At 56.2% G+C, this 57,255-nt stretch carries 50 protein-coding genes (1 of these 50 cut by a window edge); 23 read left to right on the top strand and 27 right to left on the bottom strand.

Features of this window, described 5'->3' with window-relative positions:
* The first annotated feature begins 2 nt into the window (after nt 1–2).
* From yrbN to mtr, 3 genes are all read left to right on the top strand, one after another.
* Entirely contained in the window at nt 3–80 is a 78-nt protein-coding gene (gene yrbN, locus LH86_RS22530) for a protein YrbN (RefSeq protein WP_099458804.1), read from the top strand.
* Entirely contained in the window at nt 73–1,998 is a 1,926-nt protein-coding gene (locus LH86_RS02685; protein ID WP_039298146.1) for a DEAD/DEAH family ATP-dependent RNA helicase, read from the top strand. Before yrbN ends, LH86_RS02685 begins: the two co-directional genes overlap by 8 nt.
* Nucleotides 1,999–2,151: 153 nt before the next feature.
* Nucleotides 2,152–3,396, top strand: coding sequence for a tryptophan permease (mtr, locus tag LH86_RS02680; protein WP_039298144.1), 1,245 nt, complete (start codon nt 2,152–2,154; stop codon nt 3,394–3,396).
* 41 nt (nt 3,397–3,437) lie between these two features.
* Here mtr and LH86_RS02675 read toward each other — a convergent pair whose 3' ends face one another.
* The 3 genes from LH86_RS02675 to ubiU form a co-directional block, all read right to left on the bottom strand.
* On the bottom strand, nt 3,438–4,445 hold the full coding sequence (locus LH86_RS02675) for a luciferase-like monooxygenase (RefSeq protein ID WP_039298141.1): 1,008 nt from the start codon (nt 4,443–4,445) through the stop codon (nt 3,438–3,440).
* Nucleotides 4,446–4,588: 143 nt separating this feature from the next.
* Nucleotides 4,589–5,467, bottom strand: a complete 879-nt coding sequence (locus LH86_RS02670; RefSeq protein ID WP_156107003.1) for a U32 family peptidase — start codon at nt 5,465–5,467, stop codon at nt 4,589–4,591.
* 8 nt (nt 5,468–5,475) lie between these two features.
* Nucleotides 5,476–6,471, bottom strand: coding sequence for a ubiquinone anaerobic biosynthesis protein UbiU (gene ubiU, locus LH86_RS02665; protein WP_039298137.1), 996 nt, complete (start codon nt 6,469–6,471; stop codon nt 5,476–5,478).
* Nucleotides 6,472–6,726: 255 nt separating this feature from the next.
* On the opposite strand from ubiU, the gene ubiT reads away from it, so the two are divergent.
* Nucleotides 6,727–7,251 carry a ubiquinone anaerobic biosynthesis accessory factor UbiT gene (ubiT, locus tag LH86_RS02660; RefSeq protein WP_039298135.1) on the top strand — a complete coding sequence of 175 codons (525 nt, stop codon included), beginning with the start codon at nt 6,727–6,729 and terminating at the stop codon, nt 7,249–7,251.
* Nucleotides 7,245–7,748 carry a GNAT family N-acetyltransferase gene (locus tag LH86_RS02655; RefSeq protein ID WP_039298133.1) on the top strand — a complete coding sequence of 168 codons (504 nt, stop codon included), beginning with the start codon at nt 7,245–7,247 and terminating at the stop codon, nt 7,746–7,748. Before ubiT ends, LH86_RS02655 begins: the two co-directional genes overlap by 7 nt.
* Here LH86_RS02655 and LH86_RS02650 read toward each other — a convergent pair.
* Entirely contained in the window at nt 7,745–8,038 is a 294-nt protein-coding gene (locus LH86_RS02650; protein ID WP_039298131.1) for a GIY-YIG nuclease family protein, read from the bottom strand. The two genes, LH86_RS02655 and LH86_RS02650, sit on opposite strands and share 4 nt — an antisense overlap.
* Nucleotides 8,039–8,091: 53 nt before the next feature.
* Here LH86_RS02650 and LH86_RS02645 point away from each other — a divergent pair, with 53 nt between their 5' ends.
* The 3 genes from LH86_RS02645 to LH86_RS02635 all read left to right on the top strand — a co-directional run bounded on the left by LH86_RS02645 (nt 8,092) and on the right by LH86_RS02635 (nt 10,315).
* Nucleotides 8,092–8,520, top strand: coding sequence for a YhbP family protein (locus LH86_RS02645; RefSeq protein ID WP_039298129.1), 429 nt, complete (start codon nt 8,092–8,094; stop codon nt 8,518–8,520).
* Nucleotides 8,521–8,540: 20 nt separating this feature from the next.
* Nucleotides 8,541–9,194: an NAD(P)H-binding protein gene (locus LH86_RS02640; protein WP_039298127.1), complete on the top strand. Its 654-nt coding sequence runs from the start codon at nt 8,541–8,543 to the stop codon at nt 9,192–9,194.
* Nucleotides 9,195–9,271: 77 nt separating this feature from the next.
* Nucleotides 9,272–10,315: a permease gene (locus LH86_RS02635; RefSeq protein WP_039298125.1), complete on the top strand. Its 1,044-nt coding sequence runs from the start codon at nt 9,272–9,274 to the stop codon at nt 10,313–10,315.
* Between the two features lie 113 nt (nt 10,316–10,428).
* On the opposite strand, the gene LH86_RS02630 is transcribed toward LH86_RS02635, so the two are convergent.
* Nucleotides 10,429–10,959, bottom strand: a complete 531-nt coding sequence (locus LH86_RS02630; RefSeq protein WP_039298123.1) for an NAD(P)H-dependent oxidoreductase — start codon at nt 10,957–10,959, stop codon at nt 10,429–10,431.
* 120 nt (nt 10,960–11,079) lie between these two features.
* On the opposite strand from LH86_RS02630, the gene LH86_RS02625 reads away from it, so the two are divergent.
* Nucleotides 11,080–11,433: a winged helix-turn-helix transcriptional regulator gene (locus tag LH86_RS02625; protein WP_052045540.1), complete on the top strand. Its 354-nt coding sequence runs from the start codon at nt 11,080–11,082 to the stop codon at nt 11,431–11,433.
* A 31-nt stretch (nt 11,434–11,464) separates the two neighbouring features.
* Here LH86_RS02625 and nrdG read toward each other — a convergent pair whose 3' ends face one another.
* The 3 genes from nrdG to LH86_RS02610 all read right to left on the bottom strand — a co-directional run bounded on the left by nrdG (nt 11,465) and on the right by LH86_RS02610 (nt 15,429).
* Entirely contained in the window at nt 11,465–11,929 is a 465-nt protein-coding gene (nrdG, locus tag LH86_RS02620; protein ID WP_039298122.1) for an anaerobic ribonucleoside-triphosphate reductase-activating protein, read from the bottom strand.
* A 187-nt stretch (nt 11,930–12,116) separates the two neighbouring features.
* Nucleotides 12,117–14,252, bottom strand: a complete 2,136-nt coding sequence (gene nrdD / locus LH86_RS02615) for an anaerobic ribonucleoside-triphosphate reductase (RefSeq protein WP_039298120.1) — start codon at nt 14,250–14,252, stop codon at nt 12,117–12,119.
* Nucleotides 14,253–14,547: 295 nt separating this feature from the next.
* The gene (locus LH86_RS02610; protein ID WP_039298118.1) at nt 14,548–15,429 is read right to left on the bottom strand and encodes a LysR family transcriptional regulator; all 882 of its coding nucleotides are present in this window, start codon (nt 15,427–15,429) and stop codon (nt 14,548–14,550) included.
* 100 nt (nt 15,430–15,529) lie between these two features.
* On the opposite strand from LH86_RS02610, the gene LH86_RS02605 reads away from it, so the two are divergent.
* Entirely contained in the window at nt 15,530–16,060 is a 531-nt protein-coding gene (locus LH86_RS02605; RefSeq protein WP_039298116.1) for an NAD(P)H-dependent oxidoreductase, read from the top strand.
* A gap of 261 nt (nt 16,061–16,321) precedes the next feature.
* Here the strand turns inward: LH86_RS02605 and treC are convergent, their stop codons facing one another.
* The 3 genes from treC to treR form a co-directional block, all read right to left on the bottom strand.
* Nucleotides 16,322–17,980 (bottom strand): alpha,alpha-phosphotrehalase, encoded by a 1,659-nt coding sequence (treC, locus tag LH86_RS02600; protein WP_039298114.1) that lies wholly within the window; start codon nt 17,978–17,980, stop codon nt 16,322–16,324.
* Nucleotides 17,981–18,179: 199 nt separating this feature from the next.
* The gene (gene treB, locus LH86_RS02595; RefSeq protein WP_008454726.1) at nt 18,180–19,598 is read right to left on the bottom strand and encodes a PTS trehalose transporter subunit IIBC; all 1,419 of its coding nucleotides are present in this window, start codon (nt 19,596–19,598) and stop codon (nt 18,180–18,182) included.
* Nucleotides 19,599–19,718: 120 nt separating this feature from the next.
* Nucleotides 19,719–20,666 (bottom strand): trehalose operon repressor TreR, encoded by a 948-nt coding sequence (gene treR / locus LH86_RS02590; protein WP_039298112.1) that lies wholly within the window; start codon nt 20,664–20,666, stop codon nt 19,719–19,721.
* Between the two features lie 498 nt (nt 20,667–21,164).
* Here treR and mgtA point away from each other — a divergent pair, with 498 nt between their 5' ends.
* Together mgtA and LH86_RS02580 are read left to right on the top strand one after the other, a co-directional pair.
* Entirely contained in the window at nt 21,165–23,882 is a 2,718-nt protein-coding gene (gene mgtA / locus LH86_RS02585; RefSeq protein WP_039298110.1) for a magnesium-translocating P-type ATPase, read from the top strand.
* A gap of 115 nt (nt 23,883–23,997) precedes the next feature.
* Nucleotides 23,998–26,388: a beta-N-acetylhexosaminidase gene (locus LH86_RS02580; protein WP_039298108.1), complete on the top strand. Its 2,391-nt coding sequence runs from the start codon at nt 23,998–24,000 to the stop codon at nt 26,386–26,388.
* A gap of 51 nt (nt 26,389–26,439) precedes the next feature.
* On the opposite strand, the gene ridA is transcribed toward LH86_RS02580, so the two are convergent.
* From ridA to argF (LH86_RS02535), 9 genes are all read right to left on the bottom strand, one after another.
* Nucleotides 26,440–26,826 carry a 2-iminobutanoate/2-iminopropanoate deaminase gene (ridA, locus tag LH86_RS02575; protein ID WP_008454721.1) on the bottom strand — a complete coding sequence of 129 codons (387 nt, stop codon included), beginning with the start codon at nt 26,824–26,826 and terminating at the stop codon, nt 26,440–26,442.
* Nucleotides 26,827–26,898: 72 nt separating this feature from the next.
* Complete coding sequence (gene pyrI / locus LH86_RS02570) at nt 26,899–27,360, bottom strand: aspartate carbamoyltransferase regulatory subunit (RefSeq protein ID WP_008454720.1); 462 nt, start codon at nt 27,358–27,360, stop codon at nt 26,899–26,901.
* Nucleotides 27,361–27,376: 16 nt separating this feature from the next.
* Entirely contained in the window at nt 27,377–28,309 is a 933-nt protein-coding gene (pyrB, locus tag LH86_RS02565) for an aspartate carbamoyltransferase (RefSeq protein WP_039288007.1), read from the bottom strand.
* Nucleotides 28,310–28,577: 268 nt separating this feature from the next.
* Entirely contained in the window at nt 28,578–29,057 is a 480-nt protein-coding gene (locus LH86_RS02560; RefSeq protein WP_039298106.1) for an arginine repressor, read from the bottom strand.
* A gap of 157 nt (nt 29,058–29,214) precedes the next feature.
* Complete coding sequence (gene arcD, locus LH86_RS02555) at nt 29,215–30,684, bottom strand: arginine-ornithine antiporter (RefSeq protein ID WP_039298104.1); 1,470 nt, start codon at nt 30,682–30,684, stop codon at nt 29,215–29,217.
* 73 nt (nt 30,685–30,757) lie between these two features.
* On the bottom strand, nt 30,758–31,762 hold the full coding sequence (argF, locus tag LH86_RS02550) for an ornithine carbamoyltransferase (protein ID WP_039298102.1): 1,005 nt from the start codon (nt 31,760–31,762) through the stop codon (nt 30,758–30,760).
* A gap of 182 nt (nt 31,763–31,944) precedes the next feature.
* Entirely contained in the window at nt 31,945–32,859 is a 915-nt protein-coding gene (locus LH86_RS02545) for a carbamate kinase (protein WP_039298101.1), read from the bottom strand.
* 13 nt (nt 32,860–32,872) lie between these two features.
* On the bottom strand, nt 32,873–34,093 hold the full coding sequence (arcA, locus tag LH86_RS02540; RefSeq protein WP_039298099.1) for an arginine deiminase: 1,221 nt from the start codon (nt 34,091–34,093) through the stop codon (nt 32,873–32,875).
* 649 nt (nt 34,094–34,742) lie between these two features.
* Entirely contained in the window at nt 34,743–35,747 is a 1,005-nt protein-coding gene (gene argF / locus LH86_RS02535; RefSeq protein WP_039298096.1) for an ornithine carbamoyltransferase, read from the bottom strand.
* A gap of 163 nt (nt 35,748–35,910) precedes the next feature.
* Here argF (LH86_RS02535) and rraB point away from each other — a divergent pair, with 163 nt between their 5' ends.
* From rraB to LH86_RS02495, 8 genes are all read left to right on the top strand, one after another.
* On the top strand, nt 35,911–36,339 hold the full coding sequence (gene rraB, locus LH86_RS02530) for a ribonuclease E inhibitor RraB (protein WP_039287986.1): 429 nt from the start codon (nt 35,911–35,913) through the stop codon (nt 36,337–36,339).
* Nucleotides 36,340–36,386: 47 nt separating this feature from the next.
* Nucleotides 36,387–37,148 (top strand): tRNA isopentenyl-2-thiomethyl-A-37 hydroxylase MiaE, encoded by a 762-nt coding sequence (gene miaE / locus LH86_RS02525; protein WP_039298094.1) that lies wholly within the window; start codon nt 36,387–36,389, stop codon nt 37,146–37,148.
* An 11-nt stretch (nt 37,149–37,159) separates the two neighbouring features.
* On the top strand, nt 37,160–37,975 hold the full coding sequence (locus LH86_RS02520; protein WP_039298092.1) for a hypothetical protein: 816 nt from the start codon (nt 37,160–37,162) through the stop codon (nt 37,973–37,975).
* Nucleotides 37,976–38,068: 93 nt separating this feature from the next.
* Nucleotides 38,069–38,659, top strand: a complete 591-nt coding sequence (gene uhpA, locus LH86_RS02515) for a transcriptional regulator UhpA (RefSeq protein WP_039298090.1) — start codon at nt 38,069–38,071, stop codon at nt 38,657–38,659.
* Nucleotides 38,659–40,161 (top strand): signal transduction histidine-protein kinase/phosphatase UhpB, encoded by a 1,503-nt coding sequence (gene uhpB, locus LH86_RS02510; protein WP_039298088.1) that lies wholly within the window; start codon nt 38,659–38,661, stop codon nt 40,159–40,161. The genes uhpA and uhpB overlap by 1 nt, the downstream gene beginning before the upstream one ends.
* A gap of 9 nt (nt 40,162–40,170) precedes the next feature.
* Complete coding sequence (locus LH86_RS02505) at nt 40,171–41,499, top strand: MFS transporter (protein ID WP_039298086.1); 1,329 nt, start codon at nt 40,171–40,173, stop codon at nt 41,497–41,499.
* 138 nt (nt 41,500–41,637) lie between these two features.
* Entirely contained in the window at nt 41,638–43,029 is a 1,392-nt protein-coding gene (uhpT, locus tag LH86_RS02500) for a hexose-6-phosphate:phosphate antiporter (RefSeq protein WP_039298084.1), read from the top strand.
* 155 nt (nt 43,030–43,184) lie between these two features.
* Entirely contained in the window at nt 43,185–43,637 is a 453-nt protein-coding gene (locus LH86_RS02495; RefSeq protein WP_039305867.1) for a DUF1198 domain-containing protein, read from the top strand.
* A gap of 21 nt (nt 43,638–43,658) precedes the next feature.
* Here LH86_RS02495 and LH86_RS02490 read toward each other — a convergent pair whose 3' ends face one another.
* From LH86_RS02490 to pepA, 4 genes are all read right to left on the bottom strand, one after another.
* Nucleotides 43,659–44,180, bottom strand: coding sequence for a GNAT family N-acetyltransferase (locus LH86_RS02490; RefSeq protein WP_156107002.1), 522 nt, complete (start codon nt 44,178–44,180; stop codon nt 43,659–43,661).
* A gap of 108 nt (nt 44,181–44,288) precedes the next feature.
* Nucleotides 44,289–47,144 (bottom strand): valine--tRNA ligase, encoded by a 2,856-nt coding sequence (locus LH86_RS02485; RefSeq protein WP_039298082.1) that lies wholly within the window; start codon nt 47,142–47,144, stop codon nt 44,289–44,291.
* Nucleotides 47,145–47,150: 6 nt separating this feature from the next.
* A complete protein-coding gene (locus tag LH86_RS02480) occupies nt 47,151–47,609 on the bottom strand; it encodes a DNA polymerase III subunit chi (protein ID WP_039287963.1) in 459 nt (152 codons plus the stop codon).
* Nucleotides 47,610–47,724: 115 nt separating this feature from the next.
* Nucleotides 47,725–49,236 (bottom strand): leucyl aminopeptidase, encoded by a 1,512-nt coding sequence (gene pepA / locus LH86_RS02475; protein ID WP_008460793.1) that lies wholly within the window; start codon nt 49,234–49,236, stop codon nt 47,725–47,727.
* Between the two features lie 274 nt (nt 49,237–49,510).
* Between pepA and lptF the strand changes: the two genes are divergently transcribed.
* Nucleotides 49,511–50,611, top strand: a complete 1,101-nt coding sequence (lptF, locus tag LH86_RS02470; protein ID WP_039298080.1) for an LPS export ABC transporter permease LptF — start codon at nt 49,511–49,513, stop codon at nt 50,609–50,611.
* Nucleotides 50,612–51,691 (top strand): LPS export ABC transporter permease LptG, encoded by a 1,080-nt coding sequence (lptG, locus tag LH86_RS02465; protein WP_039298078.1) that lies wholly within the window; start codon nt 50,612–50,614, stop codon nt 51,689–51,691.
* Between the two features lie 102 nt (nt 51,692–51,793).
* Here the strand turns inward: lptG and LH86_RS02460 are convergent, their stop codons facing one another.
* On the bottom strand, nt 51,794–53,023 hold the full coding sequence (locus LH86_RS02460) for an amino acid permease (protein ID WP_039298075.1): 1,230 nt from the start codon (nt 53,021–53,023) through the stop codon (nt 51,794–51,796).
* A gap of 293 nt (nt 53,024–53,316) precedes the next feature.
* Nucleotides 53,317–54,819 carry a helicase HerA-like C-terminal domain-containing protein gene (locus LH86_RS02455; RefSeq protein ID WP_039298073.1) on the bottom strand — a complete coding sequence of 501 codons (1,503 nt, stop codon included), beginning with the start codon at nt 54,817–54,819 and terminating at the stop codon, nt 53,317–53,319.
* 136 nt (nt 54,820–54,955) lie between these two features.
* Here LH86_RS02455 and LH86_RS02450 point away from each other — a divergent pair, with 136 nt between their 5' ends.
* Complete coding sequence (locus LH86_RS02450; protein WP_039298071.1) at nt 54,956–56,596, top strand: dihydroxyacetone kinase subunit DhaK; 1,641 nt, start codon at nt 54,956–54,958, stop codon at nt 56,594–56,596.
* A 32-nt stretch (nt 56,597–56,628) separates the two neighbouring features.
* Here the strand turns inward: LH86_RS02450 and ahr are convergent, their stop codons facing one another.
* Nucleotides 56,629–57,255, bottom strand: partial view of an NADPH-dependent aldehyde reductase Ahr gene (gene ahr, locus LH86_RS02445; protein WP_039298069.1) — the 3' portion only. Its footprint extends 393 nt past the window's final position; the window shows 627 of its 1,020 coding nt (coding positions 394–1,020); its start codon lies beyond the right edge, outside the window; the stop codon is at nt 56,629–56,631.

The raw sequence follows: 57,255 nt of genomic DNA, 5'->3' as shown, positions 1-57,255 counted from the left end.
CAATGAAAATTGCAGATCAATTTCACGATGAGTTACGTAGACTGGCCGCCATCAACGAGGCACATGTACTACATGACTGATATCATCGAAACCACTTTTTCTGATCTGGGGCTGCACGCCTCCATCATTCAGGCCCTGAACGATCTGGGCTACGAAAAGCCATCACCAATTCAGGCAGAATGTATTCCACATCTGCTGAATGGCCGCGACGTTCTGGGTATGGCCCAGACCGGTAGCGGTAAAACTGCAGCGTTCTCTCTGCCGCTGCTGAACAACCTCGATCCTGAGCTGAAAGCACCACAAATCCTGGTGCTGGCCCCGACCCGCGAACTGGCGGTTCAGGTTGCTGAAGCCATGACGGATTTCTCTAAACACATGCACGGCGTGAACGTTGTGGCCCTTTACGGCGGCCAGCGTTATGACGTGCAGCTGCGCGCTCTGCGTCAGGGTCCACAGATTGTTGTTGGTACTCCAGGGCGTCTGCTTGACCACCTGAAACGCGGTACCCTGAACCTGTCCGGCCTGAAAGGTCTGGTCCTGGATGAAGCGGATGAAATGCTGCGTATGGGCTTCATCGAAGACGTTGAAACCATCATGGCGCAGATCCCGGCTGAACATCAGACCGCGCTGTTCTCTGCCACCATGCCGGAAGCGATTCGTCGCATTACCCGTCGCTTCATGAAAGATCCTCAGGAAGTGCGTATTCAGTCCAGCGTGACTACTCGCCCGGACATCAGCCAGAGCTTCTGGTCTGTTTATGGCATGCGTAAAAACGAAGCGCTGGTTCGTTTCCTGGAAGCAGAAGACTTTGATGCGGCGATTATCTTCGTTCGTACCAAAAACGCGACCCTGGAAGTGGCTGAAGCGCTGGAGCGCAGCGGTTATAACAGTGCCGCGCTGAACGGGGACATGAACCAGGCGCTGCGTGAACAGACCCTGGAGCGCCTGAAAGATGGTCGTCTGGACATCCTGATCGCCACCGACGTTGCGGCCCGTGGCCTGGACGTGGAGCGTATCAGTCTGGTTGTTAACTACGACATCCCGATGGACTCTGAATCTTACGTTCACCGTATCGGCCGTACCGGTCGTGCTGGTCGTGCAGGCCGTGCGCTGCTGTTCGTTGAGAACCGCGAGCGTCGTCTGCTGCGCAACATCGAACGCACCATGAAGCTGACGATCCCTGAAGTAGAGCTGCCAAACGCAGATCTGCTGGGCGAGCGTCGTCTGGCTAAATTCGCCGCTAAAGTTCAGCAGCAGCTGGAAAGCAGCGATCTGGATCTGTACCGTGGCCTGCTGGCAAAAATTCAGCCTTCCGCTGAAGAAGAGCTGGACATCGAAACGCTGGCTGCAGCACTGCTGAAAATGGCTCAGGGTGAACGTCCTCTGATCCTGCCACCAGATGCACCGATGCGCCCACGTCGCGAATTCAAAGAGCGTGACGATCGCTTCGAACGTCGCGGCGACCGTAATGACCGTGGCCCACGTGGCGACCGTCCAGAGCGCGGTGGTGAAGATCGTCCACGTCGTGAACGTCGCGATGCTGGCGATATGGAACTGTATCGCATCGAAGTTGGCCGTGACGATGGCGTTGAAGTGCGTCACATCGTTGGCGCTATCGCTAACGAAGGCGACATCAGCAGCCGTTACATCGGTAACATCAAACTGTTCGGGACTCACTCCACCATCGAGCTGCCGAAAGGCATGCCGGGTGAAGTTCTGCAGCACTTTACCCGCACTCGTATTCTGAACAAGCCGATGAATATGCAGCTGCTGGGTGACGCGCAGCCTCGTCCAGAGCGCAGCGGCGAACGCCGTGGCGGTCGTGACGGTGGCCGTGGTTTCGGCGGCGAGCGTCGTGAAGGCGGTCGTGGTCCACGTCGCGAAGGCGCTGGTGCAGGTGCTGGTCGTAGCTTCAGCGGTGAACGCCGTGAAGGTGGCCGTGGCCCGCGTCGCGAAGACGGAGCTGCAACCGCACGTCGTCGCTTCGGTGATGCATAATTGACCTATAATCTGCCGTCTTATTTTTAAACGGCAGTGATAAAAGCCCCGGTTATTGCAATCGGGGTTTTTTTTATCCCCTTTGTACTCATGTACTGGTACAATGAGCCGCATAAGACAATTTCGTCATGCTCAGTTTTTCAGGGATTCGATATGACAACGTTAACCGCCCCCGGCACAAAGCCTTCGTTAATTGGCGGGGTGATGATCATCGGTGGAACAATCATTGGTGCAGGGATGTTTTCGCTCCCGGTGGTGATGTCGGGGGCCTGGTTCTTCTGGTCGCTGGCCGCGCTGGTCTTTACCTGGTTCTGTATGCTGCATTCCGGGCTGATGATCCTGGAGGCGAACCTGAACTACCGCATCGGTTCCAGCTTCGACACCATCACTAAAGACTTGCTGGGGCGCGGCTGGAATGCGATCAACGGCCTGTCGATTGCGTTTGTGCTTTATATCCTGACTTACGCCTATATTTCGGCCAGTGGCTCCATCCTGCACCATACGTTTTCGGAGATGTCGCTGGACGTGCCGGCTCGCCTGGCGGGGCTAGTCTTTGCGCTGGTGGTGGCGTTTATAGTCTGGCTGAGTACCAAAGCGGTTAGCCGCATGACGGCGATTGTGCTCGGCGCAAAAGTCATTACTTTCTTCCTGACCTTCGGCAGCCTGCTTGGGCACGTCACGCCAGCAACGCTATTTAACGTGGCGGAGAGCAATACCTCCTACACGCCCTATTTATTAATGACGCTGCCGTTTTGCCTGGCCTCTTTTGGCTATCACGGTAACGTGCCAAGCCTGATGAAGTATTACGGCAAAGATCCTCGCACCATTATTCGCTGCCTGGTTTACGGCACGCTGATGGCGCTGGGGCTGTATACCATCTGGCTGCTGGGCACGATGGGGAATATTCCACGCCCTGAGTTTATTGGTATCGCGGAGAAGGGCGGAAACATTGACGTGCTGGTGCAGGCGCTGAGCGGCGTGCTCAACAGCCGAAGCCTGGATCTGTTACTGGTGGTGTTCTCGAACTTTGCGGTGGCGAGTTCATTCCTCGGCGTCACGCTGGGGTTGTTCGATTACCTGGCGGATCTGTTTGGGTTTGACGATTCCGCAATGGGGCGTTTGAAAACGGCGCTGCTGACTTTCGCCCCGCCGATTGTCGGTGGCCTGCTGTGGCCGAACGGCTTCCTGTATGCGATTGGCTATGCGGGACTGGCGGCGACTATCTGGGCGGCCATTGTCCCTGCGCTGCTGGCGAGAAAATCACGTAAACGTTTCGGCAGCCCGAAATTCCGCGTCTGGGGTGGCAAGCCTATGATCGCCCTGATTCTGATCTTTGGCGTGGGCAATGCGCTGGTACACATCCTGTCTACCTTCGACGTCCTGCCGGTTTATAAATAAAGACTAACGGGCCCTCCGAGCCGGGAGGGCCCCACACGACGCTAGCCTAAAAGCTCTTCTTTCACCTGCATTGCCAAATCGAACGAACGTAAGCGCGCCTGATGATCGAAAATCTGGCCGTTAACCATTATTTCATCCGCTTCAGTTTCGCGCAGAACCGACTCCAGGCCGTGACGCACCTTCGCTTTATCCCCTACCAGAGACATGCTCAGCGCCTGCTGAACCCCATATTGCTCAGAGGCAGACCAAAGCTGATGCATATTCTCCACCGGCGGTGGAAGCTGGCCGGTTTCGCCGCGACGGAGGCGAACAAACGCCTGCTGCATGGAAGTAAACAGGAATTCGGCATCGCGGGTGCTGTCTGCCGCCACGATATTGATGCACACCATCGCATAAGGTTTTGCCAGCCGCTCGGACGGTTTGAAATTCTCGCGATAGAGTTGCAGCGCCCGGAACAGCATGTCTGGCGCAAAGTGCGAAGCAAAAGCAAACGGCAAGCCCAGCTGTGCCGCCAGTTGAGCGCCATACAGGCTGGAGCCTAACAGCCAGACCGGCACCTTTTCACCATAACCCGGCACGGGGCGCACATGCGGGTTCGGATCGCGGGCGTCAAACCAGTCCACCAGGTCAGCAACATCCCGGGGGAAGTTATCCACGTCGCCGCTCATATGGCGTCGCAGTGCTCTCATCGTCGGCTGATCGCTGCCCGGCGCACGGCCAAGCCCGAGATCGATTCGCCCAGGATAGAGCGCATTCAGGGTACCGAACTGCTCGGCAATCACCAGCGGGGAATGGTTTGGCAGCATCACGCCGCCGGAACCTAAATGCAGCGTGGTAGTATTCGCGGCCAGATAGCCAATCAGTACCGACGTGGCCGCGCTGGCAATACCAACCATATTGTGGTGTTCCGCCAACCAATAGCGGTGGTAGCCGCGCTTTTCAGCCAGCCGGGCGAGATCCAGAGAGTGGGAAAAAGCCTCCTGCGCCGAGGAGCCTTGAGGGATCGGTGCTAAATCCAGCACCGAGAAAGCAACATTTTTGTCAGTCATAACCGCTCACTTTTGTTACAGCGTAGTCATCAGATTGAAGGTCTTCTTCCAGCCTGGCGCAGGAATACCGCGCCGGCCAGAAAAGCTGCACTCTTAATAGTGCATTAAACGATGACCAAATTTGTTAACAAAGTGAGCTATTATCAGGCCCGAAGCTCCAGCCCGGCGACGCGTCGCCAGTAGCCGTTACAGTCGCTGCGGTTAGCCAGCGGCAGCGGCGCCCCGCCGTTTTCGTTGGCACGAAAGGCATTCAAAATATCCAGCGTCCCTAAGCCCATAGGCGACAGGCGAACGATATCCACCAGCCCTTTCATCGACGTCAGCTCATTGCCGAGGTTATAGACATAGCCGCTCATGGTCTGAATGCCGTTCAGCACAAAGACCTGTTGCTGCTCCTGAGAGCGCATATCCCGGCCATTGGGGTATTTAATGCAGCAAGTTTCGCATTCGTCCTTGGCGCGGTCTTCTGAGCGGGCGGTAAAGCAGCGGGCGGAATAAGCCAGCGGCAGATGGCCATAGCTCAGGACTTCCACTTCGAATTTGTCACGAATACCGAGCTCATCGCACTGGTTGAGCATATTGGCTAACCAGTCGCGGGAAAGCTCGACCGGCATACACCAGCGCATCATGCCTTGTTTTAATAGCAGGCGCAGCGTCACGGCGTTATAGCAGTTGAGCGCATGTCCGGCGACAAACGGCAGTTTGCGCTCGGCGGCCATATTCACGCTGCCGATATCATTGGCTTCAATCAGAAAGTCGCCGTTTTCTACATAGCGCTTCAGTTCACCCAATTCGGACGGAGCCTGCACCAGCGCGAGCGTGGAAAGCACCACCTGCTTGCCCTGGCCTGCGAGCATTTTCGCCATATCCAGCCAGTCGCCGACTTTGGTTGCCCGGCGCTTGCTGCATACCGCTTCGCCGAGGTAAATAACATCGGCCCGGCTTTTCGCCGCGGCCTGATAAAACTTTTCCAGCGTCTCTTTCGGCCAATAGTAAAGCACCGGCCCTAATGAATATTTCATGCTTTCCCCTACTGCCATTTGCGGTGATAGGCACCGAGCGTTGTTTGCGTGCCTTCGGCCATAGAACCCAGGGCCTCCATCCAGGCGGGCTGGGCCTGGTAGCCTTTAGGATCGGCCATGCAGCGATCGATGGCCTGGCGCCAGACTTTTGCCACCTGAGTAACATAAGCCGGACTGCGCTGGCGGCCCTCGATTTTCACCGACGCAATATTGGCGTTGAGCAACTCCGGCAGCAGTTCGAGCGTGTTAAGGCTGGTGGGTTCTTCCAGCGCGTGATAAGGCCTGTCGTCAACCAGATAACGCCCTTTGCAGAGGGTGGGATAGCCCGCATTTTCACCGTCTTGATAGCGGTCAATCAGCACATCGTTGAGGCGGGATTCCAGCCCCTGGGACGTCTGCTGCCAGCGTACAAAGCGGGCCGGAGAGCAGGCCCCCACGGTATTGGGCGACTCGCCGGTAAGGTAAGACGAAAGATAGCAACGCCCTTCCGCCATAATGCACAGGCTGCCAAAAGCGAAAACTTCCAGTGGCACTGGCGTGACGCGAGCGAGCTGTTTAACCTGATGAATGGAAAGCACGCGCGGTAGCACCACGCGGGCAACATCGAAGTGGCGATGATAGAACCGGATCGCTTCTTCATTGGTGGCCGAAGCCTGCACCGATACATGGCGCTCGATGTGTGGATAGCGTTCAGCGGCATATTCCAGCATGGCTAAATCCGCCAGGATCAGCGCATCGGCACCCAACTGGGCGGCCATATCAACCGCCCGCTGCCAGCGGGAGTAACCGTCCGGGTGGGCAAAAGTATTGATGGCAATATGCAGCTTACGGCCGCGAAGATGCACGTAGCTGACGGCTTCTTGCAGCTTTTTCTCGGTGAAATTAAGACCGGCAAAATGACGCGCATTGGTATCATCTTTCAGGCCGATGTACACCGCATCTGCACCGTTATCGATGGCCGCTTTCAACGCCGGAAGGTTTCCGGCTGGGCAAAGCAACTCCATATTTTATCCTGAATCATAGGGGGCATGAATATATGCCCGCGCTGCACAGGGACGGGCAGCAAAATTGTTAACGAACCGGGATTTTAGTTAACCTGTCGGCGACAATTTTTGATTTGGGGCAGAGAAAGGCGTATTGCTTAGTATCGCCGTCGCCAATTCAGCCCCGCCGCAACCTGCGGAATTGTTGATTTGGCGCGCCATCGGGAATTGTCGTTATGGCAAAATAGCGGCAAATCTTTTAAAGGAGCTAAACCCGTGTTCGATAAACTGCGTTCTCGCCTGGTTCAGGCTGGTCCTTCTTTGCTGCGGGTTCCGGTCAAGTTAACCCCCTTTGCCGTTAAGCGTCAGGTACTGGAGCAGGTGCTGGGCTGGCAGTTCCGTCAGGCTCTGCAGGATGGCGAGCTGGACTTTCTGGCAGGCCGCTGGCTAAGTATTGAAGTGCGCGATCTGGGCCTGAAGTGGTTTACTTCCGTTGAGGACAATAAGCTGCTGGTGTGCGACGATGCACCTGCAGATGTGAGCTTTAGCGCTGAGGCCAACGATCTGTTGCTGATCGCCGCTCGCAAGCAGGATCCTGATACTCTGTTTTTCCAGCGTCGTCTGGTCATTGAGGGCGACACGGAACTCGGGTTATATGTGAAGAATCTAATGGATGCCATTGAGCTGGATATCATGCCTAAACCGCTGCGTATCCTGCTATTACAGCTGGCTGATTTTGTTGAGGCGGGTTTGAAACACAACGCCGCCCCTGAAAGTAATTCGATAGGTGAGCCATGTTAATTCGTGTAGAAATTCCCATTGATGCTCCCGGCATCGACGCGCTGCTGCGCCGTTCCTTTGAAGGTGACGGCGAAGCTGAGCTGGTGAAAGCGCTGCGGGAAGACGGGCTGTTAACGCTGGGCCTCGTCGCCACCGACGATGAAGGGCAGGTGATTGGCTACGTGGCCTTCAGCCCGGTCGCGGTAGAAGGTGAAGAGCTACAGTGGGTGGGGCTTGCGCCGCTGGCGGTAGATGAGTCGGTTCGCGGGCAGGGCATTGCCAAACAGCTGGTATACGAAGGGCTGGATTCTCTGAATGAGTTTGGCTATGCCGCCGTGGTCACGCTGGGCTCGCCGGAAATGTACGGTCATCTTGGTTTCCAGCCAGCGGCCCGTTACGGTCTGCGCTGCCGCTGGCCTGGCACCGAAGCGGCATTCCAGGTTCATCCGCTGGCGGATGATGCCCTGAACGGCGTCAGTGGCCTGGTGGAGTATTCTGACCACTTCAACACCGTTTAGCGAGTTTCCCCTTGAAGGCTTGCGAGCAGGTCTTCAAGGGCTATCTTTCCCGCCACCAGCCGCTCTTTCTCGGCCTTGCTCAACTGTTTAATTCGGTATTCGGCCCGCAGCGCCAGCGACCGGTTTCCCACCACCTGGCTAAACACCAAATCCAGCACCCCTTTACCGCGCAGCGCCTTGGCTCCTTTCCCTGACTGATGCTGGGCAAAGCGGCGAGCTACGTCGGTGGTAATGCCGGTATAAAGGCGGTTATCGGGGCAGCGAATTAAATAGAGATACCAGGAAGTCATAGGACGGGCGCATAATTAACATTTGTCGCAGAGTAACACTGTTCAGGATGACGATGGAATCACTCAATGCCATCAGCCGCTGGCTGACAAAACAACATGTTCTGAGCTACTGCGTGGGCAGTGGGCACTCGCTTTGGTGTGCGAACGCGTTTTACATTTTCGACCCGGAACGCGTGGCCTTTTATCTGCTGAGCGAAACTTCATCCCGCCACGGCGAGCTGATTGGGGAGCAGGCCCCGGTAGCCGGGACGATAAACGGCCAGCCCAAAACCGTGGCGCTTATCCGCGGCGTGCAGTTCCGGGGGGAAATTCGGCTGTTGGCGGCAGAAGAAGCGGCTGACTTCCGTATTCGTTACCTGAAGCGTTTCCCGATAGCCAAAGTCATGTCGGCTCCGATGTGGGAAATTCGGCTGGATGAGCTAAAAATGACGGACAACACGCTCGGCTTCGGGAAAAAGCTACACTGGCTACGTGACGAGTAAATTAATTCTCAGGAGGCAGTATGAGTCGTGTTCTGATCGTCGGCGCCACGGGGCTTGTGGGCGGCCATTTGCTCCGCCTGCTTAGTCAGGACTCGCGCATCACCTCGATTGTGGCACCCACCCGCCGCCCGCTGCCGGTAGCGCTGAACAAAGTTGTTAATCCTCACGATCCGCAGCTTTCGGACGCCCTTGCACAAGTCACGGAACCGGTTGATCTCGTCTTTTGTTGCCTGGGGACAACGCTTCGTGAGGCAGGCAGCAAAGAAGCTTTTATCCTCGTCGATTACACGCTGGTGGTGGACACCGCTCTTACGGGCCAGCGGCTTGGGGCAAAACAGATGCTGGTGGTCAGCGCGCTGGGAGCGAACAGCCGCTCGCCGTTTTTCTACAACCGCGTGAAGGGCGAAATGGAAGATGCGTTGATAGCGCAAAACTGGCCGCGTCTGACTATTGCCCGCCCCTCAATGCTGCTGGGGCATCGTCAGGCCCGTCGCTTAAACGAAGTCGTCATGCTGCCGATTTTTAAAATGCTGCCCGGCAATCTCAAGGCTATCGAATCGCTGGATGTGGCAAAAGCCCTGCTTTTCGAGGCGTTCAACCCCGTTTGGGAAGGCGTGACGATTCTCAGCTCAGGTCAACTGCGTGAATTAGCCGCGCAATCTTCTGGTGCTTAATCTTTCCCATCGCGCCCGCCGTGCATAATATGGCACGATAAATACTTATCTCGCTAATCAATTTCAGGAAAACGGCTATGCCACTTTCTTCTTCATCTACACCCGAAGCCCGTCCGTTTCCCTGGTGGAAGCCTGCGCTATTTTTCCTGGTACTGATCGCCGGGCTTTGGTACGTAAAATGGCAGCCATATTACGGCAAAGCCTTTACCGCCGCAGACACTCACAGCATCGGCAAATCTATCCTTGCCCAGGCGGATGCGAACCCGTTCAAAGCCGCGCTGGATTATGCGATGGTCTATTTTCTGGCCGTCTGGAAAGCGGCGGTACTGGGCGTCATTCTGGGATCGTTAATACAGGTACTCATTCCCCGCGACTGGCTGCTGCGTACCCTGGGGCAACAGTGTTTGCGTGGGACGTTCTTCGGTACGTTGTTTTCACTGCCCGGCATGATGTGTACCTGCTGCGCTGCACCGGTGACGGCGGGCATGCGTCGCCAGTCAGTTTCCATGGGCGGGGCGCTAGCCTTTTGGATGGGGAACCCGCTACTGAACCCCGCGACGCTGGTCTTTATGGGATTTGTGCTGGGCTGGCAGTTTGCTTTGGTGCGGTTAGTCGCGGGCCTGGCGACGGTTTTCGGTGTGGCTTTGCTCGTGCAGCGCTGGGTAAAAGATAAGCCGCAAATCATTGAACCAGTCCCTGCCGTTAGCCGTTCGACAGAAGACGGTGCTTTCCTTATTCGCTGGGGAAAAGCACTGTGGCAGCTCTTCTGGAGCACAATCCCTGTCTATATCCTTGCCGTGCTGGTGCTTGGCGCCGCACGTGTCTGGCTGTTCCCCCATGCTGATGGGGTGGTTAGCAATACCCTGTTTTGGGTTATTGCCATGGCGGTTGTCGGCTGCCTGTTCGTGATCCCTACTGCAGCAGAAATTCCTATCGTGCAAACCATGATGCTGGCGGGGATGGGCACGGCGCCGGCGTTGGCGCTGTTGATTACGCTCCCGGCGGTCAGCCTGCCGTCGCTGATCATGCTGCATAAAGCTTTCCCGGCTAAAGCCTTGTGGCTCACCGGTGGGCTGGTAGCGCTAAGCGGCATTATTGTTGGAAGTCTGGCGCTTGTTTGACATTATTTCCTAGTTGCTGATAAATAAAAGCCACGTAGTACGTGGCTTTTTAATGATAAAGACACACCACTAAATAATTGAGAAGATAGTTGTCAAATGTTCAAGGCTAAATATTAAAAGGATTGCAGGTAATCAATATATCCTTTAGCACTTTTTTCCAACTGCTGATCTGACACTTCATATTCAGCGCCATAAAATGCGTAGAATGGCTGATAATCTGCTTCGACATATTTTGCTGTCATTTCAAACGGCAGAAGTATTTCCTGTAATGAATGCTGATAGCGCCCGTCACGGGAAAAATCCTCCTCTTTGATACCGGCGCTTACCGCCAGAGCGAACTTACGGCCTCTGAGCTTATGCCCGCTGGTAGAGCCGTAGGCCCAGCCATAGGTAAAGACCTCATCCAGCCACTGTTTTAACAACGGAGGACTGTTAAACCAGTACAACGGAAATTGCAGAATAATTTTATCGTGCTGTTCAATCAGTTTTTGCTCGCGCTCCACATCAATAACGCCATCAGGATAAGCCTGATAAAGATTGTGGACGGTATATAACTCTGGATGATTTTCTAATTCGCTGACCCAACGCTTATTAATTTTAGACTCATTAATATTCGGATGAATAACAACAATTAATGCCTTCATGGTTTATTCCTCTTGAGATGACTGCTCATCGGCGTTTATTTGATGTTTGCATCATAGGGAGCTTTAAATTAAAGTACAATACTGTCATTGTTGATATGTACTATACCAAAGGATAGTGTGATGAGTGAAAAAGCTGTGCCGGATTCCTGCGCATTTATGGGCGACACGGGCTTTGCCTACACGCTGTCGCTGGTGAATGGGAAATATAAAATGATCATTCTCTATGCGCTGGCGGAACATAAGCCGGTGATTCGTTTCAACGAGCTCAAACGCTGCATTGAAACTATTTCTTTCAGAACGCTCAGCCTGACGCTGAAAGAGCTGGAGAGTGACGGGCTGATTATTCGGGACGAATACCCGCAAATTCCACCCAAGGTGGAGTACAGCCTTTCAGAGCGCGGTAAGTCGCTGATCCCGGTGCTGGATATGATGTGTGAATGGGGAAACGTGCATCGCCATGATGTGATGAAGTGAAGCTTCCCGCAGGCTGGCGGGAAGCCTGATTTTAACGCAGGTGATGAACGACCTGGTTGCTGCTGCCGCGCCAGATAAGCGCCGGATCTTTTAAATCCTGAACAAACTTGCCGTCCACCAGGACGTTGATTAACGCCACTACTTCCTGCTGCGCGGTGTTCAGCTCATCAAGCTTGTACCCCGTCCACACCCAGATGTCCTTGCCCGGGCATTCGGCACGCACGCGTTTCACCAGCTTTAGAATCTCCGGCACGTTCTGCGGATGCAGCGGATCGCCGCCTGAAAGCGAGATCCCCTGGCGCTTAACGCGGGTATCGTTCAGGTCGGCAATAATGCGGTCGGCCATTTCTGCGGTAAACGGCATGCCCGAGTTCACGCGCCAGGTGCTTTTGTTGTAGCAGCCGGGGCATTCATGCACGCAGCCTGAGACAAATAGCGTGCAGCGTGTGCCGGGACCGTTGACGATGTCGACGGGGTAGTATTGATGGTAATTCATAGTATTGGCCTGATTGGCCTCACCCCGACCCTCTCCCAAAGGAGAGGGAGAAAACCAGCGTGGGGCGTAACTATATACACAAATAGTCCCCTCTCCTTGAATCGAGGGAGAAAACGAGCGCGCGGCGTAAGTATTTGCACAGACAGTCCCCTCTCTCCTTAGGGGTGAGGGGATTTCGCTTTATGGCTTAACCGATCTGCCCGTTACCCAGGTGCTTCACGCGACGCTTAACTTCTTCCTGCTTGCCGGCGTTGAAAGGACGTGCATCCGGGCTGCCGAGATAACCGCAAACCCGGCGAGTGACGGACACGCGCGCCGCATCATGGTTACCGCATTTCGGGCAGGTAAAGCCTTTGCTGGTGCATTCGAACTCGCCGGTGTAGCCGCACTCGTAGCATTCATCGATTGGCGTATTGGTGCCGTAGTAAGGCACATGCTTGTAGCTGTAATCCCACACGTCTTCGAGCGCCCGCAGGTTATGCTGGATGTTTGGGTATTCGCCGTAGCAAATGAAGCCGCCGTTAGCCAGTGGTGGATACGGTGCCTCGAAGTCGATTTTGTCGTAAGGATTTACCTTTTTCTCCACGTCGAGGTGGAAGCTGTTGGTGTAGTAGCCTTTATCCGTCACGCCAGGCACGACGCCGAATTCGGCGGTATCCAGACGGCAGAAGCGGTCGCACAGATTCTCACTTGGCGTGCTGTAAAGGCTAAAGCCGTAGCCGGTTTCTTCTTTCCAGCTGTCGGTGGCTTCGCGCAGGCGAGCCACAATGGCAACGGCTTTCTCGCGAAGGGCTTCGCTGTCGTACACATGCTGGTTACCGAACAGGGCATTCACCGTTTCATGGATGCCGATGTAGCCCAGGGAAATAGACGCCCGGCCATTTTTAAAGATCTCAGACACGTCGTCATCGGCCTTCAGGCGCACGCCGCAGGCGCCTTCCATATAAAGAATAGGGGCCACGCGAGCTTTGACGCCTTCCAGGCGGGCAATGCGGGTCATCAGCGCTTTACGCGCCAGTTGTAAACGATCGTCCAGCAGTTTCCAGAAGGTGATTTCATCCCCTTTGGCTTCCAGCGCAATGCGCGGCAGGTTCAGGCTGATCACGCCGAGGTTGTTACGCCCGTCGTGGATCTGCTCGCCGTTTTCTTCATATACGCCGAGGAAGCTGCGGCAGCCCATTGGCGTTTTAAACGATCCGGTCACTTTCACTACCTGATCGTAATTAAGAATGTCCGGGTACATGCGTTTGGACGCGCATTCCAGCGCCAGCTGCTTAATGTCGTAGTTGGCGTCGCCGAACTTATGATTCAGGCCGTCCTTGATTGCAAAGACCAGTTTTGGGAACACCGCGGTCTTGCGATTTTTACCCAGCCCGGCGATGCGGTTGCGCAGAATCGAGGTCTGGATCAGGCGTGATTCCCAGCTGGTACCGAGGCCAAACCCAAAGGTGACAAACGGCGTCTGCCCGTTGGCGGTGTGCAGGGTATTCACTTCATATTCAAGGGACTGGAAGGCGTCGTAGCACTCTTTCTCGGTGCGGGAGTGTGCGTATTCCTCAGCATTGGGGATCTGCCACTCTTCGGCAATTTTACGGTGCTTATTAAAACTTTCTGTGACAAACGGGGCCAGCACTTCGTCGATACGGTTAATGGTGGTTCCGCCGTAAATGTGGCTGGCAACCTGGGCGATGATCTGCGCCGTAACCGCCGTTGCGGTAGAGATAGATTTCGGCGGTTCGATCTCGGCGTTACCCATTTTAAAGCCGTGGGTCAGCATGCCTTTGAGATCGATAAGCATGCAGTTGAACATCGGGAAAAACGGAGAATAGTCGAGATCGTGATAGTGAATATCGCCGCGCTCGTGTGCGAGCACCACGTCGCGCGGCAGCAGGTGCTGTTTGGCGTAGTGCTTGGCGACAATCCCGGCCAGCAGGTCGCGCTGGGTTGGGATTACTTTACTGTCTTTGTTGGCGTTCTCGTTAAGCAGGGCGGAGTTAGTCTGCTCAACCAGGCCGCGAATTTCCTGGTTCAGGCGGCCACGCTTCTCGCGCTCAATATCACGGTCATGGCGGTACTCAATATAGGCGCGCGCCAGCTGCTTGTAATTTCCGGCCATAAGCTGGTTTTCCACGGCGACCTGGATCTCGCCGATGTCGACCTGGCTGCGGCCGGCCATCTGCTGACTGACGACATCTGCGACGGTGGCGCAATAGTCCGCGTCATCGACTCCCGCTGCTTTAGCTGCACGCAGAATGGCTTCTCTGATGCGCTCTGAAGTGAAAGGTACTTTGCACCCGTCTCTTTTCATCACATGCGGTGTCATGATTTCTCCATTTATTTTTAGGTTATCCACAAAGGGCTGGGCGTATTCGGCGGCGTGTAGCCATTTGTCCTGTCAAAATTTCCCGAAAGTGAGCCCTTTTTATCCACAGATAATCCCCAAACTTATCCTGAGGATGCTGTCGTTATCGTAGTCGATAAATACAACATGTAGGGCCGGGATGCATTCTAAATTCTATATATAGTGATTTGCATCAAACATGTTTGCGATTTTATTGATGCAGGACAAAGTAAATCAGGGGCAGTAGAAATGGCGGGCGTTGCCTATTGGAGGGAAATTATCCGATTAATTTTTCGTATAAATATTCTACAAATACCCGAATCTTTGGCGGGATTTTTCCTCCGGCATACTTTACCCAGAGCTGCTGCGGCTCGGTGGCCGAATCCTGCAAAATTGCCTGTAATTTTCCTTCGGCTATAGGACGGGTGAGATACCAGTCGGCGAGATAAACGATCCCCATGTCGGACAGCGCGGCATCCACCAGCGAATCCGGCGAAGTGGAGATAAACCAGGCTGAAGGTTCGTCAAACAGCGTTTCGTTATTCATCCATTGCTGAAGGCGCCCGGTGCCGGAGTTACGGTGGATGAGGCAGCGATGCTTAGCGAGATCTTCCGGCGTTTGTGGTGTTCCGTGCTCTGCTAAATAGGCCGGTGAAGCCGCTGCAATCATTTTCGCGGTATACAGCTCGCGCGCCACCACGCGATTATCTCTTACCGTGCGGTGGCCGATGGCCACGTCTATGCGCTCGCCAATGAGGTTGACGCTGCGGGCTTCCATCGACATCTCAAAGCGAATCAGAGGATAGCGCCGCTGGAATTCGGCCAGGATCGGCATCAGGCAATGGCGGCCAAAGCCAGGGATCACGCTGACGCGCAGCAACCCTGAAGGTTCCGCATCGGGGTTAACCAGCGCCTGGTTCAGCGCCTGCCAAAGCGGTGCGACCTCATCGCGTAACGCAGTGCCTTCTTCGGTCAGCACCACAAAGTGCGTATTGCGCACAAAGAGCACGATGCCCAGCCGCTGTTCAAGCTGGCGAATACTTTTGCTCACCGCCGCGGGCGTAATACCCAGCTGACGGGCTGCCTCGGAAAAACTCTCGCAGTCTGCCGCCGCCAGAAAAGCGGGAATGAGCCGATGAACGTCTGCGGAAAGCATCATGCTTGTAACCTTTAGTTGAAACAGATGTGCCATGTTATGGACTACAGGTAAGCCCTGTCATCTGAAAAGATAGCCTCATCCCAAAAATGAGGTCTGAAAGATGAATAAAATATTAGTGCTGGCGGCACATCGCGCCCCTGAAGAATCCCGTATTAATCGCGCTGGCGTTACGGCCCTGAAAAGTATCGCAGGCGTAACCGTGCACGAGCTTAAGCGTGAGTACCCGGATCACCAGATTGACGTTGAGCGTGAACAGGCGCTGCTGGTGGAACATGATGCGATTGTGCTGATGTTCCCGTTCTGGTGGTACAGCTCCCCGGCAATCCTCAAGGACTGGCAGGATCAGGTGCTAACCTTTGGCTTTGCCTACGGGACTAACGGCACCGCGCTGCACGGCAAAAAGCTGATGGTGATGACGTCGACGGGCGGTGCGGCAGAAGCTTATCGTGCAGGCGGTGCAAACCGCTACACGGTGGAGGAGCTGCTGCTGCCGTTCCACGCGATGGCGAACAAGACCGGTATGATCTGGCAGACGCCTGCGCTTATTCAGGGAGCGAATACGATTACGGAAGCGCTGATCGATGAGGGCGTTAACGGCTGGCTAAGCCGGATTCAGGCGCTGAAAGGGTGATTTTGACCCTCACCCTAACCCTCTCCCAGAGGGAGAGGGAATAAAAATGTCCCGCCGCCTGTTTTCTCCCTCTCCCAGAGGAAGAGGTAATAAAAATGTCCCACCGCCTGTTTTCTCCCTCTCCCAGAGGAAGAGGGAATAAAAATGTCCCGCCGCCTGTTTTCTCCCTCTCCCAGAGGAAGAGGGAATAAAAATGTCCCACCGCCTGTTTTCTCCCTCTCCCTGTGGGGAGAGGGCCGGGGTGAGGGGCATTTTTCCAGACTAACGCTTAATCCAGTACACCGCTTCAAACGGCCTCAGGCTCATCTCCGCAGGCTTCGGTGCGGCATCAGCATAGTTGCTCATCAGCACTTCCCATTCGCCTTCGTGCCCTTCCAGCTGCAGCCATTGCGCTTCCGCGCTAAGGTTCGCGGCAACCACCAGCGTCTGGCCTTCATGTTGACGGCTGTAGCTCCACACCAGCGGGTGCTCCGGCAGCAGATCCTGATAATTGCCCCAGGTCAGCACCGGCTCCGTCTTACGCAGCTTGATCAATTGCTGGTAGGTATAGAAGACCGACTCTTTGTCTTCCCGCGCTGCTTCAGCGTTGACAGTCTGGTAGTTATCGCACAGCCCAATCCACGGTGTACCTTCGCTAAAGCCTGCATTACTGCCTGCATCCCATTGCATAGGCGTGCGGCTGTTATCGCGTGACTTGCTGGCGAGAATAGCCATCAGCGTGTCGCTGTCGCGCCCAAGGGTTCGCAGCTCGGCAAACATATTGAGGCTTTCTACGTCGCGGTACTGATCGATGCTGGAGAAATGCGGGTTGGTCATCCCAATCTCTTCTCCCTGATAGATGTACGGCGTGCCTTGCATACCGTGCAGAACCATCGCCAGCATCTTCGCAGAGGTGGTTCGCAGCTCGCCTTCGTGGCCAAAACGGGAAACTATGCGCGGCTGGTCGTGGTTACACCAGAACAGCGCGTTCCAGGCGACGTTATGCATACCCTGTTGCCAGTGGTTGAAGATGGACTTCAGCTCCACGTAGTCAGGTTTTGCCAGCGTCCATTTCTCACCGCCAGGATAATCCACCTTGAGGTGATGGAAGTTAAAGGTCATCGACAGCTCGCTGCCGTCGAGGGCACCGTATTTCTGGCAGTTATCCAGCGAGGTGGAGGACATCTCGCCGACGGTCATCAGGCCAAGCGGCTTAAAGGCATCGCGGCTGAATTCCCGCAGGTACTCGTGAACCCGTGGGCCATCGGTGTAAAAACGACGCCCGTCACCGCCGTTCACGTCATTTGGGAACGTCTGATCTTTTGATACCAGGTTAATCACGTCGAGACGCAGGCCGTCCACGCCGCGGTTGGCCCAGAACTCGCAAACCTTTTTCAGCTCGGCGCGAACCGTCGGGTTTTCCCAGTTGAGGTCTGCCTGCTCAGGCGCGAAAAGGTGCAGGTAGTATTGCCCGGTCTCCGCCTGCCACTGCCAGGCATTGCCGCCAAACTTCGAACGCCAGTTGTTCGGCAGAATATCCGGCGTGCCGTCGCGCCAGATATAGAACTCGCGGTACGGGCTGTGTTTATCCTGCGCCTGCTTGAACCAACCGTGCTCCGTAGAAGTGTGGTTAAACACCATATCCAGCACCAGGCGAATACCGCGCTGGTGGGCTTCGGCAACCAGCAAATCAAAATCTTCCAGCGTGCCGTAAGTCGGATCTATCGCACAGTAGTCAGCGACATCGTAGCCGTTATCTATCTGAGGCGAGACGTAAAACGGCGTCAGCCAAATGGCATCTACGCCCAGCGTCTTGAGGTAATCCAGACGTTTAATCACGCCCTTCAGATCGCCGGTACCGCTGCCGGTCGTATCCTGGAAACTCTTCGGGTAAATCTGGTAGATGACGCCGTTTTGCCACCACGGAGGAGTGATATTCATAGCGAGTTCCTGCTAGCTGAAGGGGCGGAATTGCCCCATAAACTGATGACAAACTTCGGCAGTAGAAAGAACCGTAAGTGCCATCAAAAATAAATAAGGAAAATCAACGGGCTGATTTTCAGCTGATAACCCACAAAGCGAGAAAAAGTCACTTTGCTCTGACGAAAAGGGGGGGCATTTCTGCCCCCGGTCAATCTCACTACACCACCAGCAGCGTGCCCTGGCGGAATTTACGTTTGTAGACGATAGAGGTCAGGATAATCGGCACAATCACCGCGATAACAATCGCAATGGCGTAGACGCCCCAGAACTTAGGCTGAATGGACAGGATGCCCGGCAGACCGCCGACGCCAATCCCGTTCGCCATCACGCCGTTCAGGCCGCACAGCAGGCCAGCCAGGCCGGAACCGACCATTGCACACAGCATCGGGAAGTGGTACTTCAGGTTGATCCCGTACATGGCCGGCTCGGTCACGCCGAGGTAGGCAGAAATGGCCGCCGGGACGGAGATTTCACGTTCGTTCTGCTTGCGGCTACAGATAATGATGCCGACAACCGCAGATGCCTGTGCGATGTTGGACAGCGCAATCAGTGGCCAAACCGGTGTCCCGCCCAGGCTCTGGATCATCTGCATGTCGATGGCGAGCGTGGTCTGGTGAACGCCGGTAATCACCAATGGTGCATACAGGAAACCAAACAGCGCGGCGCCAATAGGGGCGAAGCTGCCGGTCATCAGGTGGCGAACAGCGAACGCCACGCCGTCGCCGATCATACGGCCAAACGGCCCGATGACGGTGTGCGCCAGGAAGACTGCCAGGATCAGAGAACATACCGGCACGATAACCAGATAAAGGTAATCTGGCACGATGCGTTTCATTCGCGTTTCAATGAAGCCGAGTGCCAGGCCTGCCAGCAACGCAGGGATAACCTGCGCCTGGTAACCGACTTTCTCAATGGTGAACCAGCCGAAGTTCCACACTTCCGGGATCTTGGTGCCCAGCTCGTAAGCGTTCATCAGCTGCGGGGAGACCAGCGTAACGCCCAGCACGATGCCGAGGATCGGTGTGCCGCCCATTTTCTTCACCGCAGACCAGCAAATGCCCACTGGCAAATAGAAGAAGATCGCTTCACCAATCAGCCACAGGAAGTCATACACGGTTTTCAGCGCCGGGTACATCTGGGCAAGGGTTTCCCCGTTGCTCATCGGCAGGTCGCCAATGACGTTACGGAAGCCGAGGATCAAACCCCCGCTGATCAGCGCTGGCAGCAGCGGGAAGAAGATCTCTGCAAAGTGAGAGATCAGCTGCTCGTGCCATTTCATGTTTTGACGAGCCGCCGTTTTGGCCTGCTCTTTGTCGGCGGAGTCCAGCCCTGTAGTGGCAATCAGCGCTTTGTAGTAATCATCCACATCGGTACCGATAACCACCTGGAACTGACCGGCATTGGTAAAGCAGCCTTTCACCATCGGCAGGTTTTCGATCTCTTTAGGATGGGCATTTTCGGGATGGTTAAGCACAAAACGCAGTCGGGTAATGCAGTGGCTGACGGTGGCGATATTCTCGCGTCCGCCAACCAGTTCGATCAGTTTGTCGATGTCTTGTTGTTTTACTTTGCTCATAAGTAACACCCTGGGTAGGAGGTAATGACCTGTTGTAAGGGTAGCCAGGTTTCTAATTTGCGAAAATGGGAACGTTCCCGAAATCGGGCGAAGATCACAAAATCCCGTTCAGGGGAGGTTTTATTGCAGGTGACTAGGGATGACGATCTGCCGCAGCTGTTGGCTTTGAGAAATCTGCCCGATCAGCTGCAAGGCCGCGGCGCGACCGGCTTCGGCGTAGCCTGGGTCAACGGTGATGATTTCAGGGTGCAAGAATTTCATCAGCGGCGTGTTCCCCACGCTCGCCAGTTGAATATCGCTGCGGTTTTGCTGCTGGAGGTATTTGCTTGCGCCCAGCGCCAGGGTATCGGTGGCGCACAGCAGAGCGGTGGTTTTTGGGGTCAGGACTTCAACTACATGCTCGTAGCCTTGCTTCATCGCCAGGCCGGGCAAGGCGGCATTCGGAACAATATCGTGGTCACGGCAAAAAGCGAGATAGGCATGGTGACGGCGGTAACCGGTGGTAACGTCGCCGTGCGGCACGCCCAGGAAGCTGATATCGCGGTGGCCCTGCTGATAAAGCGTAGACATCAGGATGTGAATTGAGCCTTCATCGTCATAACACACCGAAGCGAAGCCGCTGGCATCGCGCGCCATCAGTACCAGCGTGGAACGCCACGGCTGCAGCACTTTCTCGTTGATACCCGTGAAGCCGAACAGAATCACGCCGTCGATATTACGGCGGCGCAGCATGCCGAGATGCTCCTCAACCATCTCTGGTGAGAACTGGCTTTCCATCATGATCGGGTCATAGCCCTGCTCGTAAAGACAAGGCAGCATGGTTTGCACCGCCAGATTTTCCGACAGGGAGTCCAGGCGGGTCACGATAATGGCGACGACTTTGTCGCTTTGCCCGCGCATCGCACGCGCCGAGCGGGAGGGAGAAAACTCATGCTGCTGCATTACCGCTTCAACCCGTTCCCGCGTGCGGGCGCTGACGCCGCTTTCATTGTTCAATACGCGAGAGACGGTAGATTTCCCCACGCCGCTCAGGCGGGCAATATCTTTGATGGTAAGGCGACTTTGCATGGCAGTTCTTTTCCCTGGAGGTCACGGTGCAAATTGGCTGGTTAGACAATGGCGGCTGGCCCTTTTCCCTTTGGGACACGAATGCAGTGATTGTCACTCGTTTGCCACCAACCTGTAATCCGGATTATTTAGAATATACTTACCAGGATTAAAATTTTAACGCTCTATCCCGTTCCCGATATGGGCAAAATCTGGTTTACAGACGGTTTAGTTTTACGGGCGTAGTATACCTGGCATTCTCATTATGCCAGAAGGCGTAATGCTATTTTTCTTTCAACGCTACCGGAGATGACATGGAACCCGATCCCAGTCCTCACCCTGAAGTAACAGGAATTTTCCGGTAAGCCACAGGTTAACGCCCGCTGCCTTACCGGTTTTGTAAGGCAGTGACGACCGCTCTCTTTTACGTCCCTGCTTATTGATGATCTCCTGCCTGGTGCTGCTTTGTTGCGCCTGCAGGAAACTTAGGTACCGCTCAAGACGGTGCTAAGGACGTTTATGCAATTCAAAAACCTCACACGCCAGCTGATGTCTCAACTGAGCCGCCACCTGCCGCGCCGCCTGGTGCAGCGCGATCCTATGCCTGACGGGAAAGTGGTAGCGAAGGCCGCTGATATTCCAGCGACGCTGACTCAAGCCTGCCTGAAATATGCCGCCGCCAGCGAAGAGCAGCTCTACGTTGAGTTTGGCAGCCACCCGGAAGGGCTGGACGCTCGCGAAGTCGAAAAAGCGCGTGAAACCCACGGCCTGAACCAGATCCCGGCGCAGAAACCCGCGCCGTGGTTTGTGCATCTCTGGGTTTGTTACCGCAACCCGTTCAATCTGCTGCTGACGGCGCTGGGGATTTTCTCCTACGCCACGGAAGATGATCTGTTCGGCGCCAGCGTCATCGCGCTGATGGTGGTGATTTCCACGCTGCTGAACTTCATCCAGGAAACTCGCTCCACCCGCGCGGCGGATGCGCTGAAGGCGATGGTGAGCAACACCGCAACCGTGCTGCGCGTGATCAACGATCAGGGCGAATATGCCTATGTCGAAGTTCCGCTGGACCAGCTGGTGCCAGGTGACATTGTTAAGCTTGCTGCGGGTGACATGATCCCAGCCGACTTGCGCGTGATGCAGGCGCGTGATCTGTTTGTTGGCCAGGCGTCGCTGACCGGGGAATCGCTGCCGGTCGAGAAAGTCGCCATCAGCCGTCAGCACGACCAGCACAACCCGCTGGAGTGCGACAACCTCTGCTTTATGGGCACCAACGTGGTGAGCGGCACCGCGCTGGCGATGATTATCGCCACCGGCGGCAACACCTGGTTCGGCCAGCTTGCCGGGCGTGTCACCCAGCAGGAAAGCGAACCTAACGCCTTCCAGCGCGGGATCAGCCGCGTAAGCTGGCTGCTGATCCGCTTTATGCTGGTGATGGTGCCGGTGGTGCTGCTGATTAACGGCTTCACCAAAGGCGACTGGTGGGAAGCGGCGCTGTTCTCGCTCTCCGTTGCCGTCGGCCTGACGCCGGAAATGCTGCCTATGATTGTGACCTCCACGCTGGCGCGCGGGGCGGTCAAACTGTCGAAGCAAAAAGTCATTGTGAAACACCTGGATGCTATCCAGAACTTTGGCGCGATGGACATCCTGTGTACCGATAAAACCGGCACCCTGACGCAGGACCGCATCGTGCTGGAAACCCACACCGATATCTTCGGTGAGCAAAGCGATCGCGTGCTGCATACCGCCTGGCTGAACAGCCACTATCAAACCGGCCTGAAAAACCTGCTCGACGTAGCGGTACTGGAAGGTGTCGATGCCGATCACGCTCGTACGGCGGTTGCCCGCTGGCACAAAATAGATGAAATTCCTTTTGATTTTGACCGTCGCCGCATGTCGGTTGTGGTCTCCGAGCAGGCCGACGTGCATCAGCTTATCTGCAAAGGCGCGCTGCAGGAGATCCTCAACGTCTGTACCCACGTGCGCCACGGCGATGAAATTGTGCCGCTCAGCGAAGGGATGCTGACGCGCATTCGCAGCGTAACCGACTCGCTAAACAGCCAGGGTCTGCGCGTGGTTGCCGTTGCCACCAAATTCCTGCCAGCCCGCAGCGCAGACTACAGCCGCGTGGATGAGTCCGACCTGATCCTCGAAGGCTACATTGCCTTCCTCGATCCGCCGAAAGAAACCACCGCTCCGGCGTTAAAAGCGCTGAAAGCCAGCGGTATTGCGGTGAAAATCCTGACCGGCGACAGCGAACTGGTCGCGGCGAAAGTATGCCGTGAAGTCGGCCTGGAAGTGGGCGACCTGATTATCGGCAGCGACATCGAAGAGATGAGCGATGACGAGCTGGCGCGCGTGGCGCTGCAAACCACGCTGTTTGCCCGCTTGACGCCGATGCACAAAGAGCGCATCGTTCGCCTGCTGCGCGGTGAAGGCCATGTCGTGGGCTTTATGGGCGACGGCATCAACGATGCCCCGGCCTTGCGCGCGGCGGATATCGGTATTTCCGTCGATGGTGCGGTGGATATCGCCCGTGAAGCTGCCGACATCATCCTGCTGGAAAAAAGCCTGATGGTGCTGGAAGAGGGTGTGATCGAAGGGCGTCGTACCTTTGCCAACATGCTCAAGTACATCAAAATGACCGCCAGCTCCAACTTCGGCAACGTCTTCAGCGTGCTGGTGGCCAGCGCCTTCCTGCCGTTCCTGCCGATGCTGCCGATTCACTTACTGATTCAGAACCTGATGTACGATATCTCGCAGGTCGCGATCCCGTTTGATAACGTCGACGACGAGCAAATCAAGCAGCCGCAGCGCTGGAACCCGGCCGACCTGGGCCGCTTTATGGTGTTCTTCGGGCCGCTCAGTTCCATCTTCGATATCGTGACCTTCGGCGTGATGTGGTGGATTTTCAAAGCCAATTCCCCGGAAGCGCAAACGCTGTTCCAGTCCGGCTGGTTCGTGGAAGGCCTGCTGTCGCAGACGCTGATTGTGCACATGATCCGTACCCGCCGCATTCCGTTCCTGCAAAGCCGCCCGGCCTGGCCGCTGATGGTCATGACGCTGCTGGTGATGGCGCTCGGGATTGCGCTGCCGTTCTCCCCGCTGGCGGAATATCTCCACCTGCAGGCGCTGCCGCTGAGCTACTTCCCGCTGCTGGTGATCATCCTGGCGGGCTACATGATGCTGACTCAGGCGGTAAAAGGCTTCTATAGCCGCCGCTACGGCTGGCAGTAATCCCAAAAAATGGCGAGATGTGATCCACGTCTCGCCGCCGCCTTGCTGAAAAATCCTTCACGTGATAACAGATTGTTTTTGCTGTTTTCTGGCCCGTCACGTGAAAGGATTATCTATGTTCAAATCGCTTCGTTTCAGCCTGCTGGCCGCAGGTATCGCCGTTGCCTGCCAGGCGCAGGCCGCTCCCGCAGGGGATCTCCCGTTAATGCCCTGGCCGCAGCAGGTCGAACTCCCGGCCACCCAGGGCAGCCTGCCGCTGACTAACGCCGTTTCTATCGCCATTAGCGGCGATAAGCTCGACGGGGCCATTGATCGCTGGCGGCAGCGTATCAGCCTGCAAACCGGGTGGCAGCTTCAGCCCGCGGCTGCGCAGCCGGCAAAACCCACGATTGCTATTCAAATCAAACAAGCCGTTGATCCGCTGCCTGAAGCAGACAGCGACGAAAGCTATGCCTTAAGCGTGACGGCAGACGGCGTGAAGCTCACCGCTAACACGCGGTTTGGCGCGATGCGCGGCATGGAGACCGTGCTGCAGCTGATTCAAAATGGCCCGCAAAACACGTCGATTCCTTATGTAGACATCAAAGATGTCCCGCGTTTCCCGTGGCGCGGGCTGCTGCTTGATTCGGCCCGCCATTTTATGCCGGTGAACGACATTCTGCGTCAGCTGGATGGGATGGCCGCCGCCAAGCTGAACGTCTTCCACTGGCACCTGACGGACGATCAGGGCTGGCGCTTTGCATCGACCCATTATCCGAAGCTGCAGCAGCTGGCGAGCGACGGGCAGTTCTACACCCAGGCGCAAATGAAGCAGGTGGTACGCTATGCCACCTCGCTGGGCATTCGCGTGGTGCCGGAAATCGACCTGCCGGGCCACGGCTCAGCGCTGGCTGTCGCTTACCCGGAACTGATGAGCGCGCCGGGCCCATACCAGATGGAGCACAACTGGGGCGTTCTGAAGCCGCTGCTGAATCCGGCTAACGAAGCGGCCTATAAATTTGTCGATACGCTGATTGGCGAAGTTACCGCCATTTTCCCCGACAGTTACTTGCATATCGGCGGCGATGAGGTGGATGATACCCAATGGAAAGAAAACGCCGCCATCCAGCAATTCATGAAGCAGCACAACCTGGCCGACTCCCACGCGCTGCAAACGTACTTCAACCAGCGGCTGGAAAAGATCCTCGAGAAACATAAGCGCCAGATGATGGGCTGGGACGAGATTTATCACCCGGATCTGCCGAAGAACATTTTGATCCAGTCCTGGCAGGGGCAGGATTCGCTGGGGGCGATCGCGGCCAACGGCTACAAAGGCATTCTGTCCACGGGCTTTTACCTCGACCAGCCGCAGTCCACCGCCTACCACTACCGCAATGAAGTCCTGCCGGTTGGGTTAAACAATGTGGATCACATCCGCGAAGCCGACAGCGCACAGAGCTGGTTCTTCAGCATGCCTCGCCTGAAAGGCAGCGCGGTAGAAGGCAGCTTTACGCTGGTGAAAAGCGACGGCGGCTGGCGCGGCTTTATCGACTTCAAGGGCAAGTCCCGCCGCGCAGTTCACGACATAAAATGGCTGAACCCGACTCAGGTGACCTTCACGGTGGATACCTGGATGGGAGAAACGCGCCCGGTGGTGACGCTGGAAAACGACAAGCTGAACGGCTACTTCCTGGTAGGCAACGTGCGCTATCCGGCGACCGGGCAGAAGCTCGAAGGCATCCCGGACGGCAAACAGCCTGTAGTGCCAACCGAAGCGCAGATGAGCAATATCCTCGGCGGTGAAGCGGCGCTGTGGGCGGAAAACGTGATCTCCCCGCTGCTGGACATCAAGCTCTGGCCGCGTACCTTTGCCGTGGCCGAGCGGCTGTGGTCGGCTAAAGACGTCACCGACGTGGACAACATGTACCAGCGTATGCAGGCCATTGATGCCTGGTCCACGGTGTCCGTTGGCCTGCGCCAGCACACCGAATCCGTTACGCAGCTCACTCGTCTGGCCGGTACGCCGGAGATCATGCCGCTGCAAATTTTGGCCCAGGCCATTGAACCAGCTCAGTATTACACGCGCCAGCACCTGAAATTCCAGGCCGGGAATTACAACCACTTTGAGCCGCTGAACCGCTTTGCCGATGCGCTTGGGGCGGAAAGTGGGCAGGTCAGGGCGATTAACGGTTGGGTAGATAAGCTGATTGCCGACAGGGAAGACGGGAACAGTGCGGAAGCGCTGCGCCATATCTTCACCCGCTGGCAAAACAATACCCCGGACGTGCTGGCGCTGATCGACGGCAACTACGTGCTAAAACCACTCAAGCCGGTTGCCGAAGACGTGGACAAGCTCGCCGGGCTGGGCTTAAGGCTGACGGATTTGGTGGCGAAACAAGGATCGCTCAGCGATGACGAGCTGAAAGCCATTCAAACTCAGCTGGATGCTGCGGCTCAGACTCGTGATGAAGTGGTGATTGCGGCGGTGTATCCGCTGGAAAAACTGCTGCGGGCTGTCGTGAAGTAAGCAGAAAATGGCCCCGTGAAAGCGGGGCCAGAAGCAAAGCGCGGCGGCGAACTAGCGACGAACGGCGATAGCTTCGATTTCGATTTTTACGTCTTTCGGCAGACGAGCTACTTCAACGCAGGAGCGAGCCGGGAAGGTCGCATTATGTTCGTTGAAGAAGGCTTCGTAGGTGGCGTTCACGGTCGCGAAATCGTTCAGGTCTTTCACAAACACGGTAGTTTTCACGATGTCGCCCACTTTCAGACCCGCGGACTCAACGATAGCCTTCACGTTTTCCAGGGACTGACGAGCCTGAGCGGCTACGTCTTCCGGCACTTCACCGGTTTTTGGGTTCACCGGGATCTGCCCGGAAGTGATGATCATGCTCCCGAGATCGACACCCTGAACATAAGGACCGATAGCGGCCGGTGCATTTTCCGTGCTAAGCGTACGTGACATACTTTCTCCTTAGTATTGGATATAAACTCCCGCCCATTATAGGGACGGGGAGTGGCTTGTCATTAGTCGCCGTTAATCTACCAGAACCACGTGGCGAGCGAACTCTTTCTCGCAATACTTGCACTTCAGGCTGATATCGTCGGCGCGCTGTTTCACGGCGAACGAAGAAGCCACCGGCTCGTTGTGGCTGATGCAGTTGGTGTTCGGGCACAGCAGCACTTTCTCGATGCGATCCGGCAGGCTTGGGGTGCTTTTGCCGACGACTTCGTATTCGTCGATGCGGTTCACCGTGGCGTGCGGGGCGTACAGCGCCAGCTGGTTCACCTGCTCATCGGTCAGGAAGGTATTTTCAATTTTGATCAGATCTTTGCGGCCCAGCTCGCGGGACGGTAAATTCAGGCCGATGGTAATCCGCTGGTCGGTTTCGGTCAGCTGGAACAGGGTCAGCAGCTTAAAGCCAACCTGAGCCGGAATGTGGTCGATAACGGTGCCGCGCTTGATGGCTTCAACCTGTAATTTATTATCGTGCGTCATCTTCTTGTCCTCTCACTTAAACCAGTTCGCGATTCAACACCAGCGCCAGCAGCGCCTGGCGAGCAAAAATACCGTTCCCGGCCTGCTGGAAGTACCAGGCATGCGGCGTGCTGTCTACGTCGGTGGTGATCTCATCCACGCGCGGCAGTGGGTGCAGCACTTTCATGTTGCCGCGTGCCCCGGTCAGGTCGGCGGCGCGCAGGATAAACTGTGCCTTAACGTTGGCGTACTCAGACGGGTCCAGGCGCTCTTTCTGCACGCGGGTCATGTACAGAATGTCCAGCTCACCCACCACTTCGTCGATAGACTCATGGCGGCTCCAGGCAATGCCTTTTTCATCCAGCATGTCGAGAATGTACTGCGGCATCGCCAGCGCGGGTGGCGCGATGAAGTAGAAACGGTTGCCGTTGAACTTCGCCAGCGCCTGGGCCAGCGAATGTACGGTGCGGCCATATTTCAGGTCACCGACCATGGCGATATTCAGGTTCTCCAGGCGGCCCTGAGTTTCCTGAATGGTGAACAAATCCAGCAGGGTTTGGGTTGGGTGCTGGTTCGCGCCGTCACCGGCGTTCAGCACCGGGATCTCACCGGAAAATTCGGTGGCCAGGCGAGCCGCACCTTCCTGCGGATGACGCATCACGATGGCGTCCACGTAGGTACTGATGACGGAGATGGTATCCGCCAGCGTCTCGCCTTTCTTGCCCAGCGAAGTGTTGCTGCTGTCGGAGAAACCCACCACGGATGCGCCCAGACGGTGGATGGAGGTTTCAAAAGAGAGGCGGGTTCGGGTCGACGCTTCAAAGAAGCAGCTGGCGATAACTTTGTGCTTCAACAACTCCGGCTGTGGGTTCGCTTTTAGCTTTGCCGCGGTCGCCAGCACCAGTTCAAGTTCTTCACGACTGAGATCATTGATGGAAATGATGTGTTTTTTATAGAGCGGGTTAGTCATGCTTCTCTCCTGTTCTCGGGCCGACGGGCAAAAAAAAGGCCCCTCAACGAGGGGCCTTAGCAATTTGGGAATTTAGAAATTCGACGGTGCAACGGGAAGAAAAACGCCCTGCCGCGTCTGCTTTCAGACGTCGAGCTGCGACATTTTTTTGAACACAGTAAACCATGCTTCCTCCCGGCAAATTGTGGCGCATTATACGCGCGTGGGTGTTCTCTGCAAGCGCTAAAATCACACTTTTTCAGGGGCGCTGCAATCGGTTGCGGTGCATTTATGCCTGGCCCAGCATCCGCATGATACGCCGATGCACCAGCGGCGTTTTTTGGACTTCACGCGGCGCAATCCAGACCACGCTGCTCCCGGCGACCACGCCCAAAATCTCGGCGATGGCGTGATGATCGAGAATTTTCGCTATCGCTTTGCCGTAGCCTGACACCGTATGTACCATGACAAATTCACTGTTGTGCTCAATGCTTAGCACCATTTCAGCCACCGAACGAGCCGCGTTGGGCTGAGGCAAAGTCTGCGGGCTAAGAGCATAGATTTTTTGCCCTTTAGCATTGCGTAATTTTATAACGCCCAGCAGCTTGAGCAGGCGGGAGACGGTGGACTGGCTGATGGCTTCGAAGCCGTGCTGTTTCAGGTCATGGCGCAGTTGCTCCTGGGAGTGATAACTCTTGTGGCTGATGAGCTGTTGGCACAGTTCAAGCTGGCGCTGCTCTTTCTCAAACGAGAGGCGGGATGTCCTCATGATCTTTATACACTCCTGTGATGGCCGGTGCGTTTTCATTGCACGGTTGATGAACGTAATTTATTGATAGAAATGATTTTTATTAATTTACCTCTTTAAAATGTCGCTAATGGATGGATATAAAGCGTTTAACGCCACGATTGTGGCGTTAATGGCGTCAGGCTATCTGTAGATTTCCATTAATGACCTGTTTTAATGTCCATGCGGCTAAAGCCAGAATGGCCACGGCAATCGCCAGTTCATAGCTTTTCAGCAGCGGCTGGCCCTGGGTTTTTTTCTGCCACAGGAACACCAGAATGCCCGGGGTGAATAACAGCGAGCTCAGCAACATCGAATCGCCTGCGGCGTAGCAAAGCCAGAAGCCGTAAGCCGTTGCAATCAGGCCAAGCACTATGCCGCCGGTGCGTGATTCCCCCTGTCCATAACGCTCCCCGGTCCAGGCCAGCTTCAGCCCGTAGGCCGCGCTGAACAGATACGGAGGTAAAATGGCCGCCGTGGCAATGGAGAACAGCGCCTGGTAGCCAGCGGCGTAGAACAAGGTGAGGATCAGGAAGAGTTGAATTAAGCCATTGGTGATCCACAGTGAAAACGAAGGCGAATGGCGGGCGTTCTCTTTGGCGAAAATTTTAGGGAAAATGCCGTCAATCGCCGCGACGCGGGGTAATTCTGCGGCAAACAGCGTCCAGGCCAGTAGCGCTCCGGCTACGGACAGAATCACGCCTCCGGCAACGAACTTCGCTCCCCACGGCCCGACCACGCTTTCCAGCACGCCAGCCATTGAAGGATTCTTCAGCCCGGCCAGAGCGGCCTGATCGAGGATCCCCATCGACAGCACGCTGACCAGCACGTAAATCGCCAGCGCGCCCAGCAGACCAATTACCGTCGCCTTACCGATATCCTCACGTTTTGCAGCACGGGCGGAAACAACGGTTGCCCCTTCAATGCCGATAAATACCCAGGTGGTGACCAGCATGGTGTTTTTCACCTGATCGAAAATTTCAGGGCGTGAGCCTTCGACCAGCATCATGCGGCCCCAGAAATCCGCAGTGAACACGCCAATGCGGAAGGCAATCAACACCGCGACAATAAAGACCAGCAGGATAATGACCTTCACCACGGTAAGAATTGTGTTGATATAGGCGGCTTCACGGACTCCTCGAAGCACCAGGGCATGAACTAACCAAAGCACGATGGAGGCGCCGATAATCGACGGCAGGTTGTTTCCGTCGCCAAACACCGGGATGAAAAAGCTCATGGCGCTGAACAGCAGCACCGCGTAAGAGACGTTCCCGAGCCAGGCGGAGAACCAGTAGCCCCAGGCGGACTGGAAGCCAATAAAGTCGCCAAACCCGGCCCGGGCATAGCTGTAAACGCCGCCGTCAAGATCCGGGCAGCGAGCGCTGAGATTCTGATAAATAAACGCCAGGCAAAGCATACCGACGCCGGTGATAGCCCAGCCGATCAGCAATGCTCCGGGTGAGGCTACCGAAGCAAAGTTTTGCGGCAGGCTGAAAACGCCCCCGCCAATCATCGATCCTATTACCAGCGCGACCAGCGCGCTGAGTCCGAGCTTTCTTTCACTGCTTGTGGAGGTGTCTGTGGCACCTTCATGGGTAACATCGGCCATTTCCTTTTCTCCCGCTGCGCGAAGCAGCACAAGGGCAATACGGGCAGCGAGGGGGTCCCACTGCCCGACAGCGTTACGCGCCGAGCGTGGCGACCATTACGGCTTTAATGGTGTGCATGCGGTTTTCGGCTTCGTCGAAGACAATGGAGTGTTTTGACTCAAAGACTTCTTCGGTCACCTCCAGCCCTTTCAGGCCGTAGGTTTCTTCGATCTCTTTGCCGACTTTGGTGTGTTCGTTGTGGAAGGCGGGCAGGCAATGCATGAACTTGACGTTCGGGTTACCGGTCGCGTTGAGGACGTTCTGGTTAATCTGGTAAGGCGTCATGATGCTTACGCGTTCGGCCCAGGCTTCTTTGGGTTCGCCCATCGAAACCCAAACGTCCGTGTAGAGGAAATCTACGCCCGCAACGCCTTCTTCCACGCTGTCCGTCAGCATGATGCGGCCGCCGCTTTCTTTGGCGATGGCGCGGCATTGCTCGACCAGCGTCGCTTCAGGCCAGAAGGCTTTCGGCGCGACAAGACGAATATCCATGCCCATTTTGGCTGCGCCCACCATCAGGGAATTGCCCATGTTGTTACGGGCATCGCCGAGATAAGCGAAGGAGAGATCCTGCAGTTTTTTACCCGGGGCGTGCTCCAGCATGGTCATCAGGTCGGCGAGGATCTGGGTCGGGTGAAATTCATTGGTCAGCCCGTTCCACACCGGCACGCCAGCGTATTCCCCCAGCTCTTCGACAATGTCCTGGCCATAGCCACGATATTCAATCCCGTCGTACATCCGCCCCAGCACGCGGGCGGTATCTTTCATGGATTCTTTATGGCCGATTTGCGAGCCGCTTGGCCCCAGATACGTCACCAGCGCGCCCTGGTCAAACGCGGCAACTTCAAAGGCGCAGCGGGTACGGGTGGAGGTTTTCTCGAAGATCAGCGCGATGTTTTTACCGCATAGCGTTTTTTTCTCAGTGCCGGTCTGTTTGGCGGCTTTCAGTTCACGGGCAAGGTCGATGAGGTACTGAATTTCTGCCGGTTTGAAGTCGAGGAGTTTCAGAAAATTGCGGTTTTTTAGGTTGATAGTCATTTTCGTTATCCTTTGAATGAGAAGATCTTTTTACCCTCACCCCGGCCCTCTCCCTGAAAGGGAGAGGGGGAAATGCTGGTAATTCTGTTTCGTTTTTTTGTCCCTCCCCCGAAATGGAGGGGAAGCGCGATGCCTTTTTATCCTCTCTCCCCCAGGGGGAGAGGGTTAGGGGGAGGGGGCTTTCACGGCTCCCGAATTAACGTGCCCTTTTCGCCAGCCAGAATTGCCGGGCCGTCCTCCAGCGCACCTATCCCGGCGATACCGTGACAGCTGGCGACAAAGCGGCTGCAGGCGGACACTTTTGGCCCCATCGAGCCTGCATCGAAGCTCATACTTTCAAGCTCGGCTGGCGTCACGCTGGTGAGCGGACGCTGCGCTGGCGTGCCCCAGTTGAGATAAACGGCGTCTGCGTCGGTGAGGATCAGCAGCGCGTCGGCCTCTATCTGGCGGGCCAGCAATGCGGCGGAAAGATCCTTATCAATGACGGCTTCAATCCCGTGGTAGCCGTCGGCTTTCTCCACCACCGGCACGCCGCCGCCGCCGTTGCAGATGACCAGATGGTCACGCTGGATAAGCGCGGTAATGGCATCACTTTCAACGATGCGTTTAGGCTGTGGGGACGGCACCACGCGGCGGAAATACTGGCCATCAGCTTTTACCGACCAGCCTTTGTCACGCACAAGGGCATCCGCCTGCTCCTTGCTGTACACCGGGCCGATATACTTGGTCGGATTGCTAAAGGCCGGATCCTGCGGATCAACTTCCACCTGAGTCAGCAGCACGCTGACTTCGCGATCAGGCAGGTTATTTTTCAGCGCCTGCTGCAGCATGTAGCCGATCATTCCCTGGCTCTCAGCGCCGAGAACGTCCAGCGGATAAGGACTTACGTTTTGGTAGGCGCTGTTTTGCAGGGCCAGCAGGCCGACCTGCGGGCCGTTGCCGTGCACAAGCACCACGCGCCACGCATGGGTAAGCTGGGCGATAGTTTTTGCCGCCAGCTCAATATTTTTACGCTGCAGGTCGGCTTCCAGCGGCTCACCGCGCTTCAGCAGGGCATTTCCGCCGAGCGCCACCACCAGGGTAGGTTTCTGTTGCATATGCTTTCCTCCCTTAAATACCGTCACGTTCCAGCGGGCAGCTCATGCAGCGTGCGCCGCCGCGCCCGCGTCCCAGTTCATCGCCCGGAATAGGCAGTACGGTGATCCCGGCTTTGTCGTATTTCTCGTTGGTCCAGATATTGCGTTCGTAGCCGATGACCACACCGGGGCGAACGGTTAGCACGTTGTTGGCGTCGTTCCACTGTTCGCGCTCGGCCTCAAAGGCATCGCCGCCGGTGGTGATGAGCTTGACCTGATCGATACCCAGCGCTTTTTCGATAGCGTTCACCAGGCTAGTTTCCTGATGGCGTTTGATGCCGCCGTGGCCGTCAGGGCTTAACGTCCAGCACTGCACATCTTTGCGGACGACTTCCGGGTAAACGGAGAAAGTGTCGAGATCGAGATGGGTCATGACGGTATCGAGGTGCATGCAGGAGCGGTGCTTCGGTAGCTCAACGGCAATCACGCGCGTTGCCTGTTGATGCCTGAATAATGATTCAGCGAGGAACTCAATGCCCTGAGGCGTAGTTCGTTCGGACATGCCAATTAATACCGCGCCTCGGCCAATAACTAATACGTCCCCGCCTTCCAGCGTGGCGTGATCGTAATTAATATTTTCGTCGCCGTAATACTTAATGAATTTTCCGTCAGTGAATGTCGGGTGCCAGCGATAAATTGCCCTCAAATTATTTGTTTCGCGCTGGCGAGCGGCTTTTGCCATTGGGTTAATAGAGACGCCGTTATAAATCCAGCAGGAAGTATCTCGGGTAAATAAATGGTTTGGGAGCGGCTTCATAATAAAATCTGTTGTGGCATGAATATCCACGACCATATTTTTAATGTGCGTCGGAATTTCCCCGTAGGTCAGCCCGCCGGAAAGGCGACGGGCGAGTTCGCGATGCGGCATATCGGCCAGCCAGCCGCGAACGTCCGAAGCGAATGCTGGCCCAAGACGATAGTCAGAAATCTGAGTATTCAGCAGCCAGACCTTGGCATCGCTGACGTCCAGCGTCTGCGTCAGCAGGTCGGTTAGCAGCAGAACTTCCACGCCCTGGCCGCGCAGGGTATTGGCAAAAACGTCGTGCTCTTCACCGGCGCGCTCAACGGAAAGCACATCGTCAAATAATAATTCCTGACAGTTTGAAGGGGTAAGTCTTTTCAGGCTGAGGTTTGGACGGTGCAGCATCACGCTGCGTAATTGACCTATTTCGGAACCGACATAATGTTTGTCCATGACTATTCCTTTGCATTAATTCGGAGATAGAAGTGCCATTGGCGCAATGAATATTGCGTCGCGATTTTAATAACCTGTTAAATTGTCTTCGTGGCGAATATTAATTTCTTCACAACCATTTAATGTGAGATTTATCACGGGCTCAAGGTGGTTTTTATTTGTTTTAGTATTAATTGATGACCGTCAGAGAACGGTAATTTAACTGAGGGTAATGAATGCATAATTATATGAAAAATCGTTTTTAATTATTTTTGAGTGTTAAAAATATGTAAGTTTATTCCTAAAGGTGAATGTCGTAATATATTGATTATAATTGTTTTTTATTCTCTGTTTGCATGGTTATTCATTATGGAATCTGTTTAATGCCGTGAAGATAAGTTCACGGAAAAATAGTTATTTGTATTTTGGTATGAATGCCGCGAATGCAAACTGTGAGCGCAGTGGATTTATTCTTTTTATCTTAATAAAAACAGCCTGTTGTGTGAGCTTTAAACAGAGAGGGAGATGAGGTTATGTCCTTTTAGTGCATAAAAAATGCTGGACGTGCATCAGACGTGCAACATTTTTAGTAATAACCAGGCGTGAGAAAAGAAAACCCCTCGGGCGGAAAGCCGCCGAGGGGCCAGGAGAAGCCCTGGGAGCGAAGAAACTAGTTTGCCAGCGTGGCGACCATCACGGCCTTGATGGTGTGCATCCGGTTCTCAGCCTGGTCAAACACCACGCTGTGGGAGGATTCAAAAACTTCGTCGGTGACTTCCATGCCGCCGTGCAGATCGAACTCCAGCGCCATTTGTTTACCCAACGTGGTTTGATCGTCGTGAAACGCCGGCAGGCAGTGCAGGAATTTGACCTGAGGGTTACCGGTTAATGCCAGCATGGCACTGTTGACCTGATAAGGGCGCAGCAGGGCGATACGTTCGGCCCACTTCTCTTTGGCTTCGCCCATCGAAACCCAGACGTCGGTATAGATGAAATCCGCCCCTTTAACGCCCGTGGCAACGTCTTCGGTTAGAGTGATTTTCCCGCCTGTCTTTTCGGCCATGGCTTTGCATTCGGCCACCAGCTTTTCATCCGGCCAGCAGGCTTTAGGCGCTAGCAGGCGCAAATCCAGCCCGGTCAGCGCGGCGGCTTCCAGCATGGAATTACCCATGTTGTTCCGCGCATCCCCGGCGTACACCAGCGTCATCTCATTCAGGTTTTTACCCGGCAGGTGCTCCTGCATGGTGAGTAAATCCGCCAGCAGCTGGGTCGGGTGATATTCGTTGGTCAGGCCATTCCACACCGGTACGCCAGCATAGCCGGCAAGAGTTTCGACGATATCCTGGCCGTAGCCGCGGTACTGAATGCCGTCATAAATGCGCCCCAGCACGCGAGCGGTATCTTTAATTGATTCTTTATGCCCAATCTGGCTACCGCTTGGGCCGAGATAAGTGACGCGTGCGCCCTGGTCGTAAGCGGCAACTTCGAAAGAGCAACGAGTACGAGTCGAATCTTTTTCGAAGATGAGCGCAATGTTTTTGCCGGTAAGATGCTGAATTTCTGTTCCTTTTTTCTTGTCACTTTTCAGCTTAGCAGAAAGGACCAGCAATTCGTTCAGTTGGGCAGGGGTAAAATCGAGCAGCTTAAGAAAGTTTTTCTGATAGAAGTGACTCATTTTTTCCTCGCATGGCGCAAACCTTTATTGAATTAAAATTCAATTTATATGTATGAATATTCAATTGCAACCCCGAGTGTTAAAACTTTGCGGTGAAAGGTGGAGGCAAACCCCGGCGTGTGTGAAAATGAGAGTATCTGCCGACACATTTGAGGAAAGGGCCATGGCAAATCCAGAACAGCTGGAAGAACAGCGCGAAGAAACACGTTTAATTATTGAAGAACTGCTGGACGACGGGAGCGACCCGGACGCGCTGTACACCATCGAACACCACCTTTCTGCGGATGATTTTGAGACGCTGGAGAAAGCCGCCGTTGAAGCATTCAAGCTGGGTTATGAAGTGACTGACCCGGAAGAGCTGGAAGTGGAAGAGGGCGATACCGTCATCTGCTGCGACATTCTGAGCGAATGCGCGCTGAATGCTGAACTGATCGGTGCCCAGGTTGAACAACTGCTGAACCTGGCAGAGAAATTCGGCGTGGAATACGACGGCTGGGGCACCTACTTCGAAGACCCGAACGGCGAAGAGGGTGAGGAAGGCGACGAAGACGACGAATATCAGGACGAAGACGACGACGGCGTTCGTCACTAAAAGTCAGCGGTGCAGCGGCGTTCAGCCGCTGCGCTTCAGGATACCTCATGGACTACCAGCAACTCCTCTCCCCGATTACCCAATTCCTGCAGTGCCCAACGCCCGAAGCGTGGATTTATAAAGCCCGCCGCCCGGAAAATCTGCCGCTGCTGCTAACCGACCACATGGTGTGCGAGCTGAAAGCCGCGCAAACCGCGATGCTGCTGATCCGCAAATACGTTGCCGATAAAGAGAGTGCTCAGGCGCTGCTCGCCTGGCTGCAGCCTTATGAAGCCTTTACCTTCCGCGACGGCGAGGAACCAGATTTTCTCTCGCTCCACAAAGGGTTGAGCAAAAGCATCATGCCGAAAACGGCAAACGGCTGGGGGCAGCAGCTTATCGACAGCATGGTGCTGCTGATCAAAGAAGAGCTGCACCATTTTTGGCAGGTGCGGGAAATTATGATTGCCCGTAACATCCCGTACGCCAAAATCACCGCCAGCCGCTACGCTAAAGGTTTACTGAGTGAAACTCGCACTCATGAACCGCTGATGCTGGTCGATAAGCTTATCTGCGGGGCTTACATTGAAGCGCGATCCTGTGAACGATTTGCCGCGCTGGCGCCGCACCTGGATGATGAATTACAGCGTTTTTACCTGTCGCTGCTGCGTTCTGAGGCGCGTCATTATCAGGATTATTTAACCCTGGCGGAACAGATTGCCGGGGGCGATATCAGTGAACGCGTTCGTTTCTTTGGCAAGGTTGAGGCCGGACTTATCCAAAGTCATGACGACGAGTTTCGTTTCCACAGCGGCGTACCCGCAGAGTAGAAGGATGTACCATGAACTGGACCCACGTCATTGTTGCAGGCTATATCGGGGCGGTGATCGCCGCGGTGGTAGCGGTATTTCGCAAGAAGGGCTGGGTCGGCAAAGCGGGCGCGGTGGCCATTGCGCTGGTTGCCATCATGGCGTGGAACATCTTTGACGTAAAATACCTTATCCCTCGCGAACGGGCCGGGCAGGAACTGGCTGGGCTGGATGATGCGATGGCCCAGATGCCGGTTTACCAGGTGCTGAAAGAACAAGAGCCCGCGCTGTGGATGTCCATTCGCCAGCAGGCGGTTGAGATGCACCAGCAGGGGAAAACCGAGCAAGAAGTGATCGACACCATCCAGCCGCAGATCCTCGCCGTGGAGACGAAGCGCCTGCAAAGCGCGACGGACGACAACGTTGTGGCGTTTATGCAGGTAAATATGCAGCAAACGGCGATGGTGCAAAAATCCAGCGACGACGCCTGTTTCCGATTCATGTTCCCGGACGTGAAGGGCGGCATCAACTCCACGAAAATTCTGCCTAAGGATGTGACGATGCGCCGCATGCAGGTGGATGCGGCGATGATGCGTTCCGCTTACGGTGCAGACAAACACACCGTCACTGACGCCGAGCGCGAGCAGGCCCGCAAAGACATTCAGCCCATCGTGCAGCAATTGACTAAGCGCTACGGGAGCGACCTCCAGCTTATGTCGGACCCGCATAAAGCGGTGGGCAAAGAGGGGCTGGTCTGTAACCAGGTTCAGGAGCTGTGGCGCAACGTTCTGCAGCTGCCTCCGGCCCGCGCGGCCGGGATCATTCGCCTGTCGGTTGCGCAGGAATAACCCGTAGAGATAGCGTTCGAAATCGCTTAAGGCTTGAACAGCTACGCGCTTATCGCTAAGGTAAGCGCGTTTTTTACCTTCCTGGAAAGCATCATGACCGCTATCGCCCTTATCGACGACCACCTTATCGTCCGCTCCGGCTTTGCCCAACTTCTTGGGCTGGAGGCGGATTTCCAGGTCGTGGCCGAGTTTGGCTCCGGGCGCGAGGCGCTGGCCGGGCTGCCGGGGCAGGGCGTGCAGGTGTGTATCTGCGATATTTCGATGCCGGACATTTCCGGGCTCGAGCTGCTAGGCCAGTTGCCGAAAGGGATGGCGATCATCATGCTGTCGGTGCACGACAGCCCGGCGCTGGTGGAGCAGGCGCTGAACGCTGGCGCGCGGGGCTTTTTATCCAAGCGCTGCAGCCCCGACGAACTGATTGCTGCCGTGCGCACGGTGGCGACGGGTGGGTGCTACCTGACGCCGGACATTGCCATGAAGCTGGCCGCCGGGCGGCAGGATCCGTTGACGAAGCGCGAGCGGCAGGTGGCGGAAAAACTGGCGCAGGGCATGGCGGTCAAAGAGATTGCCACCGAACTGGGTCTGTCGCCGAAGACCGTACACGTACACCGCGCTAACCTGATGGAAAAGCTCGATGTCAGCAACGATGTGGCGCTGGCGCGACGCCTGTTTGACGGTTGGTAATGCGGCCTTTCTTCTCGCGGCTGATCGCCGTTATCGCCAGTTTCTTTATCTTTTCCGCCGGCTGGTTTTGCCTGTGGAGCATCAGCCTGCACCTGGTGGAGCGGCCTGAGCTGGCGGTACTGCTGTTTCCTTTTGGATTGCGCTTAGGGCTGATGCTGCAATGCCCGCGCGGCTACTGGCCGGTTCTGCTGGGGGCGGAGTGGCTGATGCTTTTCTGGCTTGCCCAGGAAGTGGCGCTGGCGCATCTGCCGCTGTTAATGCTGGGCGGGGTGCTCACCGTCCTGCCTGTGGCGCTGATTTCCCGCTATCGCCATCAGCGCGACTGGCGAACCTTGCTACGGCAGGGGGCGGCGCTTATCGCGGCTGCTTTGCTGCAGTCGCTGCCGTGGCTGAACCAGGGCAGTGATGCCCTGAATGCGCTGCTGCTAACCCTGACCGGTGGGCTAACCCTGGCGCCGACCTGTCTGGTGCTCTGGCACTATCTGACCAGCACCGTCTGGCAGCCCCTCGGCCCGGCGCTGGTTTCCCAGCCGGTCAACTGGCGCGGGCGGCATCTGATTTGGTATTTGCTGCTGTTCGCCGTCAGCCTCTGGCTGCAGCTGGGGTTACCTGCCGAACTCTCCCGCTTTACGCCGTTCTGCCTGGCGCTGCCGATTATCGCCCTGGCCTGGCACTATGGCTGGCAGGGAGCGCTGATTGCCACCCTGATGAACGCCATCGCGCTGATCGCCAGCCAGACCTGGCACGATCATCCGGTGGATCTTCTGCTGTCGCTGCTGGCTCAAAGCCTGACCGGGTTGCTGCTGGGCGCGGGGATCCAGCGTCTGCGTGAACTGAACCAGTCTTTGCAAACCGAGCTGGCGCGCAATCGCCGCCTGGCCGAACGTCTGCTGGAAACAGAAGAAAGCGTGCGGCGGGAAGTTGCGCGGGAACTGCATGACGACATTGGGCAGACCATTACGGCGATCCGCACCCAGGCCGGGATCGTGCAGCGGCTGGCGCCAGAAAGTGAAGGAGTTAAGCGCAGCGGGGCGCATATCGAACAGCTTTCGCTGGGGGTTTATGACTCCGTTCGCCGCCTGCTGGGGCGATTACGCCCGCGCCAGCTGGATGATTTAACGCTCGAGCAGGCGATACGTTCCCTGATGCGCGAAATGGAGCTGGAAAGCCGCGGCATCGTCGGCCACATCAACTGGCAAATCGATGAACCTCTGCTTAGCGAGGGGCAGCGCGTGACGCTGTTCCGCGTTTGCCAGGAAGGGCTCAATAACATCGTGAAACACGCCAGCGCCAGCGCGGTAACGCTCCAGGGCTGGCAGCATGACGAGCGGCTGATGCTGGTCATTGAAGATGACGGCAGCGGTTTGCCGCCGGGTTCCGGGCAGCAGGGCTTTGGGCTAACCGGCATGCGTGAGCGCGTGACGGCGCTGGGCGGTACGTTCGCAATCTCCTGTACTCACGGCACGCGCGTCAGCGTCAGCCTGCCATTGCGTTATGCCTGAGGGGCGAGCATGTTCAGTTTTTTAAAAGTCCCGGCAAGTGCCGCGCCGCTTAGCGACAAAAGTGAAATTGATGCCCGCTACCGCTACTGGCGTCGCCATATCCTGATTACCATCTGGCTCGGCTACGCGCTGTTTTACTTTACCCGCAAAAGCTTTAACGCCGCCGCGCCGGAAATCCTCGCCACTGGCGTGATGGAGCGCACCGATATCGGCCTGCTGGCGACGCTGTTTTACATCACCTACGGCCTGTCGAAATTCTTCTCCGGGATTGTCAGCGACTTTTCCAATGCCCGCTACTTTATGGGCATCGGGCTGATTGCTACCGGCATCGTAAATATTCTGTTTGGTTTCTCGACCTCGCTGTGGGCGTTTGCGCTGCTGTGGGCGCTGAACGCCTTTTTCCAGGGCTGGGGATCGCCGGTTTGCGCCCGCCTGCTGACGGCGTGGTATTCCCGCAGCGAGCGCGGCGGCTGGTGGGCCGTCTGGAACACGGCACACAACGTGGGCGGGGCGCTAATCCCGATCATCATGGGCGCTGCGGCTTTGCAGTACGGCTGGCGTGTCGGGATGATGATTGCCGGAGGCCTGGCGATTATCGCCGGGTTATTCCTCTGCTGGCGGCTGCGCGACAGGCCGCAAACCGTGGGCTTACCGGCGGTGGGTGACTGGCAGCATGATGCCCTGGAGATCGCTCAGCAGCAGGAAGGTGCGGGGCTGACGCGCAAAGAAATCCTCTACAAGTATGTGCTGGTTAACCCTTACATCTGGCTGCTCTCTCTGTGCTACGTGCTGGTGTATGTAGTGCGGGCGGCGATCAACGACTGGGGCAATCTTTATATGTCCGAAACGCTCGGCGTCGGGCTGGTGACCGCCAACTCAGCGGTGACCATGTTTGAACTGGGCGGGTTTATTGGTGCACTGGTGGCGGGCTGGGGCTCGGACAAACTGTTCAACGGCAACCGCGGCCCGATGAACTTGATCTTCGCGGCAGGCATTCTGCTTTCCGTGGGCTCGCTATGGCTGATGCCCTTTGCCAGCTACGTGATGCAGGCGGCCTGTTTCTTTACCACCGGTTTCTTCGTGTTTGGGCCGCAGATGCTGATTGGCATGGCGGCGGCAGAATGCTCGCACAAAGAGGCGGCGGGCGCGGCAACGGGGTTTGTCGGGCTGTTTGCCTACCTCGGCGCGTCGCTTTCCGGCTGGCCGCTGGCTCGGGTGATCGACATCTGGCACTGGAGCGGCTTCTTTGCCGTGATCGCAATTGCCGCCGGGATATCGGCTTTGCTGCTGCTGCCGTTCTTGAACGCCCAGGCCCCGCGCGAAGCTAACGAAGCGTGATACTCCTCACCCTTTTGCGCCATAAAGGGCAAAACTAAGAAATTTTCCCGGTTCGGCCTGGACGCTGTCTCAGGCCAGTTTGCTCGCTGATTTTTACAATGCCTGCCATTAAGCAGGTATTCAAATCAGGAGTCATCCATGCTGGCCTTTCTAAACCAGGTGCGTAAGCCCACCCTGGATCTGCCGCTCGAAGTGCGGCGAAAAATGTGGTTCAAACCGTTCATGCAGTCGTATCTGGTGGTGTTTATTGGCTACCTGACGATGTACCTGATCCGCAAAAATTTTAACATCGCCCAGAACGACATGATCTCCACCTACGGGCTGAGCATGACGCAGCTGGGGATGATCGGCCTCGGTTTCTCCATTACCTATGGCGTGGGCAAAACCCTGGTTTCCTATTACGCAGACGGGAAGAACACCAAGCAGTTCCTGCCGTTTATGCTGATCCTTTCCGCTATCTGTATGCTCGGCTTCAGCGCCAGCATGGGCGCAGGCTCGGTAAGCCTGTTCCTGATGATTGCCTTCTACGCCCTGAGCGGTTTCTTCCAGAGCACCGGCGGGTCGTGCAGCTACTCGACCATTACCAAATGGACACCGCGCCGCAAGCGCGGCAGCTACCTGGGCATGTGGAACATCTCCCACAATCTCGGCGGCGCAGGCGCGGCCGGTGTGGCCCTGTTTGGCGCTAACTACCTGTTTAATGGCCACGTTATCGGGATGTTTATCTTCCCGTCCGTTATCGCCCTGATTGTCGGCTTTATTGCCCTGCGCTACGGCAGCGATTCCCCTGAGTCCTACGGCCTCGGCACCGCCGAAGAGCTGTTTGGCGAAGAGGTCAGCGAAGAAGACAAAGAAGCCGAAGACAATTCAATGACCAAATGGCAGATCTTTGTTGAGTACGTGCTGAAAAACAAAGTGATCTGGCTGCTGTGCTTCTCCAACATCTTCCTGTACGTGGTGCGCATCGGCATCGACCAGTGGTCCACCGTGTATGCTTTCCAGGAGCTGAAACTCTCCAAAGAAGTGGCGATTCAGGGCTTCACCCTGTTTGAAGTGGGCGCGCTGGTTGGTACGCTGCTGTGGGGCTGGCTGTCTGATCTTGCCAACGGCCGTCGTGCTTTGGTGGCCTGCGTAGCGCTGGCATTGATCATCGCTACGCTGGGCGTGTACCAGCATGCGAGCAACCAGTACGTTTACCTGGCTTCGCTGTTTGCCCTTGGTTTCCTGGTCTTCGGTCCGCAGCTGCTGATCGGCGTGGCGGCAGTTGGCTTCGTGCCTAAGAAAGCTATCGGCGCGGCGGACGGCATCAAAGGTACCTTCGCTTACCTGATCGGCGACAGCTTCGCCAAGCTGGGGCTGGGGATGATTGCCGACGGGACGCCAATCTTCGGCCTCACTGGCTGGGCAGGTACGTTCGCTGCCCTGGACGCCGCCGCAATCGGCTGTATCGTGCTGATGGCCATCGTTGCCGTGTTTGAAGAGCGAAAAATTCGCCGCGAGAAGAAGATCCAGCAACTGAACATCGCTTAAGTGCATTTTGAACTGTTCCAGCCCGGCATAACGCCGGGCTTTTTTTTGCCTGCGATTAACGCCGGCGCGAGGCATTACCAGGAAAAGTGATTGCGCTATACTGCCCGGCATTCATTAATAGCAAATTGCCGTTCAGCTGCCGGGTATTTAACTTCATGATTTGGATTATGTTAGCCACGCTTTGCGTAGTGTTTATTGTCGGCTTTCGGGTGTTGACGTCGGATTCACGGCGGGCGATTCGGCGGCTGAGTGAGCGCCTGGGGATCGACGTGGTGCCGGTTGAATCGATGATCGATCAAATGGGGAAAACGCAGGGAGACGCGTTTTTACAGTATTTGCACCGCCCGGATGAGTCCCATCTGCAAAATGCGGCGCAGGTTTTGCTGATTTGGCAGATGGTGATTGTCGACGGCAGCGATCAAAATATCCAGCAGTGGTACCGGCGGCTGCAAAAGGCCCGGCTTGCCACGCCGATAACCGACGCTCAGGTTCGCCTGGCGCAGGGGTTTTTACGAGAAATGGAGCCAGAGAAGCCGGAGATCACGGCTTTTCAGATGCGCTATAACGGCTACTTCCAGCCTGAAGATGGCGTGCACTGGCTGCACTGATGCCCGCCATTTCACAGAGAATTACAGGGTTTTGAGCATGGTGACTTCGCAATCCACATGGCCGGTGCAGCCGAGTGGGGCGGGAATATGCTCAAAGCCTAAATGTTCGTATAGCCCAACGGCTTCTTTCAGAAACGCGGTGGTTTCCAGGTAACAACGCTTGAAGCCCTGAGCCCGGGCGTGATCCAGCGCCTGTAGCGCCAGTTTCTTGGCTAAGCCTTTGCCGCGGACCACCGGCAGGAAATACATTTTCTGCAGTTCACAAATGTCTGGCTCGCTACACGATAACGGCGCCACGCCGCCGCCTCCCACCACTTCGCCGTTGATTTCTACCACCCAGTACGCATGGCCTGGCTGGCTGTAGAGCTGATAAAGCTCGTCAAGATTCGGGTCGGCAACGGTGTAGCCTTTATCGGCGGTCAGGCCGTATTCGGCGGACACCTGGCGAATAACCCGGGCGATAGCCGAATTATCTTCGGCAGCGATCCGGCGCAGCTGGAGCTTCACATCAACCGGGGCTGTGGTGTTCATCATGTGACTCATAGGCTTAGGGAAGGATAAAAGCAGTTAATAGCACTTCATTACGGAGGGCGCAAGCTGCATAAAAAACGCCCCACACCGAAGTGCGGGGCGAGTTATGCCTGGGGCTGATTACAGCGCGGCGATTACGGCCTGCTGCTCAATCAGCTTCGATTTGGCGTCGGCAAAGCCTTCGAGACGCTCACGCTCTTTGGCGACAACGTCAGCCGGTGCACGGGCGACAAAGCCTTCGTTGGACAGTTTGCCTTCGATCTTGCCGATTTCTATTTCGATCTTCGCCACTTCTTTCGCCAGACGCTCGATCTCAGCGGCTTTATCTACCAGACCGGCCATCGGGATCAACAGCTCTGCGCCGTCGATAATCTTGGTCACGGAAACCGGACCTTTGTCATCGACTGGCAGGATGGTGATGCTTTCCAGACGAGCCAGGTTCTGCAGGAAGGTGCGGTTTTCGCTCACGCGACGAATCGCTTCTTCGCTGCAGCCGCGCAGCAGTACGTCCAGACGTTTGCTTGGGGCTATGTTCATCTCGGCGCGAATGTTACGCACCGCGGTGATCACGTCCTTCAGCCATTCAGTGTCTGCGAAGGCCGCTTCATCAACCTGAGACGCATCGTAGGCCGGGAATGCCTGCAGCATGATGGTGTCTGCGGTAATGCCCTTGAGCACTTTCACGCGCTGCCAGATGGTTTCGGTGATGAATGGAATGATCGGGTGCGCCAGGCGCAGCAGACCTTCCAGCACGTTCACCAGCGTATTGCGGGTGCCGCGCAGTTCCGCTTCAGAACCGCCGTTCATAACCGGCTTGGTCAGCTCCAGATACCAGTCACAGAACTGGTTCCAGGTGAACTCGTACAGGATGTTGGCGGCGATGTCGAAGCGGTAGCTGTCCAGCGCTTCACGGTAGGCTTTCACGGTGCGGTTGAACTCGGCCAGGATCCAGCGATCGGCCAGAGACAGCACCATTTCGCCGCCGTTGAAGCCGTAATCCTGCTCTTCGGTGTTCATCAGCACGAAGCGGCTGGCGTTCCAAAGTTTGTTACAGAAGTTGCGGTAGCCTTCCAGGCGCTTCATGTCCCAGTTGATGTCGCGGCCGGTAGAGGCCAGCGCCGCCAGGGTGAAGCGCAGGGCGTCGGTGCCGTGCGGCTCGATGCCGTTCGGGAACTGTTTTTCGGTGCGCTTGCGGATTTTCTCCGCCAGCTGCGGCTGCATCATGTTGCCGGTACGTTTCTCCAGAAGATCTTCCAGAGAGATGCCGTCCACCATGTCCAGTGGGTCGATAACGTTGCCTTTGGATTTGGACATCTTCTGGCCTTCGTCATCGCGAATAAGGCCGGTCATGTAGACGGTCTTAAACGGCACCTGCGGCTTGCCGTCTTCATCTTTGATGAAGTGCATGGTCAGCATGATCATGCGGGCAATCCAGAAGAAGATGATGTCGAAGCCGCTGACCATAACGCTGGTCGGGTGGAAGGTGCGCAGCGCTTCGGTGTTTTCCGGCCAGCCCAGGGTGGAGAAGGTCCACAGGCCAGAGGAGAACCAGGTGTCCAGCACGTCTTCGTCCTGGTTCAACGCCACGTCGGCACCCAGGTTGTTTTCGGCGCGAACTTCAGCTTCGTTGCGGCCTACGTACACGTTGCCTTCCGCGTCGTACCAGGCCGGGATACGGTGACCCCACCACAGCTGACGGGAGATACACCAGTCCTGAATATCGCGCATCCAGGAGAAGTACATGTTTTCATACTGCTTAGGCACGAACTGGATGTCGCCCTGCTCAACGGCTTCTACCGCCACTTTTGCCAGCGGGGCGGTACGCACGTACCACTGGTCGGTCAGCATTGGCTCAATAACCACGCCGCCACGGTCGCCGTAAGGCACGGTCAGGTCGTGGGGTTTGATTTCATCCAGCAGGCCCATTTCGTCGAACTTCGCGACCACGGCTTTACGTGCTGCAAAGCGCTCCAGTTTCTGGAATTCAGCCGGGATGTCGGAGGCGTAAACGGTGGATTCTTCGCCGTTGGTATCGAACACTTCTGCCGCTTCACGGATATCCCCGTCGAAGGTCAGGATGTTGATCATTGGCAACTGATGGCGGCGGCCAACTTCGTAGTCGTTAAAGTCGTGCGCCGGGGTGATTTTCACGCAGCCGGTGCCTTTTTCCATGTCCGCGTGCTCGTCGCCCACGATAGGAATGCGGCGGTTAACCAGCGGCAGTACCACGAATTTACCAATCAGGTCTTTATAACGTGGATCTTCCGGGTTAACGGCCACGCCGGTATCACCGAGAACGGTTTCCGGGCGGGTGGTGGCGACGATCAGGTAATCTTTCCCGTCCGCGGTTTTAGCGCCGTCGGCCAGCGGGTAGCGCAGGTGCCACATGGAGCCTTTGGACTCACGGTTTTCAACTTCGAGGTCGGAAATCGCGGTACGTAGTTTCGGGTCCCAGTTGACCAGGCGCTTGCCGCGGTAAATCAGGTCTTCTTTATAGAGACGGACGAACACTTCTTTCACCGCGTTGGACAGGCCTTCGTCCATGGTGAAGCGCTCGCGCTCCCAGTCTACGGAGTTACCGAGACGACGCATCTGACGGGTAATGGTGCCGCCGGATTCTGCCTTCCACTGCCAGATTTTGTCGATGAACGCATCGCGGCCGTAATCGTGGCGGGTTTTGCCTTCTTCGGCGGCGATTTTACGTTCTACAACCATCTGCGTTGCGATACCGGCGTGGTCGGTGCCCGCCTGCCACAGGGTGTTTTTGCCCTGCATACGCTGGTAACGGATCATGGTGTCCATGATGGTTTGCTGGAAGGCGTGACCCATATGCAAACTGCCGGTGACGTTCGGCGGTGGGATCATGATGCAGAAGCTTTCCTGGCTGGTGTCGCCATTCGGTTTGAAGTAGCCCTGCTGTTCCCAGTGCTCGTAAAGCGGCTGTTCGATATCTTGCGGGTTATATGTCTTTTCCATTGTCTGCTATGTCGTTCCCGGCGGGGTATAGGTCGCCGTAGTCAAGTGGAAACCGGCAACGCGGTACGCTTTGTAGCGCTCGCGGGCCAGTTGTTTCTGGGATTCTTCGTAAGGTACGAAGTCTATCACTTCCAGGAAAGCGGTGGCAAAATCTGCGAACTGTGGCAGCAGGCTAATCAGCAAATCCCTGGGGGCGCTGCCGCGGCGCTGAGGCCATGCCAGCTCAACCGGCGCGCCGTAGCGCGGGCCTTCCCCAGCCAGATTGTGCGGGACGAATGCCTGGGCATCTCGCTGCCAGAGCGCTTCGTCGAGGCGAATAGCCTGTTGTTCGTTTTCGCAGGCGACCAGCACCCGCTTGCCTGCACGGAATCCATCCGCAGCCAGCTCGCACACCAGCTGTTCCACGGCACTTAGCCCTTCGGCATGGGTGTCGTTATCCAGCAGGTAAAACGTTGCGTTTTTCATGAGACCAGCTTGTTAAGTTGAATGTTGTTGCCTCTCACCCTGACCCTCTCCCCAAAGGGGCGAGGGAATCAAACGGGGTTTTATGCCCGTCCAGGTTGAGGGTAAAGCATCTCGCTTACTCTTCGCCGTTAAACCCGGAACGGTTCAACAGGAACTGAGACAGCAGGGCCACTGGGCGGCCAGTTGCGCCTTTTGCCTTGCCGGAGCGCCAGGCGGTACCGGCGATGTCCAGGTGAGCCCAGTTGTACTTGCGGGTAAAGCGGGACAGGAAACATGCCGCAGTAATCGCGCCGCCAGGGCGACCGCCAATGTTTGCCATATCGGCAAAGTTGGACTCCAGCTGCTCCTGATACTCGTCACCAAGCGGCAGACGCCATGCGCGGTCACCCGCCTGTTCAGACGCGCTGATAAGCTCGTGCGCCAGCGGATTGTGATTCGACATCAGGCCGGTGATGTGGTGGCCGAGGGCGATTACGCAGGCGCCGGTCAGCGTCGCGACGTCGATAACCACTTCTGGTTCGAAGCGCTCAACGTAGGTCAGCACGTCACACAGGACCAGACGGCCTTCGGCATCGGTATTGAGCACTTCAACGGTCTGGCCGGACATAGTCGTCAGCACGTCACCCGGGCGGTAAGCGCGACCGCCAGGCATGTTTTCACAGCCGGCAAGTACGCCAATCACGTTCACCGGCAGGTTCAGTTCAGCAACCATGCGCATCACGCCGTACACGGAAGCCGCGCCGCACATGTCGTACTTCATCTCATCCATGCCTTCGGCAGGCTTGATGGAGATACCGCCGGAGTCGAAGGTTAAGCCTTTGCCGACCAGCACAATCGGACGAGCATCCGGGGACGCATTGCCCTTATATTCAATCACCGACATCAGCGATTCGTTCTGAGAGCCTTCGCCTACCGCGAGGTAGGAGTGCATGCCTAGCTCTTTCATCTGCTGTTCGCCAATCACGCGGGTGACCACGTTTTTGCTGAACGAGTCCGCCAGTTGACGAGCTTGAGAAGCCAGGTAAGCGGCGTTACAGATGTTTGGCGGCATGTTGCCGAGATCTTTCGCGGCTTTGATGCCGGAAGCGATAGCCAGGCCGTGTTGAATGGCGCGCTCACCGCTGGTCAACTCGCGGCGAGTTGGCACGTTGAACACCATTTTACGCAGCGGGCGGCGGGGTTCGGTTTTGTTGGTTTTCAGCTGATCGAAGCTGTACAGCGTCTCTTTAGCTGTCTCAACAGCCTGACGCACTTTCCAGTAGGTGTTGCGGCCTTTGACGTGCAGTTCGGTCAGGAAGCAAACGGCTTCCATTGAACCGGTGTCGTTGAGCGTGTTGATGGTTTTCTGAATCACCTGCTTGTACTGGCGCTCATCAAGCTCGCGTTCTTTGCCGCAGCCGATCAGCAGAATGCGTTCAGACAGCACGTTCGGTACGTGGTGAAGCAATAAGGTTTGCCCTGGTTTTCCTTCCAGCTCACCACGGCGCAGAAGCGCGCTGATGTAGCCATCGCTGATTTTATCGAGTTGTTCTGCGATCGGGGACAGGCGACGCGGTTCAAAGACTCCCACAACGATGCAGGCACTACGCTGTTTCTCGGGGCTACCGCTTTTTACACTGAACTCCATGCACTACGCTCCTGAATCTTAAAGACAACGACGGGGGCTACAGGCTAATATTGCAAGCTTTCGTAACTCATCTCCGCTGTTGCGATGACTTCGTGTTAATCTTAACGAATGGATTTACGTTTTCTATTTTGTCTGAACATCGTCCCGTGATGCGAGTTCGCCGGGCTATCTAATCTTAGCGATGTTTTCGACGATTAAAGAGAATAAATGACGTATAAGCGATGAAACAAGCGATTTTCCTGCAAAAAGACTCGTTTCTACAGGTGTATTTAATGTGATTATCATAAAGTATCTGGTTCGGGAGACGCTTAAGAGCCAGCTGGCGATCCTTTTCATCCTGCTGCTGATTTTCTTTGCTCAGAAGCTGGTCAGGATCCTCGGTGCTGCTGCTGACGGCGAAATCCCGACAAATCTGGTGTTATCCTTGCTGGGTTTAGGTGTACCTGAAATGGCGCAGCTAATCCTTCCCTTGAGTCTTTTCCTCGGCTTACTGATGACGCTCGGCCGCTTGTACACCGAGAGTGAAATCACGGTAATGCATGCCTGCGGTCTGAGTAAAGCAGTACTGGTCAAAGCCGCGATGGTTCTCGCACTCTTCACCGGTATTGTGGCTACCGTGAACGTGATGTGGCTGAACCCGTGGTCGGCTCGTCATCAAGATGAAGTGCTGGCTGAAGCCAGAGCGAACCCTGGTATGGCTGCTCTGGCGCAAGGGCAGTTCCAGGTCGCGACTAACGGTAGCGCGGTGCTGTTTATCGAAAGCGTGCAGGGGAAAGAGTTCAAAGATGTTTTCCTTGCTCAGGTACGCCCTAAAGGCACTACGCGTCCTTCTGTTGTGGTCGCGGACTCAGGCCAAATCTTCCAGCACCCGGACGGCACGCAGATAGTGAAGTTAAATACCGGCACCCGCTTTGAGGGGACCTCGACGCTGCGTGATTTCCGCATAACTGATTTTAAAGATTATCAGGCCGTGGTAGGCCATCAGGCCGTAATGCTTGATCCATCTGATATCAGTCAAATGAGCATGACCGGACTGTGGAAAAGCCCTGAACCCTCCGCGCGTGCCGAGCTGCACTGGCGGCTGACGCTGATCATGTCGGTGGTGATTATGGCCCTGATGGTGGTCCCTTTAAGCGTGGTGAACCCGCGGCAGGGGCGCGTGCTGTCGATGCTTCCAGCTATGCTGCTCTATCTGGTCTTCTTCCTGCTACAAAGCTCTTTGCGCTCCAGCGGATCAAACGAAAAGCTGAATCCGATGATTTGGATGTGGGTGGTCAACCTGGCGTATCTGGCGCTGGCCATTGCCCTGAACCTGTGGGATACGGTACCGATGCGCAGAGTGCGTGCCCGCTTTAGCTATAAAGGAGCGGCTTAAATGTTTGGTGTACTTGACCGTTACATCGGTAAAACCATCTTAAACACCATCATGATGACGCTGTTTATGCTGGTGTCGCTGTCGGGGATCATTAAGTTCGTTGACCAGTTGAAGAAGACTGGCCAGGGCTCTTATTCCGCGGCGGGGGCGGGGCTGTACACTCTGCTCAGCGTGCCAAAAGATGTGCAGATCTTCTTCCCGATGGCCGCGTTATTGGGTGCGCTACTGGGGCTGGGGATGCTTGCCCAGCGCAGTGAGCTGGTGGTGATGCAGGCATCAGGGTTTACCCGAATGCAAATCGCCTCTTCGGTAATGAAAACCGCCATCCCGTTGGTTCTGCTGACTATGGCCATCGGCGAATGGGTTGCCCCTCAGGGCGACCAAATGGCGCGTAATTACCGCGCACAAATGCTGCTTGGCGGCTCACTGCTGTCCACCACCAACGCCATTTGGGCGAAAGACGGCCATGACTTCGTGTATATCGATCACGTCAATAACGAAACAGAAATTGCCGGCATCATGATTTACCATTTCAACGGCGAGCGACGCCTGCTATCGGTACGTAATGCCGCGGCAGCGAAGTATGACGCGGAGCATAAAGTCTGGCGTCTGTCGCAGGTTGATGAGTCAAACCTCTCCGATCCTAAGCAGATTACTGGGTCACAAACCGTGAGTGGGGAATGGAAAACCAACCTGACGCCGGACAAGCTTGGTGTGGTTGCGCTGGATCTGGATTCGCTGTCAATCAGTGGGTTGTATGATTACATCAAGTACCTGAAAACCAGCGGCCAGGACTCCCGACGCTACCAGCTGAATATGTGGAGCAAGATTTTCGCGCCAGTTTCGGTGGCGGTGATGATGCTGATGGCGTTGTCGTTCATCTTTGGCCCGCTGCGTAGCGTGCCGATGGGGGTGCGAGTGGTGACGGGGATAAGCTTCGGCTTTATCTTCTACGTGCTGGACCAGGTATTTGGCCCGTTAACGCTGGTATATAACATTCCTCCGATTATCGGGGCGCTGCTGCCAAGCGTGACCTTCCTGCTGATCAGCCTCTGGATGCTGACGAAAAGAGCGGGATAAGTTTACCCTCACCCTAACCCTCTCCCTAAAAGGGAGAGGGGATCTGACTGATACTCTCCTGCTTTTCTTGCCTTTTGCCACTTTCCCTCTCGAAGAGGGAAATCAGTGAATAAACATCACCGATACGCACAGAATCCCGATAATCAGCGTCAGCAGATTAGCCAGCGAACGCCATGGCTTAAGCGCGGGCACGAGATAGGTCGACAGGGTTGGCATAATAAACAGAATCAGGGCGATAAGCGGCCCGCTGATGGCATAAATCATCGCCAGCGCATTCGGGTTGATATAGCACACCACGAAGGTCAGCAGCGAAATCAGGGTAATAGAAAGTGCCCGGCAGAAAGCCCGGCTTCGGCTCATACCTGCCGCACCCAGCGTAGACTTAACAATCGCTGTCGCCCCTTCAATCACCCCAAAATAGGTGCCGAGGAAGGACTTGGACATTGCCACAATCGCGACGACAAAGCCTGAAATGCCCAGCCAGGCGGGTGTGCCCGGCACCATCGACAGCGCGGACAGAATAGTCAGGCCCTGAGCCTTCGCGGCCGTAATGTCCTGAGCTGGAATCGACAGGAAGCAGCTAAACACGAAGAACAGCACGCTACAGCAAATCACAAAGTAAGCGACGCGCATGATTTTCTTGCTGTTATTCATCGCGCCTTCACCGTGGCTTTCACGCTGTGCGACGGCAAAAGTAGAGATAATGGGCGTGTGGCTGAAGGCGAAGACCATCACCGGAATCGACATCCAGATCTCACCCAATGCGTGGCGGTCGAGGACTAAGCCCTCGGTCAGCAAAGACGTCTGCCAGCTGCTGGTCAAATAGAGGGATAAAAACAGGAAGTAAGCAATCAGCGGGAAAACCAGGAACCCCATCACTTTGATGGTCACCTGTCGCCCCATCAGGAAGATCAGGTTCAGCGCCGCCACGACGCCGAGGCTAACCAGCACTCTGATTGTGGTCGTAATCGGCCCGTGTTTGGCCAGTTGCTCTATCAACGAGTTGGTAATCGCGACGGCATAAATCAGGATCACCACGAAGAACGCGACGAAGTAGAGCCCGGTGATCAGGTTGCCGATCGTTTTGCCGTAGTAGTGTGTCACGGCGCTGGTGATGCCGCCGCTACCTGGGGTTTTTGCCGACAGGATAAACTGGCACAGCGCCCGGTGCGGCCAGTAGGTCAGCGGGTAGGCAATCAATGCCGTGAGAAGCAGAACGATGGCGCCGGCGGAGCCGAGCTGAATGGGGAGAAAAAGGGTTCCTGCGCCAACGGCAGTACCATATAAGGCGAAACTCCACAAAGTTTCTTCTTTTGTCCAGAATTTGCGCATTATTTAATCTTTTCTTCTGACTGATTTCCAAAAACCGGCGTAATCTAGCACAAAACAGGCCTGGTGAGTCATGTGGCTGTTATTGCAGGGGTTATTACCCTCACCCCGACCCTCTCCCTGGAAGGGAGAGGGGGAAAGAAACAATGGCTCAACTGAACGGGTAGAAAAAGGAATGTCCCCTCTCCCTGGAAGGGAGAGGAGGAAAGAAACAATGGCGCAATTGAACGGGTAGAAAGAGAAAGATCCCCTCTCCCTTGAGGGAGAGGGTTAGGGTGAGGGGGAAATCGCAGAAACTACCGCTTACGCCCTCCCATAATGCTGCCCAGCACGCCGCGAATAATCTGGTTCGTCACCTGCCGCGCCGCGCTCTTCGCCATAGTCTGCACCACGCCGTCGCGCTTGCCGCCTCGAGGTCCGGTGCTACCGAACAGAATATCTTTTAGCCCGCCGAGGATCCCGTCATCCACCGCCACGCTCTGGCCTTTGGCCGGCGGCGAGTCCTGTTGCTCTCCCGCGGCCTGTACGCCTTTTTGAAGGATCTCGTAGGCCGACTCCCGGTCAATCACTTCGTCATACTTGCCGTACAGCGGGGAGTGATTCAACAGGCCGTTACGCTCGTCGTCCGTTACCGGCCCCATGCGCGAACAAGGGGCGATCACCATCGCGCGCTCGACCATCGTCGGGCTGCCCTTTGCGTCGAGGAAGGAGATTAGCGCCTCGCCGGTGCCCAGCTCCTGAATAGCATTTTCGGTATCGAAAGCCGGATTCGCCCGCATAGTCTGTGCCGCCGCTTTCACCGCCTTCTGGTCTTTGGGCGTAAAGGCGCGCAGAGCGTGCTGGACGCGGTTACCGAGCTGGCCGAGTACGATGTCGGGCACATCGGACGGATTTTGCGTCACAAAGTACACGCCCACGGCTTTGGAACGGATCAGGCGGATCACCTGCTCGATTTTATCCAGCAGCACCTGCGGGGCGTCGTTAAACAGCAGGTGCGCTTCGTCGAAGAAGAACACCAGCTTCGGCTTGTCGAGATCGCCCGCTTCCGGCAACTGCTCGTAAAGTTCAGACAGCATCCACAGCAGGCTGGCGGCGTACAACTTCGGCATCTGGTAGAGCTTTTCCGCCGACAGAATGTTGATGATCCCTTTGCCGTTTGAGTCGGTACGCATCCAGTCTTTGATGTCGAGCATCGGCTCGCCGAAGAAATACTCCGCGCCCTGCTGCTCAAGAGAAAGCAGCCCGCGCTGGATGGCGCCGACGGAAGCGCTGCTGATATTGCCGTACTGTGTCTGGAAGGCTTTGGCGTTATCGCCGATGTATTGGGTCAGGGCGCGCAGATCTTTAAAGTCCAGCAGCGGCAGGCCCTGGTCGTCCGAAATGCGGAAAATGATCTGCAGTACGCCGCTTTGCACGTCGTTCAGGTTCAGCAGCCGCGCCAGTAGCAAAGGCCCAAGATCGCAGACGGTGGCGCGAACCGGATGGCCTTTCTCGCCGAAGATATCCCATAGCACCACCGGGTTGCCGTGCGGTGACCAGTCCGTCACGCCGATATTGGCAAGCCTGGCGAGCAGCTTCTCAGACTCGGTACCTTCTTCGGCCACGCCGGTTAAATCTCCCTTCACGTCGGCCATAAACACCGGCACGCCAATCTCTGAGAAGGACTCAGCCAGCTTCTGCAACGTCACGGTTTTGCCCGTCCCGGTTGCGCCGGTGATTAACCCGTGGCGGTTCGCCATGTTGGGCAGAATATGCAGTTCAGTCTCTTTGGTTCTGGCAATCAGCAGTGGTTCAGTCATGAGCGTTTCCCTGTGGCAACATTTGTCTAAAGCATAGCCTTCCGCACGAATTGAGCATCAGGATCTTCCCAGGTTTACCCCCTCGGCCCGGCAAAGGACTATGCTTGGCTGATCTCTTACACAACCAGGGAAAGCTATGTCCAGATTCTTTTATAACGATCGCAAGCAGTTGGTTAACGATGCCATCGAAGGCGTCATTGTCAGTTCCCGTTACCGCAACCTTGTGCGGCTGGATATCGATCCGGCCATCCGCGTGGTGGCCCGCAGTGACTGGGACAAAAGCAAAGTGGCGATCATTTCCGGCGGCGGCTCCGGCCATGAACCGGCGCACGTGGGCTTCGTTGGCAAAGGGATGCTGACTGCGGCGGTGTGCGGCGACCTGTTTGCCTCCCCGAGCGTGGATGCGGTGCTGAATGCGATCGTCGGCGTGACCGGGGATCGCGGTTGCCTGCTGATCGTCAAAAACTACACTGGTGACAGGCTGAACTTCGGCCTGGCCGCCGAGAAAGCCAAAAAGCACGGGCTGAAGGTCGAGATGGTGATCGTCGGCGACGACATCTCACTGCCGGGCAACAAACAGCCGCGCGGCATCGCCGGCACGGCATTAGTCCACAAAATTGCGGGCCATGCTGCAGAGCAGGGCAAATCTCTCGGCGACGTGCGGGACATCGCGCAGAAAGCCTGCGACAGCATTGCCAGCATGGGCGTGGCGATGCAAACCTGCAACCTGCCGGGCAGCGAGGAAGAAGAAGGGCGCATTAAAGGCGGCCATGTCGAGCTTGGGTTGGGCATTCACGGCGAGCCGGGTGCCAGCACGGTGGACACCCAAAACAGCAAAGAAGTGATTGCCACGCTGGTGAAGCACCTTCGCAAAGCGACGGGCAAAGAGAGCGACCTGGCGGTATTGATCAACAATCTCGGCGGCGTTTCCTCGCTGGAAATGGCGCTGCTGACCAAAGAGCTGATGCATTCGGATCTCGGTTCGCAGATCAAATATCTTATCGGCCCCGCGCCGCTGGTCAGCGCCCTGGACATGAAAGGCTTCTCGCTCTCCGCCATTAAGCTGAGCCCGGACTTTATTCAGGCGCTTGAATCTGACGTGGAAACCGCAGGCTGGCAGCCGATGGTGAAATACCACAAGATGCCGGAGCAGAAGCAGGCGGTTATCCGTGAAGACCACGCGGTAAAACCTTCTGCCAACGATGAGGTGAAAGCCCTGGTAGCAAGCGTGACCCAAACGCTGATCGCTCAGGAAAACCACCTCAACGCGCTGGACGCCAAAGTGGGCGACGGCGATACCGGCTCAACCTTTGCCGAAGGTGCGCGCGACATCGTCCACCTGAACGATAAAGACAAGCTGCCTCTGAACGACGCCGCCGCGCTGCTGGGGCTGGTGGGCGAGCGGCTGGCAACGGTGATGGGCGGCTCCAGCGGTGTGCTGATGTCGATCTTCTTCACCGCCGCCGGGCAAAAAGTCAGTGAGAAGCAGCCGCTGGCGGAGTCCCTGCTGTTTGGCCTGGCGCAGATGAAGCGCTACGGCGGGGCGGATCTGGGCGACAGAACGTTAATCGACGCCCTGCAGCCTGCGCTCGAAGCACTGAGGGATAAAGACCTGAACGCCGCCGCGAAGGCAGCAGAGAAGGGCGCGAATGATACGGCGAAGATGCAAAAAGCCAACGCCGGGCGCTCGTCCTATGTGAACAGCGACAACCTCGATGGGGTGAAAGATCCAGGGGCGGTCGCCGTGGCGGCGGTATTTGCCGGGCTGGTGAAGTAACTAAAAAGGCTCCCTCGGGAGCCTTTCTTACATCAGAAATCCGCTTTCAGCACCACGCGGTAGCGTGCTTTGCCGTCGCGCACATGCCTGATGGCTTCGTTGATTTTCGACATCGGGTACAGCTCGATCTGCGGCTGCACCTTCGTCCGGCCCGCCAGCTTCATCAGCGAACGCAGCTCGGGCGGGGAGCCGGTTGCCGACCCGGAGATGCTGCGGTCCCCGGCAATCAGAGTGAAGGCCGGGACTTCGAACGGCTTCATTACCGCGCCAACCGTGTGGAAGTTGCCGCCGTACGCCAGCGCCTTGAAGTACGGCATCCAGTCCAGGTCGACGTTGACAGTATTGATAATCAGATCAAACTGGCCTGCCAGCGCGGTTAACTCGGCCGGATCGCGGCTGTTCACCACTTTATCCGCGCCCATCGCCAGCACTTCTTCTTTTTTGGATGGGTTAGAGCTGAACGCCGTCACCTCGCAGCCCATGGCATGCAGCAGCTTGATGGCGATATGTCCGAGGCCGCCGATGCCGATCACGCCCACGCGGCTGGTGGCGGTGATATGGTGCATCAGCAGCGGTTTAAACACCGTGATACCGCCGCACAGCAGCGGCCCGGCGGACTCGATATCAATGGAGTCCGGTAGCGGGATAACCCATTGCCA

The organism is Cedecea neteri (assembly GCF_000758325.1).
Taxonomy (GTDB): Bacteria; Pseudomonadota; Gammaproteobacteria; order Enterobacterales; family Enterobacteriaceae; genus Cedecea; species Cedecea neteri_B.
The sequence above is the reverse complement of the archived record's forward strand: the minus strand, read 5'-3'. Positions and strand labels throughout refer to the sequence as shown.

Bases quoted from the DNA above. Each gene is read 5' to 3' on its own strand.
- LH86_RS02650 (WP_039298131.1), bottom strand. From the start codon at position 8,038: ATGACTTCCTGGTATCTCTATTTAATTCGCTGCCCCGATAACCGCCTT.
- argF (WP_039298102.1), bottom strand. From the start codon at position 31,762: ATGACTATCAACCTAAAAAACCGCAATTTTCTGAAACTCCTCGACTTC.
- LH86_RS02635 (WP_039298125.1), top strand. From the start codon at position 9,272: ATGCCACTTTCTTCTTCATCTACACCCGAAGCCCGTCCGTTTCCCTGG.
- pyrI (WP_008454720.1), bottom strand. From the start codon at position 27,360: ATGACGCACGATAATAAATTACAGGTTGAAGCCATCAAGCGCGGCACC.
- LH86_RS02645 (WP_039298129.1), top strand. From the start codon at position 8,092: ATGGAATCACTCAATGCCATCAGCCGCTGGCTGACAAAACAACATGTT.
- LH86_RS02580 (WP_039298108.1), top strand. From the start codon at position 23,998: ATGTTCAAATCGCTTCGTTTCAGCCTGCTGGCCGCAGGTATCGCCGTT.
- rraB (WP_039287986.1), top strand. From the start codon at position 35,911: ATGGCAAATCCAGAACAGCTGGAAGAACAGCGCGAAGAAACACGTTTA.
- LH86_RS02520 (WP_039298092.1), top strand. From the start codon at position 37,160: ATGAACTGGACCCACGTCATTGTTGCAGGCTATATCGGGGCGGTGATC.
- lptG (WP_039298078.1), top strand. From the start codon at position 50,612: ATGTTTGGTGTACTTGACCGTTACATCGGTAAAACCATCTTAAACACC.
- LH86_RS02655 (WP_039298133.1), top strand. From the start codon at position 7,245: ATGTTAATTCGTGTAGAAATTCCCATTGATGCTCCCGGCATCGACGCG.
- arcA (WP_039298099.1), bottom strand. From the start codon at position 34,093: ATGGACAAACATTATGTCGGTTCCGAAATAGGTCAATTACGCAGCGTG.
- LH86_RS02455 (WP_039298073.1), bottom strand. From the start codon at position 54,819: ATGACTGAACCACTGCTGATTGCCAGAACCAAAGAGACTGAACTGCAT.
- arcD (WP_039298104.1), bottom strand. From the start codon at position 30,684: ATGGCCGATGTTACCCATGAAGGTGCCACAGACACCTCCACAAGCAGT.
- LH86_RS02450 (WP_039298071.1), top strand. From the start codon at position 54,956: ATGTCCAGATTCTTTTATAACGATCGCAAGCAGTTGGTTAACGATGCC.
- uhpB (WP_039298088.1), top strand. From the start codon at position 38,659: ATGCGGCCTTTCTTCTCGCGGCTGATCGCCGTTATCGCCAGTTTCTTT.
- LH86_RS02560 (WP_039298106.1), bottom strand. From the start codon at position 29,057: ATGAGGACATCCCGCCTCTCGTTTGAGAAAGAGCAGCGCCAGCTTGAA.
- LH86_RS02630 (WP_039298123.1), bottom strand. From the start codon at position 10,959: ATGAAGGCATTAATTGTTGTTATTCATCCGAATATTAATGAGTCTAAA.
- miaE (WP_039298094.1), top strand. From the start codon at position 36,387: ATGGACTACCAGCAACTCCTCTCCCCGATTACCCAATTCCTGCAGTGC.
- pyrB (WP_039288007.1), bottom strand. From the start codon at position 28,309: ATGACTAACCCGCTCTATAAAAAACACATCATTTCCATCAATGATCTC.
- treC (WP_039298114.1), bottom strand. From the start codon at position 17,980: ATGAATATCACTCCTCCGTGGTGGCAAAACGGCGTCATCTACCAGATT.
- nrdG (WP_039298122.1), bottom strand. From the start codon at position 11,929: ATGAATTACCATCAATACTACCCCGTCGACATCGTCAACGGTCCCGGC.
- argF (WP_039298096.1), bottom strand. From the start codon at position 35,747: ATGAGTCACTTCTATCAGAAAAACTTTCTTAAGCTGCTCGATTTTACC.
- LH86_RS02675 (WP_039298141.1), bottom strand. From the start codon at position 4,445: ATGACTGACAAAAATGTTGCTTTCTCGGTGCTGGATTTAGCACCGATC.
- LH86_RS02610 (WP_039298118.1), bottom strand. From the start codon at position 15,429: ATGATGCTTTCCGCAGACGTTCATCGGCTCATTCCCGCTTTTCTGGCG.
- LH86_RS02505 (WP_039298086.1), top strand. From the start codon at position 40,171: ATGTTCAGTTTTTTAAAAGTCCCGGCAAGTGCCGCGCCGCTTAGCGAC.
- uhpA (WP_039298090.1), top strand. From the start codon at position 38,069: ATGACCGCTATCGCCCTTATCGACGACCACCTTATCGTCCGCTCCGGC.
- LH86_RS02640 (WP_039298127.1), top strand. From the start codon at position 8,541: ATGAGTCGTGTTCTGATCGTCGGCGCCACGGGGCTTGTGGGCGGCCAT.
- mtr (WP_039298144.1), top strand. From the start codon at position 2,152: ATGACAACGTTAACCGCCCCCGGCACAAAGCCTTCGTTAATTGGCGGG.
- LH86_RS02490 (WP_156107002.1), bottom strand. From the start codon at position 44,180: ATGAGTCACATGATGAACACCACAGCCCCGGTTGATGTGAAGCTCCAG.
- nrdD (WP_039298120.1), bottom strand. From the start codon at position 14,252: ATGACACCGCATGTGATGAAAAGAGACGGGTGCAAAGTACCTTTCACT.
- LH86_RS02485 (WP_039298082.1), bottom strand. From the start codon at position 47,144: ATGGAAAAGACATATAACCCGCAAGATATCGAACAGCCGCTTTACGAG.
- LH86_RS02670 (WP_156107003.1), bottom strand. From the start codon at position 5,467: ATGAAATATTCATTAGGGCCGGTGCTTTACTATTGGCCGAAAGAGACG.
- ubiU (WP_039298137.1), bottom strand. From the start codon at position 6,471: ATGGAGTTGCTTTGCCCAGCCGGAAACCTTCCGGCGTTGAAAGCGGCC.
- treB (WP_008454726.1), bottom strand. From the start codon at position 19,598: ATGAGCAAAGTAAAACAACAAGACATCGACAAACTGATCGAACTGGTT.
- LH86_RS02625 (WP_052045540.1), top strand. From the start codon at position 11,080: ATGAGTGAAAAAGCTGTGCCGGATTCCTGCGCATTTATGGGCGACACG.
- LH86_RS02685 (WP_039298146.1), top strand. From the start codon at position 73: ATGACTGATATCATCGAAACCACTTTTTCTGATCTGGGGCTGCACGCC.
- LH86_RS02495 (WP_039305867.1), top strand. From the start codon at position 43,185: ATGATTTGGATTATGTTAGCCACGCTTTGCGTAGTGTTTATTGTCGGC.
- mgtA (WP_039298110.1), top strand. From the start codon at position 21,165: ATGCAATTCAAAAACCTCACACGCCAGCTGATGTCTCAACTGAGCCGC.
- LH86_RS02460 (WP_039298075.1), bottom strand. From the start codon at position 53,023: ATGCGCAAATTCTGGACAAAAGAAGAAACTTTGTGGAGTTTCGCCTTA.
- LH86_RS02480 (WP_039287963.1), bottom strand. From the start codon at position 47,609: ATGAAAAACGCAACGTTTTACCTGCTGGATAACGACACCCATGCCGAA.
- uhpT (WP_039298084.1), top strand. From the start codon at position 41,638: ATGCTGGCCTTTCTAAACCAGGTGCGTAAGCCCACCCTGGATCTGCCG.
- treR (WP_039298112.1), bottom strand. From the start codon at position 20,666: ATGCAAAGTCGCCTTACCATCAAAGATATTGCCCGCCTGAGCGGCGTG.
- LH86_RS02605 (WP_039298116.1), top strand. From the start codon at position 15,530: ATGAATAAAATATTAGTGCTGGCGGCACATCGCGCCCCTGAAGAATCC.
- pepA (WP_008460793.1), bottom strand. From the start codon at position 49,236: ATGGAGTTCAGTGTAAAAAGCGGTAGCCCCGAGAAACAGCGTAGTGCC.
- ridA (WP_008454721.1), bottom strand. From the start codon at position 26,826: ATGTCACGTACGCTTAGCACGGAAAATGCACCGGCCGCTATCGGTCCT.
- yrbN (WP_099458804.1), top strand. From the start codon at position 3: ATGAAAATTGCAGATCAATTTCACGATGAGTTACGTAGACTGGCCGCC.
- LH86_RS02545 (WP_039298101.1), bottom strand. From the start codon at position 32,859: ATGCAACAGAAACCTACCCTGGTGGTGGCGCTCGGCGGAAATGCCCTG.